General features: G+C 66.6%; 52 protein-coding genes (2 of these 52 cut by a window edge). 23 read left to right on the forward strand and 29 right to left on the reverse strand.

Annotation, left to right across the window (positions count from 1 at the left end; translation table 11 throughout):
• Together FBY20_RS16800 and FBY20_RS16805 are read right to left on the reverse strand one after the other, a co-directional pair.
• A protein-coding gene (locus FBY20_RS16800; protein ID WP_056326957.1) for a phage tail protein crosses the window boundary here: on the reverse strand, positions 1–216 show its 5' end (the start). 309 nt of this gene lie to the left of the window's left edge; only the first 216 of its 525 coding nucleotides appear in the window; its start codon is at positions 214–216; its stop codon lies beyond the left edge, outside the window.
• 67 nt (positions 217–283) lie between these two features.
• Positions 284–2,566 (reverse strand): phage tail sheath subtilisin-like domain-containing protein, encoded by a 2,283-nt coding sequence (locus FBY20_RS16805; protein ID WP_142053536.1) that lies wholly within the window; start codon positions 2,564–2,566, stop codon positions 284–286.
• 387 nt (positions 2,567–2,953) lie between these two features.
• On the opposite strand from FBY20_RS16805, the gene FBY20_RS16810 reads away from it, so the two are divergent.
• Complete coding sequence (locus tag FBY20_RS16810) at positions 2,954–5,557, forward strand: carbohydrate-binding family V/XII (RefSeq protein WP_255452384.1); 2,604 nt, start codon at positions 2,954–2,956, stop codon at positions 5,555–5,557.
• A gap of 9 nt (positions 5,558–5,566) precedes the next feature.
• Here FBY20_RS16810 and FBY20_RS16815 read toward each other — a convergent pair whose 3' ends face one another.
• The 4 genes from FBY20_RS16815 to FBY20_RS16830 all read right to left on the reverse strand — a co-directional run bounded on the left by FBY20_RS16815 (position 5,567) and on the right by FBY20_RS16830 (position 10,013).
• Positions 5,567–6,757, reverse strand: coding sequence for a hypothetical protein (locus FBY20_RS16815; RefSeq protein WP_370458343.1), 1,191 nt, complete (start codon positions 6,755–6,757; stop codon positions 5,567–5,569).
• 46 nt (positions 6,758–6,803) lie between these two features.
• A complete protein-coding gene (locus FBY20_RS16820) occupies positions 6,804–7,541 on the reverse strand; it encodes a hypothetical protein (RefSeq protein WP_142053538.1) in 738 nt (245 codons plus the stop codon).
• 18 nt (positions 7,542–7,559) lie between these two features.
• Positions 7,560–9,287 carry an alpha/beta-hydrolase family protein gene (locus FBY20_RS16825; protein ID WP_142053540.1) on the reverse strand — a complete coding sequence of 576 codons (1,728 nt, stop codon included), beginning with the start codon at positions 9,285–9,287 and terminating at the stop codon, positions 7,560–7,562.
• 66 nt (positions 9,288–9,353) lie between these two features.
• Positions 9,354–10,013 (reverse strand): glutathione S-transferase family protein, encoded by a 660-nt coding sequence (locus FBY20_RS16830; RefSeq protein WP_056326156.1) that lies wholly within the window; start codon positions 10,011–10,013, stop codon positions 9,354–9,356.
• Between the two features lie 167 nt (positions 10,014–10,180).
• On the opposite strand from FBY20_RS16830, the gene FBY20_RS16835 reads away from it, so the two are divergent.
• Positions 10,181–10,945 carry a class II aldolase/adducin family protein gene (locus FBY20_RS16835; RefSeq protein WP_142053542.1) on the forward strand — a complete coding sequence of 255 codons (765 nt, stop codon included), beginning with the start codon at positions 10,181–10,183 and terminating at the stop codon, positions 10,943–10,945.
• 6 nt (positions 10,946–10,951) lie between these two features.
• Here the strand turns inward: FBY20_RS16835 and FBY20_RS16840 are convergent, their stop codons facing one another.
• The 3 genes from FBY20_RS16840 to FBY20_RS16850 form a co-directional block, all read right to left on the reverse strand.
• Entirely contained in the window at positions 10,952–11,740 is a 789-nt protein-coding gene (locus tag FBY20_RS16840; protein WP_174245421.1) for a hypothetical protein, read from the reverse strand.
• 166 nt (positions 11,741–11,906) lie between these two features.
• On the reverse strand, positions 11,907–12,368 hold the full coding sequence (locus tag FBY20_RS16845) for an SRPBCC family protein (protein WP_056326165.1): 462 nt from the start codon (positions 12,366–12,368) through the stop codon (positions 11,907–11,909).
• Positions 12,369–12,479: 111 nt separating this feature from the next.
• Positions 12,480–14,048, reverse strand: a complete 1,569-nt coding sequence (locus tag FBY20_RS16850) for an FAD-dependent monooxygenase (protein WP_142053544.1) — start codon at positions 14,046–14,048, stop codon at positions 12,480–12,482.
• Between the two features lie 204 nt (positions 14,049–14,252).
• Here FBY20_RS16850 and FBY20_RS16855 point away from each other — a divergent pair, with 204 nt between their 5' ends.
• Positions 14,253–16,889 carry an excinuclease ABC subunit UvrA gene (locus FBY20_RS16855; RefSeq protein ID WP_142053546.1) on the forward strand — a complete coding sequence of 879 codons (2,637 nt, stop codon included), beginning with the start codon at positions 14,253–14,255 and terminating at the stop codon, positions 16,887–16,889.
• Between the two features lie 6 nt (positions 16,890–16,895).
• Positions 16,896–17,345, forward strand: a complete 450-nt coding sequence (locus FBY20_RS16860) for a GNAT family N-acetyltransferase (protein WP_142053548.1) — start codon at positions 16,896–16,898, stop codon at positions 17,343–17,345.
• Positions 17,346–17,351: 6 nt separating this feature from the next.
• Here the strand turns inward: FBY20_RS16860 and FBY20_RS16865 are convergent, their stop codons facing one another.
• On the reverse strand, positions 17,352–18,170 hold the full coding sequence (locus FBY20_RS16865) for a hypothetical protein (protein ID WP_233461928.1): 819 nt from the start codon (positions 18,168–18,170) through the stop codon (positions 17,352–17,354).
• Positions 18,171–18,296: 126 nt separating this feature from the next.
• Between FBY20_RS16865 and FBY20_RS16870 the strand changes: the two genes are divergently transcribed.
• Both FBY20_RS16870 and FBY20_RS16875 read left to right on the forward strand, forming a co-directional pair.
• Positions 18,297–19,346, forward strand: a complete 1,050-nt coding sequence (locus FBY20_RS16870) for an NADP(H)-dependent aldo-keto reductase (RefSeq protein WP_142053550.1) — start codon at positions 18,297–18,299, stop codon at positions 19,344–19,346.
• Positions 19,347–19,571: 225 nt separating this feature from the next.
• Positions 19,572–20,642, forward strand: a complete 1,071-nt coding sequence (locus tag FBY20_RS16875; protein WP_142053552.1) for a polymorphic toxin type 44 domain-containing protein — start codon at positions 19,572–19,574, stop codon at positions 20,640–20,642.
• A gap of 410 nt (positions 20,643–21,052) precedes the next feature.
• Here the strand turns inward: FBY20_RS16875 and FBY20_RS16880 are convergent, their stop codons facing one another.
• Complete coding sequence (locus FBY20_RS16880; protein ID WP_142053554.1) at positions 21,053–21,874, reverse strand: metallophosphoesterase; 822 nt, start codon at positions 21,872–21,874, stop codon at positions 21,053–21,055.
• Positions 21,875–22,005: 131 nt separating this feature from the next.
• Here FBY20_RS16880 and FBY20_RS16885 point away from each other — a divergent pair, with 131 nt between their 5' ends.
• Together FBY20_RS16885 and FBY20_RS16890 are read left to right on the forward strand one after the other, a co-directional pair.
• A complete protein-coding gene (locus FBY20_RS16885) occupies positions 22,006–22,410 on the forward strand; it encodes a lysozyme inhibitor LprI family protein (protein WP_056326179.1) in 405 nt (134 codons plus the stop codon).
• Between the two features lie 125 nt (positions 22,411–22,535).
• Complete coding sequence (locus tag FBY20_RS16890) at positions 22,536–23,090, forward strand: DNA-3-methyladenine glycosylase I (protein WP_255452530.1); 555 nt, start codon at positions 22,536–22,538, stop codon at positions 23,088–23,090.
• 57 nt (positions 23,091–23,147) lie between these two features.
• On the opposite strand, the gene FBY20_RS16895 is transcribed toward FBY20_RS16890, so the two are convergent.
• Both FBY20_RS16895 and gvpU read right to left on the reverse strand, forming a co-directional pair.
• Positions 23,148–23,843: a pentapeptide repeat-containing protein gene (locus tag FBY20_RS16895; RefSeq protein ID WP_142053561.1), complete on the reverse strand. Its 696-nt coding sequence runs from the start codon at positions 23,841–23,843 to the stop codon at positions 23,148–23,150.
• Positions 23,844–23,848: 5 nt separating this feature from the next.
• Complete coding sequence (gvpU, locus tag FBY20_RS27770) at positions 23,849–24,298, reverse strand: gas vesicle accessory protein GvpU (protein ID WP_174245422.1); 450 nt, start codon at positions 24,296–24,298, stop codon at positions 23,849–23,851.
• A 171-nt stretch (positions 24,299–24,469) separates the two neighbouring features.
• On the opposite strand from gvpU, the gene FBY20_RS16905 reads away from it, so the two are divergent.
• Positions 24,470–24,841, forward strand: a complete 372-nt coding sequence (locus tag FBY20_RS16905) for a hypothetical protein (protein ID WP_056326184.1) — start codon at positions 24,470–24,472, stop codon at positions 24,839–24,841.
• Positions 24,842–24,892: 51 nt separating this feature from the next.
• Here the strand turns inward: FBY20_RS16905 and FBY20_RS16910 are convergent, their stop codons facing one another.
• A complete protein-coding gene (locus tag FBY20_RS16910) occupies positions 24,893–26,236 on the reverse strand; it encodes a ParB/Srx family N-terminal domain-containing protein (RefSeq protein ID WP_142053563.1) in 1,344 nt (447 codons plus the stop codon).
• Between the two features lie 187 nt (positions 26,237–26,423).
• Here FBY20_RS16910 and FBY20_RS16915 point away from each other — a divergent pair, with 187 nt between their 5' ends.
• Positions 26,424–27,092 (forward strand): ankyrin repeat domain-containing protein, encoded by a 669-nt coding sequence (locus FBY20_RS16915; protein WP_142053565.1) that lies wholly within the window; start codon positions 26,424–26,426, stop codon positions 27,090–27,092.
• A 56-nt stretch (positions 27,093–27,148) separates the two neighbouring features.
• Here FBY20_RS16915 and FBY20_RS16920 read toward each other — a convergent pair whose 3' ends face one another.
• Positions 27,149–28,255, reverse strand: a complete 1,107-nt coding sequence (locus FBY20_RS16920) for a porin (protein WP_128827217.1) — start codon at positions 28,253–28,255, stop codon at positions 27,149–27,151.
• Positions 28,256–28,509: 254 nt separating this feature from the next.
• Here FBY20_RS16920 and FBY20_RS16925 point away from each other — a divergent pair, with 254 nt between their 5' ends.
• The 3 genes from FBY20_RS16925 to FBY20_RS16935 all read left to right on the forward strand — a co-directional run bounded on the left by FBY20_RS16925 (position 28,510) and on the right by FBY20_RS16935 (position 31,835).
• Positions 28,510–29,163, forward strand: a complete 654-nt coding sequence (locus FBY20_RS16925; protein WP_056326188.1) for an NUDIX domain-containing protein — start codon at positions 28,510–28,512, stop codon at positions 29,161–29,163.
• 101 nt (positions 29,164–29,264) lie between these two features.
• Positions 29,265–30,122, forward strand: a complete 858-nt coding sequence (gene prs / locus FBY20_RS16930; protein WP_142053568.1) for a ribose-phosphate diphosphokinase — start codon at positions 29,265–29,267, stop codon at positions 30,120–30,122.
• Between the two features lie 12 nt (positions 30,123–30,134).
• Positions 30,135–31,835, forward strand: a complete 1,701-nt coding sequence (locus FBY20_RS16935; RefSeq protein WP_142053570.1) for a nicotinate phosphoribosyltransferase — start codon at positions 30,135–30,137, stop codon at positions 31,833–31,835.
• Between the two features lie 73 nt (positions 31,836–31,908).
• Here the strand turns inward: FBY20_RS16935 and FBY20_RS16940 are convergent, their stop codons facing one another.
• The 5 genes from FBY20_RS16940 to cyoA form a co-directional block, all read right to left on the reverse strand.
• Positions 31,909–32,688, reverse strand: coding sequence for an SURF1 family protein (locus FBY20_RS16940; RefSeq protein ID WP_142053572.1), 780 nt, complete (start codon positions 32,686–32,688; stop codon positions 31,909–31,911).
• Positions 32,688–33,113: a cytochrome o ubiquinol/quinol oxidase subunit IV gene (cyoD, locus tag FBY20_RS16945; RefSeq protein ID WP_369818574.1), complete on the reverse strand. Its 426-nt coding sequence runs from the start codon at positions 33,111–33,113 to the stop codon at positions 32,688–32,690. Before cyoD ends, FBY20_RS16940 begins: the two co-directional genes overlap by 1 nt.
• On the reverse strand, positions 33,110–33,751 hold the full coding sequence (gene cyoC, locus FBY20_RS16950) for a cytochrome o ubiquinol oxidase subunit III (protein ID WP_056326198.1): 642 nt from the start codon (positions 33,749–33,751) through the stop codon (positions 33,110–33,112). Before cyoC ends, cyoD begins: the two co-directional genes overlap by 4 nt.
• Positions 33,744–35,747 (reverse strand): cytochrome o ubiquinol oxidase subunit I, encoded by a 2,004-nt coding sequence (gene cyoB, locus FBY20_RS16955; RefSeq protein WP_062839727.1) that lies wholly within the window; start codon positions 35,745–35,747, stop codon positions 33,744–33,746. Before cyoB ends, cyoC begins: the two co-directional genes overlap by 8 nt.
• A gap of 63 nt (positions 35,748–35,810) precedes the next feature.
• Positions 35,811–36,854: a ubiquinol oxidase subunit II gene (gene cyoA / locus FBY20_RS16960; protein WP_142053574.1), complete on the reverse strand. Its 1,044-nt coding sequence runs from the start codon at positions 36,852–36,854 to the stop codon at positions 35,811–35,813.
• Positions 36,855–37,075: 221 nt separating this feature from the next.
• On the opposite strand from cyoA, the gene FBY20_RS16965 reads away from it, so the two are divergent.
• A complete protein-coding gene (locus tag FBY20_RS16965; RefSeq protein ID WP_056326974.1) occupies positions 37,076–38,410 on the forward strand; it encodes an MFS transporter in 1,335 nt (444 codons plus the stop codon).
• A gap of 106 nt (positions 38,411–38,516) precedes the next feature.
• On the opposite strand, the gene FBY20_RS16970 is transcribed toward FBY20_RS16965, so the two are convergent.
• Together FBY20_RS16970 and FBY20_RS16975 are read right to left on the reverse strand one after the other, a co-directional pair.
• Positions 38,517–39,560, reverse strand: a complete 1,044-nt coding sequence (locus FBY20_RS16970) for a histone deacetylase family protein (protein WP_142053576.1) — start codon at positions 39,558–39,560, stop codon at positions 38,517–38,519.
• Positions 39,561–39,613: 53 nt separating this feature from the next.
• Complete coding sequence (locus FBY20_RS16975; RefSeq protein WP_142053578.1) at positions 39,614–40,192, reverse strand: YdcF family protein; 579 nt, start codon at positions 40,190–40,192, stop codon at positions 39,614–39,616.
• A 77-nt stretch (positions 40,193–40,269) separates the two neighbouring features.
• Between FBY20_RS16975 and FBY20_RS16980 the strand changes: the two genes are divergently transcribed.
• The 4 genes from FBY20_RS16980 to FBY20_RS16995 all read left to right on the forward strand — a co-directional run bounded on the left by FBY20_RS16980 (position 40,270) and on the right by FBY20_RS16995 (position 44,938).
• Complete coding sequence (locus FBY20_RS16980) at positions 40,270–40,824, forward strand: sigma-70 family RNA polymerase sigma factor (protein ID WP_235512781.1); 555 nt, start codon at positions 40,270–40,272, stop codon at positions 40,822–40,824.
• Positions 40,811–41,812: a FecR family protein gene (locus tag FBY20_RS16985; protein WP_254595339.1), complete on the forward strand. Its 1,002-nt coding sequence runs from the start codon at positions 40,811–40,813 to the stop codon at positions 41,810–41,812. The genes FBY20_RS16980 and FBY20_RS16985 overlap by 14 nt, the downstream gene beginning before the upstream one ends.
• 227 nt (positions 41,813–42,039) lie before the next feature.
• On the forward strand, positions 42,040–44,409 hold the full coding sequence (locus tag FBY20_RS16990) for a TonB-dependent siderophore receptor (protein ID WP_142053582.1): 2,370 nt from the start codon (positions 42,040–42,042) through the stop codon (positions 44,407–44,409).
• Positions 44,410–44,536: 127 nt separating this feature from the next.
• Positions 44,537–44,938 (forward strand): hypothetical protein, encoded by a 402-nt coding sequence (locus FBY20_RS16995; RefSeq protein ID WP_056326215.1) that lies wholly within the window; start codon positions 44,537–44,539, stop codon positions 44,936–44,938.
• A 19-nt stretch (positions 44,939–44,957) separates the two neighbouring features.
• On the opposite strand, the gene FBY20_RS17000 is transcribed toward FBY20_RS16995, so the two are convergent.
• From FBY20_RS17000 to FBY20_RS17010, 3 genes are all read right to left on the reverse strand, one after another.
• Positions 44,958–45,572: a hypothetical protein gene (locus FBY20_RS17000; RefSeq protein ID WP_255452385.1), complete on the reverse strand. Its 615-nt coding sequence runs from the start codon at positions 45,570–45,572 to the stop codon at positions 44,958–44,960.
• A 53-nt stretch (positions 45,573–45,625) separates the two neighbouring features.
• On the reverse strand, positions 45,626–46,021 hold the full coding sequence (locus FBY20_RS17005; protein WP_056326221.1) for a hypothetical protein: 396 nt from the start codon (positions 46,019–46,021) through the stop codon (positions 45,626–45,628).
• A gap of 85 nt (positions 46,022–46,106) precedes the next feature.
• A complete protein-coding gene (locus FBY20_RS17010; protein ID WP_142053584.1) occupies positions 46,107–47,000 on the reverse strand; it encodes a LysR family transcriptional regulator in 894 nt (297 codons plus the stop codon).
• Between the two features lie 108 nt (positions 47,001–47,108).
• Here FBY20_RS17010 and FBY20_RS17015 point away from each other — a divergent pair, with 108 nt between their 5' ends.
• Both FBY20_RS17015 and tam read left to right on the forward strand, forming a co-directional pair.
• Positions 47,109–48,095, forward strand: a complete 987-nt coding sequence (locus FBY20_RS17015) for a TerC family protein (protein WP_056326978.1) — start codon at positions 47,109–47,111, stop codon at positions 48,093–48,095.
• A gap of 176 nt (positions 48,096–48,271) precedes the next feature.
• On the forward strand, positions 48,272–49,045 hold the full coding sequence (gene tam, locus FBY20_RS17020) for a trans-aconitate 2-methyltransferase (protein ID WP_142053586.1): 774 nt from the start codon (positions 48,272–48,274) through the stop codon (positions 49,043–49,045).
• A gap of 13 nt (positions 49,046–49,058) precedes the next feature.
• On the opposite strand, the gene FBY20_RS17025 is transcribed toward tam, so the two are convergent.
• Positions 49,059–49,865, reverse strand: a complete 807-nt coding sequence (locus FBY20_RS17025) for a helix-turn-helix domain-containing protein (protein WP_062839716.1) — start codon at positions 49,863–49,865, stop codon at positions 49,059–49,061.
• A 131-nt stretch (positions 49,866–49,996) separates the two neighbouring features.
• On the opposite strand from FBY20_RS17025, the gene FBY20_RS17030 reads away from it, so the two are divergent.
• Complete coding sequence (locus tag FBY20_RS17030; protein WP_142053588.1) at positions 49,997–51,247, forward strand: MFS transporter; 1,251 nt, start codon at positions 49,997–49,999, stop codon at positions 51,245–51,247.
• Here the strand turns inward: FBY20_RS17030 and FBY20_RS17035 are convergent.
• Positions 51,168–51,500 carry a protealysin inhibitor emfourin gene (locus FBY20_RS17035; RefSeq protein WP_063952390.1) on the reverse strand — a complete coding sequence of 111 codons (333 nt, stop codon included), beginning with the start codon at positions 51,498–51,500 and terminating at the stop codon, positions 51,168–51,170. The two genes, FBY20_RS17030 and FBY20_RS17035, sit on opposite strands and share 80 nt — an antisense overlap.
• On the reverse strand, positions 51,497–52,561 hold the full coding sequence (locus tag FBY20_RS17040) for a M4 family metallopeptidase (RefSeq protein WP_142053590.1): 1,065 nt from the start codon (positions 52,559–52,561) through the stop codon (positions 51,497–51,499). Before FBY20_RS17040 ends, FBY20_RS17035 begins: the two co-directional genes overlap by 4 nt.
• Before the next feature lie 181 nt (positions 52,562–52,742).
• On the opposite strand from FBY20_RS17040, the gene FBY20_RS17045 reads away from it, so the two are divergent.
• Positions 52,743–53,378 carry a DUF4375 domain-containing protein gene (locus tag FBY20_RS17045; RefSeq protein ID WP_142053592.1) on the forward strand — a complete coding sequence of 212 codons (636 nt, stop codon included), beginning with the start codon at positions 52,743–52,745 and terminating at the stop codon, positions 53,376–53,378.
• 244 nt (positions 53,379–53,622) lie between these two features.
• Entirely contained in the window at positions 53,623–54,525 is a 903-nt protein-coding gene (locus tag FBY20_RS17050) for an SPFH domain-containing protein (RefSeq protein ID WP_370458344.1), read from the forward strand.
• Here FBY20_RS17050 and FBY20_RS17055 read toward each other — a convergent pair.
• Positions 54,518–56,407, reverse strand: the 3' portion of a protein-coding gene (locus tag FBY20_RS17055; RefSeq protein ID WP_142053594.1) for a PTS sugar transporter subunit IIC/EAL domain-containing protein. Its footprint extends 219 nt past the window's final position; only the last 1,890 of its 2,109 coding nucleotides appear in the window; the start codon falls outside the window, past its right edge; its stop codon occupies positions 54,518–54,520. The genes FBY20_RS17050 and FBY20_RS17055 overlap by 8 nt on opposite strands.

The raw sequence follows: 56,407 nt of genomic DNA on the forward strand, positions 1-56,407 counted from the left end.
GCCGCGCTCCAGCGTCACCGCCTCGTACTTGCTGCGGCCGGGGGACTTGCGCCCGCTGGACGGGTCGCCGCCTTCGCGGTGCTCGACCACTTCGGTGGTGCGCTTGAGCGCCGACACCTTGCTGATGCCGGCCACATAGCGGCCATCCCACTTCACCCGGAATTTGAAATTCTTGTACGGGTCGAAGCGCTGCGGATTGACGGTGAACTGCGCCATGGCAATCTCCTGGTAACCCTGGTCGGCGGGCGTTGCGGGCCGCAAGCGGCGCCGCCGCCCGCCGGGCTCAAGCCTGTATCTGGCCGGCCAGTTGCTGGATGCTGATGACGACGAACTCGGCGGGCTTGAGCGGCGCAAACCCCACCAGGATGTTGACCACGCCACGATTGATGTCGTCCTGCGTGGTGGTTTCCCGGTCGCACTTGACCAGATAGGCCTCGCGCGGCGAACTGCCCTGAAAGGCGCCCTGGCGGAACAGCGTGTTCATGAACGCGCCGATGTTCAGGCGGATCTGCGCCCACAGCGGCTCATCGTTGGGTTCGAACACCACCCACTGCGTGCCTCGGTAGAGCGATTCCTCCAGGTACAGGGCCAGGCGCCGCACGGGCACGTACTTGTACTCGGAGGTGAGCTGGTCGGCGCCGCGCAGCGTGCGCGCGCCCCAGCAGACCGCGCCGTACACCGGGAACGTGCGCAGGCAGTTGACCCCCAGCGGGTTCAGGCTGCCGTTCTCGCCATCGGTCAGCGTCGTGGCCAGCGAGACGACGCCGGTCAGGTTGGCGTCGGTGCCCGCGGGGGCCTTCCATACGCCCCGGTTGCCGTCCGTGCGCGCATACAGGCCGGCAACGGTGCCGCAGGGCGGCGCCAGGCGCGGCTTGCCGTTCTTGAGCGGATCGGACACGTACGTCCACGGGTAGTAGACGGCCGCGTGATCGGACTTGGGCAGCGCGGTGCCGTTGGCCACCGACACCATCGAGGCGGGGTCGGTCGCCGTGGGCGGCGCGTCCACGATCATGAAGGCGCGCCGCTCCTCGCAGTACGACGCGGCGTCGGCCAGGACGCCGCCGTGCGTGATGGCGGGCAGGCAGAGCAGGTTGAAGATGTCGGCGTCTTCCAGCGCATACAGCCCCTGGCGCAGCGCACGGCTGCCGATGAACGCGGCATAGACGTCGTCCGGCCCGTAAGGCGTTTCGGTGCCGCCTTCCAGCAGCGCGTCGACCGGCGGGGGCGAGGCGACGGCGCCCGCCATCAGATGCAGCGACGCCGCCAGATCGTTGGCCGGGGCTGCTGCCACCGCGATGGTGGAGCCCATGCCGCGCGAGCCGCTGGCCAGCACCAGCGTGCTGCCCTGCACCCGCGCCGTGAAGTCGCGGAAGGCGGGCGTGCCCGGGCGCAGCGCGCGCACCGCGGCCTGCAATCGCGCCGCCACGTCTTCCAGCTTGGCGGCCAGCGACCCGCCCGCGGCGGCGGCGTCGCCCACGCTCACGAGTTCCGGGCCCAGGCCATCCAGGGTGATGCGCAGGCTGGTGTGGGTGGCGTCGGGCAGCGCGTCCAGATCGGTCGCGCCGAACGTGTCGCTCGTCAGCGTGGCCGCGTCGGGGGTGGGCGCCGGGCGGATGATGGCCGCGCCATCGGTCTCGACACCGCCTGCCAGCGACCCCAGCATCAGCACGCCCGCGGCGTTGTTGCGCGCGCCGGGCAGCACGCGCACGCTGGCGTTTTCGCCGCCCGCGCCGGACGTCATGACAAGGGTGTTGCCGCTGCGCGCCGCCGTGAAATTGGCCAGCGCCGGGCGGCCCATCGCCTGCGCCCGCACCTTGGCCTGGATCGCGGCGGCCAGTGCCGTCAGGCGCTGCGTCGCGGTGCCGCCCGCGATGTCGCCCGGCAACGCGATGCTGACGCCGACGGGCTCCAGTCCGTTCACGGCCACGCGGAAATCGGTGTGCGTCGCATCCAGCAGCGTCTGGACGTCGCCCAACGTGCCGCTGACGCTGGTGCCCGCCGGCAACGCATCCAGCGCGCCCTGCGACAGCATCCGCTCCAGCCTGACAAGCTGCGATACGCCCTGCACCAGGTCCAGCAGATAACGCGGGTCCTTGGCGTTCAGAGACACGTTGGCATAGCTTTCCGCCCGCCCATCGCTGGCGCGGATGAACTGGATGTTGAAGGTGCTGGACGGCACGGCGGTGGCGTAGTCCACCCGCACCTGGATGCTGTTGCCGGACACGCCGGGGTCCAGCGCCCGGACCGTCAGCACGTCCACCGCCGTGGCGCTGCGCAGGACGCGCTGCGCGGGCGATGCCTCCTTGACCACCCGCACGACCCAGGCATCCGTGCCGCCGTTCACGAAGAACTGGCGGACGGCGTAACCAAGCTCGGAGTCGTCGGCAAGCCCGCCAAAGGCGCGCTCATAGTCGGAGAAGCTGAATATCCGGACCGCCTTGTTGACGGGACCGCGCGGGGCCGCGCCCAGGAAGGCGGCGACCGAGGTCGCGACCCCGGCAATCGTGCGAACGCCGCTGGGAATTTCCTGGATGTAAACCCCGGGATGGGACAGGGTAAGGGCCATGAGCTGCTCCTTCGCGCGGCTGTCCGGACGGGAGGTCCATGCCGCAGGAGAGGCTTAGAGAGCCGCCAGCGCGCCGCTTGAGAGCGGCAGGAAGGGCTGGCGATTCGCGCGAGGCTTGCGCGGGTTGGCGGGCGTTGCGCCGCTCTAGTTGGATTGCAGCGGAAAGGCAATCGGGCAAAAGCAGCAAGCCCTGGTAGGAACGAGTTATAGAAGTTCTGTCTGATGCGATCAATAGCTTTTTAACGGCATTAACGATCTGTTTCTTATTCAGGGCGCGGTCAGCTCGGCACTTGCCGCCATTGAACGCGGGGCCCCGCTGGCGTATAACCCGAAGCGGCGGCGCCCGCTTTCATTCGGTCAGGCGGTTCGAACCTCAAGGAGCGTGATATGCATGGCGTGTCCCGATGGCTGCATCTGCATGCCTGGCTTTTCCGCTTGCCTGCCCCATCCTACGATACCGGCCACCGGCCGCGAATTGCGCGGGTGATGCTGGGCGTGGCGGCTGGCACGACGCTGGCCTTCGGCGCCGCCGCGCAGCCGCAAAGTCCCGGCCAGTCCGGCGCCTCGGCCGCGACCCCGCCGGGCGCGGTCCAGTCTGCCGCCGCGCAGCCCGGCGCCGGCCAACCCCAATCCGATTCGTCCGCCGCGCGCGCGCTGCAATGGCCGCGCAGTTTTTCCGCGCCGGACGGCGCGCGCGTCGAGCTCTACCAGCCGCAGATCGACACCTGGACCGCCGACCGCCTGTCCGGCCGCATGGCCGTCGCCGTGGGGCCGGCCAAGGGCAATCCGACCTACGGCGTCGCGGAATTCTCCGCGCGCGCCGACGTGAACAAGCCCGCCGGGCTGGTGCGCCTGTCGGACATCCGCATCGAACGCGTGCAGGTGCCGACGGCGCCCCAAGAGGCCGCGCGGTTGCGCAGCGAGCTGGAGGCCCGCATTCCGCCAAAGGGCGTGGTGACGCCGCTGGACGGGTTGCAGCTGAGCTATGCGCTGTCGCAGAACAACCCGGCCACCAGGACGGTGCCCGTGGACAACACGCCGCCGCGCATCATCTACCGCACCATCCCAGCGATCCTGGTGCTGGTCGATGGCCCGCCCGCGTGGACGGCGCTGTCCGGCACGCCGGGCTGGCGCCGGGTCGTCAACACCCGCGCGCTGATCCTGGGCGACAGCGCCGGACGTCTGTACCTGCAGGCGGCAGGCCACTGGTATGACGCGGGCGACATCAACGGGCCCTGGCGCACCGTGGCGCAACCGTCAGCCGCGCTGCTGGCCGCCGCCGACGCCGCACGTCGCGGCCCTGCGGCGGACCCCTTGATGCCGCATGACGGCAAGGCGCCGCATCGCGCGCCCGATATCGAGGTGTCGACGGTGCCGGCGGAGCTTCTGATCACGATCGGCCAGGCCGAGTTGCGGCCGGTGCCCGGGACCTCGCTGCTGTCGGTCACCAATGCCGACCACGCCGTGTTCATGAATCCGGGCGACAACCGCTATTACCTGCTTGTGTCGGGCCGCTGGTTCCGCGGCCCCCGGCTTGAAGGACCGTGGTCGTATGTGCCCGGCAAGGACCTGCCGCGCGACTTCGCGCGCATCCCGGCGCGCGATCCGCAGGGCGGCGTGCTGGTGTCGGTGCCCGGCACGCCGCAGGCCCGCGAAGCCGTCATCGCATCGACCATTCCGCAGACCGCAACCGTGTCGCGCAGCGCTGCCAGACTGCAGGTCGAATACGCCGGCGGCGCGCCGGTGCTGCGGCCCATCGAGGGCACCACGCTGCATTACGCGGCCAATTCGCAGGTGCCGGTCATCCAGGCCGAAGGCCGTTACTACGCGTTATCGCATGCGGTGTGGTTCGTGTCGGATTCGCCCACCGGACCGTGGCGCGTGGCCGACCATGTGCCCGCGGCCATCTACGCCATTCCCGCCACTTCGCCGTTGCACTACGTGACCTACGTGCAGGTCTATGGCTCGACGCCGCAGAGCGTGGTGTTCGGCTATTCGCCGGGCTACATGGGCGTGGTGGTCGCGCCGGACGGCACGGTTGTCTACGGCACGGGCTATTCCTACCCGCCCACGATCGTGCAAAACACCTGGGTCGGCTATCCGCCCAGCTACGGCTACAACGCCGCCTTCGATTCCGCGGCGGGCTTTGCCTTCGGGTTTGCCGCGGCCGAAGCCTGGGGCGGGGCGGCGCCTTACTGGGGCCCGTATTACGGCGCGCCCTATTGGGGCGGCGTCGACGTGAACAAGGTGGACGTCTACGGCGCGTGGGGCGGTTCCGGCACGGTCACGCACGCGGCCGGGTGGAATGGCTGGACGGGCACCGAATGGCAGGGCGCGCACGCGGAAGGCTACAACCCGCAAACCGGCGCCGCCTTCGAAGGCACGCGCGGCGCGGCCTACAACGAATACACGGGCAATGCCGCAGCGGGCCGGCGGGGCGCCTACACCGACCCGGTCACCGGCGCATCGGGCGCGGGCCGGGCGGGCGCGGTCGAGAACGATGACGGCCAATGGGCCGCGGGCCGGCAGAACGTGCGCACCAATGCCGATACCGGCCGCACCACGTATTCCGCCGCCGGCGCGACCGGCACGGCGGGGCAGGGCGCGGACAGCGTCGACCGGCGCGGCGCCACCTACGACCGCAACACCGGCAGCGGCATGGCGTGGAACAACGGCAACGTGTACGCGGACCACAACGGCAACGTGTACGAACACAGCGACAACGGCTGGCAGCAGCACACGTCCTCGGGCTGGCAGCCGGTCCAGCCGAACACGCAGTCCAACTACCTGAACGCGCAGCGCCAGGCGCGCGATTATTCGACGCAGCCGGCGGGCGGCATGAATGGCGGCGGCTGGCAGAACCGCATGGGCGAATCCGCGGGCGGCTGGCAAGGCCGTGGCGAAGGCGGCTGGCAGGGCCGCGGCATGGAGGGCCGCAGCTTTGGCGGCGGGTTTGGCGGATTCAGGGGCGGCGGCGGATTCAGGCGCTGAGCGTCTCGTTCAGTCCTGCACCAGATACGCCTCGCCGCCCGGCTTCAGGTACGGCGTGAGATCACCGAAAGGCACCTGCGCCAGCGTTCCCAGACACACGCCCGACGCGTGGCCCACGCCGGATACCGACAGGCTCAGCGCGCCGGGCGTCGTGGCGCCCAGCGCAAGGTAGGCCGGCCACAGGTCCCAGCAACCTTCCTTGGAACGGTCCTCGGTCAGTCCGGCCTCGTCGCGCGCGGCCAGGGTTTTCTGCGCCTGGCCGACGAGTGCCGTCAGCGCGGGGCGAGGCTCGCGGCTGCCCGGCTGGTAGGCATCGAACACGCGGTTCCAATCCAGGGTTTCGCCGCGCAGCAGGTCGAACGTGTAGGGATCGAAGTGGTTGTTCGGATGCGCGCCGCCGCAGTCCAGGCTGCCGGATTCGGTCACCGTCATCATGGCGCGGGACAGCCAGGGCACGGCCACGACTTCTTCCTCGTAGTTGGCCAGTGTGCCGGCCGACGGATTGCCGCTGGTGTAGGCCGAGGCCTTGCAGGCCAACGCCGCGTGGCTCATGCGCCAATGGCGTTGCTCGAGCAGGTGATTGACGCGCGCCATGACCTGCGGGTCCGGATGGCGCGACAGCCGCGGATAGCTGAACTGGGTGCGCGGGTCGCGCCACATGCGATATGCGACGGTGGCGCTGCCCACGTCGGCGCCCACGGGCACGGCGTGACCGGAAAGCTTGAGCGTGTCGTAGGGGACGCGGGCCGCGTCGATGTCTTCGTCAAAGCCGATGCTGCCATCGGGCGCCAACGCCCCGGCGTCGTATTGCGCGACCCGCTGCAGCGTGAAGGTGCGCTGCTTGCCCGTGCGCGTGTCGATCCACACGCCGTGATAGCCCTGCGCGTCGCGCTTGCCTTGCCAGGTGGCGGCCGGCTGCGCGCCGGGCGCCGTGGCGGCAGCAAAGGTCATCGGCTCTTGCAGCGCGGCTTCGCTGCCTTTCAGCGGAATGTCCACGCCATGTTTCGGATAGAAGTAGCGGCCCGTCAATTCGTTGCCGGCCGCGGCGCTGTCCAGCTCCATCACGATGTCGCCCACGCCTTGCAGCGTGCCGGTGTAGACGGTGCGCTCGGCGGCGCCGGCATGGCCTGCCTGCCACAGCATGGCCAGCGTCAGGACGCCAAACCGGAACGGACGCGTGCGTGCAAAGGGAAGGGACATCGGCTTTGGGACCCTGAGACGTGGGCCGGTCAATATACCCGACGGGTCAGAGGTCCAGCGCCGCGGGTTGCCAACGGCCGCGCTCGGGGTCCACGCTGACGCGGCGGCCGCCCGCCCACACCGCTTCTTCGTCCAGCCGCGACGCCAGCCCCGGCTCGATATCGAACGCGATCCCCAGCGCCTGCGCCACCGCCGGGTCTTCGATGGGCAGTTCCCAGGTCAGAAAGAGTTGCGACAGATCCCGCGCCGCCGGGAAGTCCGCTTCGTCGTAGCCGCTGGCGTGGCGGGCGATGACGGCGTGGGGCTGGCAGGTGTCGAAGACGATGGCGACGCCGCGCGTAAGCGGGATGCGGTGCCCGGTGCCGGGAAAGTGCACGTCCAGGCCCTTGTCGTCGGACAGGAACAGATTGCAGAACGCGGCGCCGCCGTATTGGCTGCCGTCGTGGTGATAGCGCGCGCCGCGGCAGGCCATGAGCGCCATGTCGCTGGCCGCCAGGACGTCGCCCAATCCCAGCGCGTGCGTCCAGTCGCGCATGGCCTGCACGCAAAGGCCGAACTCCGGCCAGCGGGCGCGGGTGCGCGACAGCGGCATCTGCTCGACGTCGCCCGGCTCCAGCGCCAGCCGGGTCCGGATCTCGCGGTCCCAATCGGCCGTCAGGCGCGCGGGTGGCGCGGGCACGTCCAGGTTAGCGGCCAGCAGGCGCGCGCTGACGCTGCGGCTGCGCAAGGCGTCATCGCGCGAAAAGAAGAACGACGTCAATCGATCCTGCATGGGGTGATTCATGAGCCGCGCCTGCCGCGCCTAGCCTCCGCGTCCCTCGTAGGCGCCTTCGTCGCCGTCTTCGTCTTCCATTGCCGCCTGCGCGCGCTCCAGCAGGTAGGCCTTCAGGCCTTCGAGGGCGTCGGGCGTCCAGCCGGACACGCCGGTCACCGCGACCCAGGCGTCGACATAATGCTGCGGCGCGTAGACGTGTCCATACCCCATCGGCGTCGCGGTGCCCACCGCCATGTCCAGCGCAAGCTGCAACATGGTCACCACGGGATACCAGCGCAGTTCCGGCGACACGTCCGGGCCCATCGGCGCGTTCATCCACGCGGGCGGACGATACAGGTCGCGATAGTCGAAGAACGTGACCGGGTCGCTCGCGTATTGCAGGTAGACGACGCGCATCGGCCCCCACGGCGCGTCGGCCGGCACCGGCGAACCGTTCTGGTTCATGAAGCGCACGAAGGCGCCATCGCGCAGTTCGGGCAGCCAGGCGGGCGAGCCGGGATTGCGGGCATCGGTAATGGTGCGCCAGACGCGGCTTTCAAAGGGCGGGCCGCTCCAGAGCGCGCCCTGGATCGGGTCGCCGATCATCTCGAACAGTTCGGCCGACCCCGCGGAATTCTTCGCGCCCAGGCTCAGGCCGTGCAGGTACAGCCGCGGCCGCCGGTCCTTGGGCAGCGTGGTCCAGTAGCCATACACCGCCTGGAACAGGGCGCGCGCGGCTTCCGCGCCATATTCGGGTTGCGCCAGCAGCGACAGCGGGCTGGACAGGTACGAATACTGCATGGCCACGCTGGCCACGTCGCCGTTCAGCAGGTATTCCAGCGAGTCCGCGGCGGCGGGGTCGACCCATCCCGTGCCCGTGGGGGTGATCACGACCAGCACCGAGCGGTCAAAGGCGCCCACGCGCTTCATCTCGTCCAGCGCGAGCCGCGCGCGCGCCTCGGGGGTGGCCGCGCCGCGCAGACCAACGTAGACGCGGATGGGCTCCAGCGCCATGCGTCCCGACTGCGTCTGGATTTCACTGGCGGTGGGGCCGGAGGCGATATATTCGCGGCCGGCGCGGCCCAGTTCGTTCCAGCGGATCAGCGAGGCGGGCCCCCCTGTCTTCAGGTCGGCGGTGGGCTGCGGGCGTTCGGGCTCGAGCAGCGCGTCGAATTCGCGGAACGACGCGTCCAGCACGTGCAGCGCGCCGCGGAAGAACACGTCGGTCGCCAGCAGCCAGAAGATAAGGATGGCGATGAGCGCGCCCGTCACGTTGGCCACGCGCCGCGGCACGACGCGCCGCACCTGCCGGGCAAGGTAGCGGGCGATCAGCTTGAACAGCCGCGCCAGCGCCAGCAGCACGGCAAAGGTGGCCAGGGCGATCAGGCTGACCTTGATGGGATGGGCGCTGGTCACGGGGTCCATCTGCATCAGCGCGCGGATGGTGTTCTGCCATTCGGCGGCGCGGCCAAGAAACACGATCGCCACCGCCACGCACAAGAGGCCGATGACGGCATTGATGACCCACGCGGCGCGGCCGCGGGGCGAGGGCAGTTCCAGGTAGGTCCATAGCCAATGCCACAGCACGCCCAGGCCATACCCGGCCGCAAGGCAGGCGCCCGCCAGGACGCCCTGGGTGACGTGCGTTCGGGGAATGAGGGTGGGCGTCAGCGCCGCGGCGAAGAACAACGTGCCGAGCATGAGGCCGACGCCGGAGAGGGATTCCAGGTGCGACCGGAAGAAGGAAGGCAGGTGTCGATGCAAGGTCTGCTGCACGGTGCGTCCTCATCGGGGAGGGAATGGCGGGGATTCTCGCATGTTGCCGCGGGGGGCGCGGCGTTTTCAGTCGCGGTCGGGCGCGCCCAGCGGAAACAGCGGCCGGTACGGCCGGGCTTCATCGACCGCCCGCGCGAAAGACGGCCGCGCCAGCAGCCGCGCGCGGTAGGCCCGCAGGTGCGGATAGGCGTCGGCGATCGGATGCGTCCAGTCGGCGTAGAAGAGCGCGGGGGCCGCCGCGCAGTCGGCCAGGGTGAAGTCGCTGCCCGCGGCCCACGTGCGCGTGGCCAGGAGCGCGTCGATCCAGGCGTACGCCGGTTCCAGCTTCTGCGCGGTCAGCGCCAGCGCCTCGTCGCGCTTGGCGGGGTCGCCGGTCAGCGCGCCGTTGACTGCGTGCTGCATCCAGAACATGACGTGCAGGTCGAAGTAGCGGTCCAGAAAGCGCACGTCCAGCGCGGCCATCGGGTCGTCGGGAATCAGCCGGACCGGCCCGGGGTGGGCGAGCTGCAGGTATTCGATGATGATGCTGGATTCGGCGATGTTGCGGCCGCCGTCCACCAGCAGCGGAAACTTGCGCAGCGGCCAGCGCTGCAGCCAGTCGGCGCCGTGCTGGGGCGAGTCCGGCCCGATGCCGCGAAATTCGAAGGGCGTCGCGTTTTCGTACAGCGCGACGAGCACCTTCTGGGTGTACGAGGAAAAGGGATGACCGTAAAGTGCAGGCAGCATGCTCGACGTCTCCTGGGGCGTGGCCCACAGGTTAATGGGTCCGGGCCTGTTTCACCAGACGGACGCGTGTCCCGCGCCGCGCTGCGCGTTGCGCGCGAAAAGGAATACAGTGCATGACGGATCCCGGGGCAGTGGCCTCGGGAAGACACCAACAATACGGAGACAGGATGGATACGGCAGGCAAGCAGGGCGCCAGCGTGCGCGAACAGGTCGGCGAAACGGAATGGCAGGTCCGCAAGGATCTGGCGGCGCTGTACCGGCTGGTGGCGCTTTTTGGGTGGGACGATCTGATCTTCACGCACATCACGGCCAAGGTGCCGGGCACGGAGCATTTCCTCATCAATCCCTACGGCATGATGTTCGACGAAATCACCGCGTCCAGCCTGGTCAAGATCGACCTGCACGGCAACAAGGTGATGGAGTCCGAATACGACATCAACCCCGCGGGCTTCACCATCCATAGCTGTATCCATGCGGCCCGCAAGGACGCGATGTGCGTGCTGCACACGCATTCGATCAACGGGGTGGCCGTGTCGGCGCAGAAGGCCGGCCTGTTGCCGCTGTCTCAATTCGCGTTCATCGTGCTGCGCTCGCTCAGCTATCACGACTACGAGGGCCTGGCGCTCAACCCCGACGAGCAGCCGCGCCTGGTGCGCGACCTGGGCGCCAACAACTACCTCATCCTGCGCAATCACGGCCTCTTGACCGTCGGCCAGAGCATGGCGGAAGCCTTCCAGGCCATGCACCGCCTGGAAGCGGCCTGCATGGTGCAGGTGCGCGCGCAGGCGGGCGGCGAACTGACCCACATTCCGGCCGACATCCTGGCGCGCGCGGCGGCGGAATCGCCCGCCGACCGCGCCCGCAAGGCCCAACTTGCGTGGCCGGGCCTGCTGCGCCGGCTGGACCGGCGCAATCCGGGGTATGCCGAGTAAGCGCGCCTATTTTTTCGCGGTCGGGTCGGCGGACAGGAATTCCGCGCAGTCAGGCAGCGGCTTGGACGGCTCGTAGGACGATGTGCCCGGTTGCCACGCGTAGGTCACGGTGTAGCTGCACTGGCTGTCGATCTGCGGCGCAAGCTGGGCCGGGGTCAGCGCGGGGCGCGTGCTGGAATCTTCAAAGCGGCTGGCGCCCGCCGGCGAGCGCGTCGCCTGCGTCTTGACCTGCAGATCGGGCAGTTCCTTGCCCGGCACGGCCTTCAGCGATGCCTTGAACTCGTAGATGTCGCTGCACTGGCCGGCCCGCTTTTGCGGGTCGGCCTCGTTGAAGCACGCGCGGATCGACGCGTCGGCCGTGTACGGCATGACGAGCACCAGGCTGGCGCCGGTCTGTTCGCCCAGGTTGACGTCGTACAGATACAGGTCGCGGCGCGAGAAGCCGCCGCCCGAGAACGGCGTGGACGCCTCGAAGTCCGGCTCGGCCGGACCGACCACGCCCACCAGCGCCCGTTCTTCGCTTAGCCGGATCAGTTCCGGCCACACGGTGAAATCCTTGAAGTCCGGGATCTCGGGCGAATCCCAGAACCGGTAGTCGGCACGCAGGGTCCTGCTGGTGGCAAAGGGACCGTTTTCTCCGAAAGCGCCATCCGTCTTGATGCCCACGCACCAGTCGGTCTGGGCATTGCAGTACAGCTTGTTGTCCGCGTTGAGCTTCAGGGGCTCGGTATCGGGGGCGGCCATTGCCGCGGCGGGCAGGGCGGCGCAAAGCAGCAGGGCAAGCACTTTTGACACGATTCTTCCTTCTTGTGGGATGCGCGCGGGGCCGTATGTTACGGCCCCGCGCAACGCCCTCCGGGGGCGCGCCACATTTTGTAGGCAGTCGCACCGTTGCGCGCGACTTGATGGTGTCAAAACATGAACAAACGTATCGGCGTCGACGCCGCCCGCTGCGGCGGCGTCAGTCGCGCACGGGGCCGTCGGGCGCATCGGACTCGACCAGCTGCGCCAGTTGCAGCAGCGACTCCTGCCAGCCCAGGTAGCACATCTCGGTCGGGATGACCTCGGGTATGCCTTCCTGCACGATGACCAGTTCCGTGCCGCACGACACTTGCCGCAGGGTGACGGTGGTGGTCATCTCGCCCGGCAGGTTGGGATCGTTGAAGCGGTCCGTGTAGCGGATCTTCTCGCCCGGAACCAGCTCCAGGTACTCACCGCCGAACGGCTCTTCATGGCCGGTGGCAAAGTTGTGGAAGGCCATCCTGTGGCGGCCGCCCACGCGCGCGTCCAGTTCCTGGACCGAGCAGGTGTAACCATAGGGCGGAAGCCACTTGGCTATCGCATCGGGCTCGATGAAGGCGCGATAGACGCGTTCGGGGGTGGTGCGCAGGACGCGAAGGTGTCGTACGGTTCCGGTAGTCATGGTGTAGTCCGCCTTGAAGTGAGGGTGGGTGCATGACTACGACGAACCGCCAACACCCGGATCGACAAGCAATTTGCTGGGGATTTCCCTAGGTCGCGATGGGTTTTCCCATCAGGCCCGCAGCCGTTCGATGTAAGCCGACAGCGTCTCGGCGTGCCGCGCGTCGGCGCGCAGGCCGACATGCCCATCTGCCCGCACCGCCAGCAGCACCATGTCGCCCACGCCCAGCCGGGCCGCCGCGGCGGGGTCTAGGTAAGCGTCCACCTCCGTGACCGCCTGGCTGGCGGTCAGGGCCACCACGACCTCGATGATGTGCCCGTCCGACAGCGCCTGCAGGTCGCGGCGCAGGTCCGACAGCGCTTGCTGCGCCGTGCCGGGGCCGCCAATCAGGAGGACGGTGTGGCCGCGCCGCTTGGCGTAGTCATGCAGCTTGCCCAATCCGCCAGTGGAATACCGCACGTCGATGTGGTCCGGCAGCCGCTGTCCCGGCCAGATGGCCTCGTGCCGGTCTCCCATGACGATCGGCGATCCGGCGTAGTCGATATCCAGTTCGGCCTCCGACACGGCCTCGCGGTGCCGCGCCTCGGGGTTGCCGAAGGCAGCTCGTATAGCCCCGTCGCGCGCGCGCCGCGCCTGCTGGCCATGCGTCATCTGCGCGCTCTCGGCCGCATCGCCCGACGCCATCACCATGTCCGCCACCGGCCGCCGTTCAGCGTGATAGCTGTCCAGCAGCGCGGGCGAACAATGCCCCTGGCACACCAGTGCCAGCTTCCAGCCCAGGTTGAAGGCATCCTGCAGGCCGGTGTTCATGCCGTGCCCCTGCGCCGGGCTGCACGTGTGCGCGGCGTCGCCCGCCAGCAGCACGCGGCCCGACCGGAACGCGCGCGCGACCTTGGTGTGGCATTCGAAGCGCGCCGGGTGCGAGACGTCGTCAAATTGCGCGCCGGGCAGGTAGCGCCGCAGCGTCGACAGCGCGTCCTCGGCCAGGTCCGACTCTGCCGAACTGGGCCGCAGGTAGACGCGCCAGCGCTCGCCGGGCAGGGCGGTCAGAATGACGGGAATCTCGTCCAGGTAGGCGTAATTTGCCTCGAACGCTTCAGGCCAGTCTCGGATGGCGGCGTCGAACACCGCCCAAGGCTGGTTGATGTCGTGGCCGTCCTGCGCGATGCCGGTCAGCATCCGCACGGTGCTGTGATGCCCGTCGCATCCGACGACCCATTGCGCCAGCACCTGCGACAGCTTGCCGTCGCGCTCCACCGTGGCCAGCACGCCGTCTTCCCGTTCCTGCAATCCCACCAGCTTCGTGGCGCGCGTGACCTTGCCGCCCAGCCGCTCAAGATGGTCGGCCAGCACGGTTTCGGTGACTTCTTCCGAGATGCCGATGTTGAAGGGATAGCGGCTGCCAGCAAGTTCCAGGTCGATCACGCCCAGCTCGCTGCCGTTTGCATGAATGCGGGCGCGCCGCTGTTTCACGCCCGCGGCCAGCAGGGGATCGACGATGCCCAGCGTATCCAGGATTTCCAGGGAACGCGGATGTACGACGGTGGCGCGGTCCCAGTCCAGCGGACGTTCGTGCGCATCGATCAGCAGGCAGTCGACGCCGCGGCGCTGCAGTTCGGCGGCGGTCAAGAGGCCGGCCGGGCCCGCGCCCACGACCAGGACGGTTATCGGGATCACCATGATTTGCCCTTGGAAATGGGGTCCTCGTGTCCTGCCGCATGGGATGCAGCCTGCCCGGCAGTCGGAAGCAGCGCGGTCCCGCCGAACGAGCCGGTAGCCCGGCAAGGGCGGCCTGTTGCGCCGCTCGTGCCCATTCGCGTGATGCGAAATTAAAGCAGCGCGATGCCGGCGTCAATCGCCCTTCGGTCTATTACTATTTGGGCCATGAGCCAGCGCAAGACACCTTCGAAGCCGGGCCCCGATGCCTGCATCCGCGTGCGAGGCGCGCGGGAACACAATCTGAAGAACGTCGACGTCAGCATCCCGCGCGATGCGCTCGTCGTGTTCGCCGGCGTGTCCGGGTCGGGCAAATCCTCGCTCGCGTTCGGCACCCTGTATGCCGAAGCGCAGCGCCGCTACCTGGAATCGCTGTCGCCGTATGCCCGCCGCCTGATCGATCAGGTGGGCGTGCCCGACGTCGACGCCATCGACGGCCTGCCGCCCGCGGTGGCATTGCAGCAGCAGCGCGGCACGCCCAACGTGCGCTCCACGGTGGGCAGCGTGACGACCCTGTCGAGCATGCTGCGCATGCTGTACTCGCGTGCCGGCACGTATCCCGCGCGCCAGCCCATGCTGTACGCCGAGGACTTTTCGCCGAACACGCCGCAGGGCGCCTGCCCGCACTGCCACGGCCTGGGCTATGTGTACGACGTGACCGAGGCGTCCATGGTGCCGGACCCGTCGCTGTCCATTCGCGAGCGGGCCATTGCCTCGTGGCCGCCCGCCTGGCATGGGCAGAACCTGCGCGACATCCTGGTGACGCTGGGCTACGACGTGGACAAGCCGTGGCGCGACCTGCCCAAGAAGGATCGCGACTGGATTCTGTACACCGACGAGCAGCCGACCGTGCCCGTCTACGCCGGCTTCACGCCCGCCGAGACGCGCGCCGCCCTGCGCCGCAAGGCCGAGCCCAGCTACATGGGCACCTACACCGGCGCGCGCCGATACGTCATGCACACGTTCGCCACCACGCAAAGCGCCATGATGAAAAAGCGCGTGGCCCGCTTCATGACCGGCGCGCCCTGCCCGGAATGCGGCGGCCGGCGTCTGAAACGCGAGGCGTTGTCCGTGACCTTTGCGGGCCTGGACATCGGCAGCCTGTCGCAACTGCCGCTGGCCCGCATCGCCGAGATCCTGACGCCAGCCGCTGAAGGGCGCTTCGACGACGCGGCCGGGAAGGGCGGCTCGACCCGCAGCAAGGCCGCCGGGGTGCGCGCCAACGCGCGCCGCGTGGCGGCGGGCGGGCTGTCGCACGCGGGCAGCAGCGACGTGCGCCGCACGCCGGACGCCTCGCCCGAGAAACGCATTGCCGCGCAGCGCATCGCGCACGACCTGGTCGAGCGCATCGGCACGCTGCAGGCGCTGGGCCTGGGCTATCTGGCGATGGACCGGTCCACGCCGACGCTGTCGCCCGGCGAATTGCAGCGCTTGCGGCTGGCCACGCAGATCCGTTCCAACCTCTTTGGCGTGGTGTACGTGCTGGACGAGCCCTCGGCGGGCCTGCACCCCGCGGACGGCCAGGCGCTGCACCGCGCGCTGGACCAGCTCAAGGCGGGCGGCAACACGCTCTTCGTCGTGGAGCACGACCTGGACACGCTGCGCCGCGCCGATTGGCTGGTGGACGTGGGGCCCGGCGCGGGCCAGCATGGCGGACAGGTGCTGTACAGCGGTCCGCCAGACGGCCTGCGCAAGGTCAAGGAATCGGTCACGGCCAAATACCTGTTCGATGTGCGGCCCGCCAGCCGGCGCACGCCGCGCGAACCCACCGGGTGGCTTGAGCTGCGCGGCATCCACCGCAACAACCTGCATGGCGTGGACGCGCGCTTTCCGCTGGGCGCGTTCACTGCGGTCACGGGCGTGTCCGGGTCGGGCAAATCCAGCCTGGTCAGCCAGGCGCTGGTCGAACTGGTGGGTGAACTTCTGGGCCAGGAGCTGCCCGCCGAGGAATCCGACAGCGACCTGCCGCAGCCCGGCAACCTGCCGCGCACGACGGGCCGCATCCATGCCGGCGCGCAAGCCATCAAGCGGCTGGTCAATGTGGACCAGAAGCCCATCGGCCGCACGCCGCGGTCCAACCTCGCCACGTATACCGGCCTCTTTGACCACGTGCGCAAGCTGTTTGCCGGCACTAAGGCCGCCCGGTCGCGGCGTTACGGCGCCGGCCGCTTTTCCTTCAACGTCGCGCAAGGGCGCTGCGAGACCTGCGAGGGCGAAGGTTTCGTCCACGTCGAATTGCTGTTCATGCCCAGCGTGTACGCGCCGTGCCCCACGTGTCACGGCAGCCGCTACAACGCCAAGACACTCGAGATCGAATGGAATGGCCGCAATATCGCGCAGGTGCTGGACATGACCGTGGACGAGGCGCGCGCGTTCTTCAAGGACGAAGCCGTCGTGGAGCGTCCCCTGACGCTGCTCTCTGAAATCGGCCTGGGCTATCTGCGCCTGGGCCAGCCCGCCACGGAACTGTCCGGCGGCGAGGCGCAGCGCATCAAGCTGGCGACCGAGCTGCAACGCAGCCAGCGCGGCAACACGCTGTACGTCCTGGACGAGCCCACCACGGGCCTGCACGCGGCGGATGTGGACAAACTGATGACGCAATTGCACGGCCTGGTCGACGCCGGCAACACCGTGGTCGTGGTGGAACACGACCTGCGCGTGGTGGCGGGCAGCGACTGGATGCTGGACGTCGGGCCCGGCGCCGGCGAAGCGGGCGGCGCCATCGTGGCAGCCGGCACGCCGCAGGCGGTCAGCCGCGGCAACGCCGGCGTAACGGCGCAGTTTCTGCGCCCCTTCTTTGATTGAGGAAACATGGAATTGATCTACCGGCCCGCCCGCGCCGAGGACGTGGCGGCCTGCATCGACATTCGCGGCAAAACCCGCGAGAACGCGTTTTCAGCCGAAGACCTGGCCGCGGCGGGCGTCACCCGTGCGTCCTGGGCGGCGGCAATCGACGACGGTTCGCTGCCCGGCTACGTGGCCACGTCTGACGGCAAGATCGCGGGCTACTGTTTTGGCGACAGGCAGGCCGGCGAAATCGTGGTCCTGGCGTTGCTGCCTGACTACGAGGGGCAGGGCGTGGGCAAGACGCTCTTGAACCTGGTGGTGCGCGATCTGACGGCGCTTGGCTTTGAACGGCTGACCCTGGGGTGCGCCCGCGACCCCGCCGTGCGTTCCTATGGCTTTTACCGGCACCTGGGCTGGCGTTCCACGGGCACGTTCGACGACAGGAACGACGAGGTGCTGGAATACTTTCCCTGAACGCGGCTAGGGCTGCTGCCGCATTTCATCGGCCAGCGTGTCCCGCATGCGTTCCATGCTTTCCTGGCCCACCTCGATCAAGCCGCCGATCGGCTGGTCGATGTCCAGGATGAAGGTCAGCACCAGCGCGATCAGCGCGGCGAACATGCCGGTCGACACGGGCCGCCGCCGTCCGTACAGGCCAGTGCCGTAGGCGATGTAGGCCATCGAACCGGCGGCCACGATGAAGAGCAGGTAGTACACCGGCTCCGGCACGTGGTTTTCCAGCGCAACGCGCCGCTTCTCGTTGATCTGCGCCATGTCGTTGATGGCCTGGATGAACATGATGGTGGAGATGGTCGGCGGGTTCTCTGCCCGGGCCGCGACCGCCGCCCGGATCTGGCGTTCGATGCGGCGCGCGGTGGCGTTGGCGGCGGCAAAGCGCGGCGAATCCTGATCCGCCAGGTGGTAGTCCAGCGACGCCGAGGCGTATTCATGCAGCATCTTGGCCACCGCAGGCCGGTGTTCGGCGGGAATGAGCTGCGATCGCCAATAGGCGTTGCCGATGGCGTTGGCCTCTTCCAGCACCAGGTTCTTGCGCGTCTCGAAACGCGTGACCGACATGGCAAACGTGAACCCCAGCAGCAGGGCCAACAGGCCAAGCAGCGCGGTTTGCAGCGCGGTGATGTGCGTCTTGGCGGCCTCGTCGGCCGGCTTGCGCAGCCGGCGGCCGAGCCGGTAGGCAAGCTCGATGACGGCCAGGAAAATGATGAGCACGACGAAAAAGATGATGACTTCGTCAACTTCCCGCAGCATGCCGTCTTCCCCCGGTTTGGATGTGCGCATCAGCGTAAGCCGATTGCGCGGCGGCGGCAATCGGGCGTGGCCCTGACGCCCCGCCCGTCAGCGAAATGCCAACATCTTGGAGTAAGGTGTCGCTTCCCAACTTGAAGACCCCGCACGGAGCAGAACTTGAAATACCGCAAACTCGGCCGTACCGACCTGGACGTCAGCCTGATCGGGCTGGGCACCATGACCTGGGGCGAGCAGAACACTGAAGCGCAGGCGCACGAACAACTGGACTACGCGCTGGAGCGCGGCGTCAACCTGGTCGACGTGGCCGAAATGTACCCGGTGCCGCCCAAGCCCGAAACGCAGGGCCTGACCGAAACCTACATCGGCACGTGGCTGGCCAAGACGGGCCGCCGCAACGACATCGTGCTGGCCAGCAAGGTCGCCGGCCCCGTGCGCGACCCCAAGCGTCCCGGCCACATCCGCGACGGCAAGACCTTCCTGGACCGCAAGAACCTGACCGAGGCGCTGGACGCCAGCCTGAAGCGGCTGCAGACGGACTACCTGGACCTGTATCAGCTCCATTGGCCCGACCGCACCACGGCCACGTTCGGCCAGCTGAACTACCCGTGGGTCGAAGACGAGCACACCGTGCCGATCGAGGAAACCCTGTCGGTGCTGCAGGACTTCGTGCGCGCCGGCAAGGTGCGTCACGTGGGCGTGTCCAACGAAACGCCGTGGGGCGTCAGCCAGTTCCTGCGCCACGCCGAAAACCAGAACCTGCCGCGCATCGCCTCGATCCAGAACGCCTACAGCCTGCTGAACCGCGTGTTTGAGATCGGCCTGTCGGAATTCACCCACCACGAAGGCGTGGGCCTGCTTGCGTATTCGCCGCTGGCGATGGGCATGCTCTGCGGCAAGTACCTGGACGGCGCCAAGCCGGCCGGCGCCCGCCTGACGGTCTTCTCGCGCTTTACCCGCTACAGCAACCCCCAGGCCGAAGCCGCCACGCGCGAATACGTGGAACTGGCCCGCGCACACGGCATCTCGCCGACGCACCTGGCGCTCGCCTGGGTCAACCAGCGCCCCTTCGTCACCAGCAACCTGATCGGCGCGACGTCGCTGGAACAGCTCAAGGAAAACATCGACAGCGTCGACGTGACCTTGCCGGCGGACGTGCTGGACGCGATCAACCAGATTCACACGCGGCATCCGAATCCGGCGCCTTGAAACGAGCAAGGCGAGCAAGGCGTGCAGGGCAGAAAGAACTCAATGCCCTGATCGGACGCTATTGATCTCTGCAGCGGTCTACGTGCAAAAGCTCACTTGCGAAAGCGGTGGGCTTTTTGCTTTGCATGAGGGGATGCCAATGCGTCAGGCGATTTTCGTGTTTATCTGATTCAAGCCGCTTTCTTCGGCGCTCAAACTCCGGTGCATCTGCAATTGCCAGGAGCCATGATGACAGGGCGCCCGATCATTCGTGTTGGCGACAAGACCACCCATGGCGGCACGGTGATGGAGGGATTTTCGTCCTACTCCATCGACGGCCGAGCGGCGGCCGGTCTCGGTCATAACGTGGAGTGCCCAACATGCAATGGCATCTATCCCATTGTTGAGGGGGTAAGCAGTTTCACTATTGACGGCGGATACGTCGCTATTGAGGGGATGAGGACGGCCTGCGGGGCGACGTTGATCGCAAGTCAGAATATTGCATCTGTGATTCCGGATTCGGGTGGCATCGCTCGCGTGTCACGAAATTGGCGCACACGCGAGAAAGAGCTGAGGGAAGGCGGGGCCGGGTCGGAAAGGCCGCATTCTGATGTTCTGCGGCAGAGCAGTTGTGAACACGCGGATACAGCAGTGATTCCTGCCGAATACATCGTTCGAGAAATGAAGACCAATCCTTTTTCGATTCGAGGGCGGCAAATCCATGACTCGAACCATTTCGATTTTGGGTCATATAGCAGACAGTGGAGCGAGTCCCCCTGGTATGCAAAGCTATCGTCACGCCCTACCTATGTTGAGGCGCTGCCCGAGGAGAAACTCCGAGCTTATGCTCTCTGGGCCGATATCGTCGGACCTGGGCAGCCTTGGGATCACAAGCCGATGCTGCAAAAAATGCTTAAAGGCGTTTGGAATTCGGGCTGGCAAAAGTCTGGTGCCTACGACTATTTCTATGACATTTGGTCGAACATTCATTATGGCTATGTAGGTGTAGCGGTCGGCTTCACCCCCGATGAACTGATCAATGGCGCAGGGATCGCTCAAGCGTTGCATGACACCTTGGGCGCCTTGGCAGAACCGCGATTACCGTCCATGCAGAACCATCCGGAGAACGGCGGTTGGCCTGCCAGCGCAGACGACAGACCGGATCACATTTCAATCAGGTTGGGGTGCGACCTGTATGTAGACGTAAAACCTCACGCGCTAACCCCGGCCATCCTGCTCGGAGCAGTCCAAGCGGTACCGGTGCCTTGGGGAAGCGGTCAAGACAGGTCAAAAGAAATTCATGACTGTGAACGGTAGCGGGTGGACAACATGCGGATTCTGGGAAAGTCAATTTGCTTCCTGCTTGCCCTACTGGGTGGGTTATGTGTAACCCTCATTCTTTGGGGCTCACTGGCGCCTGCTGTTGTGATTCACTACGCGCAAGACGCCCCAGAGCCGGTGGTGATTTACTTCAATGACAATCACCGTCTCAGACGAGAAGCCTTTGACCCCGGCGAGTCAGTCAGATTTTCGACCGCGATGTTCGCGTCGCCGGATTCATGGATTGATGTAAGCGCGCCATTCGTCAATCGCCGAGGCTTGGAAATTACAGGCAAGTTCAGTCGCGTCGATGTGTGCATCGATGCGCAAGCACGGTTCAGCGCTCAGACAAGGCACGCGTATTTCGCGCGATTCACGTCGCCAAGTGAGCCCTGCAAGGTTGCCGATCACGGACGGTGATCGGCCGGCACCTCCCACAACTTCCCCGGCGCGAAGCCCTCCTGTTCCCCCTTCTTTGCATACCCCAGCGGATTCGCAATCACCCGGCAGCCGTCCTTCACGTAGTCCTGCGGACAGTGCAGATGTCCGTGTATCCACACGTCGGCCAGCGGCAGCAACCCGTCCAGCGCGTTGCAGAATCCCGCTGTCCCCGGCGTGACCCCGTAGCGCGGATCGGCGCTGGCCAGGGTGGGCGCAAAATGCGTGATCGCGACCGTCGTGCCGTCAAACGGTACGCGCAACGCGGCGTCCAGCCATTGTTGGCAGGCCAGGCCCTGCTCGCGCATCTGTTCGGCCATGAAGGGGGCGCCGTGGCGGCGCATTTCGGCCTTTTCCAGATAGAAGTCCGCGGCCCGGAAAGCCTTGGCGCGTTTTTTCAGGACTTCTCCCAACGCGTCGCCCGGCGCGGCAAGCGCGTCGAAGTCGGTCCACAGCGTCGTGCCCACGAACCGCACGCCGCCGATCACCGTGGTCTCCCGTTCCAGCCATTGGATGCCCAGGGGCTCGCACAGGTCGCGCAGGCGCTCATGCGTCTCGTCGAAATCCACGTTGTCGTATTCGTGGTTGCCCGGCACGAAAAGAACAGGCGTGGGCCAGCCTTGGCGGGGCGAATAGTCGCCCAGGCCGAAATCGTCCCGCTCCAGCCGTGAGCCCTGGCGATACGAACCGATGTCGCCGGCCAGCACCAGGAGGTCGGCCCCGGCCGCAGGTTGTGCCACGAAGGTGGGATCGGTTTCAAGATGCAAATCGGAAAGCAATTGGATCTTCATGGGCCCTATCTTAGGCGACGAGCGGACGCGCTGCGCCGGGCCGGCATCCGTGCGACACTTTCCCCCAAGCATTTGCCGACCCCACGGCAATCACCCAAACCCACCACCCACCGGATACAGGAGGAACTCCCATGCGTATCGTGTTTGCCGCCGCAGCGCTCCTGCTTGCAGCGGGGGCGCAGGCCCAAGTGCTCAAGTGTGACCAGGCGTCGACCCAGACCGACATGAACCTGTGCGCGGACCAGGCTTATCGCAAGTCCGACGCCGACTTGAACGCCGCGTACAAGGAAGTGACCGAGCGTCTGAAAGACAGCAAGGCTGCCTTGACGCAATTGCAGGCCGCGCAGAAGGCGTGGCTGTTCTTTCGCGATGCCGAATGCGCGTTTTCGTCAGCAGGCGTTACGGGCGGCAGCGCGTATCCGATGGTGCTGAGCCAGTGCCTGGACAAGCTCACGCAGGCCCGCACCAAGGAATTGCGCGCGTACCTCGCGTGCGAGGAAGGCGACACCAGCTGCCCGGTGCCCCGCAAGCCATGAGCGCCGCCAGGCAGACTGGCGGGGATCAGCGCAAGCCGGACCCCGGCAGCCCGGACACCGGCAGCCCCGATCCTGGCCTGATCGTCGACGAGTACGGCGTGCCGCGCTGCTTCTGGCAGCCGTCCATGCCGGACTATCACGACCATGAATGGGGCCGGCCCGTCACCGACGACAGGCGCCTGTTCGAGAAGATCTGCCTGGAAGGCTTTCAGGCCGGCATGGCGTGGATCACCATCCTGCGCAAGCGCGATGCGTTTCGCGAGGCGTTCGACGATTTCGACATGGAGCGCGTGGCGCGCTACACCGAGCGCGACGTGGAGCGCCTGATGGGCAATGCCGACATCGTGCGCAACCGCGCCAAGATCGTGTCGGCCATCAACAACGCGCAGCGCGCGCGCGAACTGGCCGATGAAACCGGGTCGCTCGCCGGCTGGCTATGGTCGCACGAGCCGCAGACGCGTCCGGCGGCCGTGGACCGGCACTACTGGGACAACAATCCCACATCCAAGGCGTCGATCGAACTCTCGCGCGCGTTGAAGCGGCGCGGCTGGACATTTGTCGGGCCGACCACCATCCACGCCTTCATGCAGGCCGTCGGGATGGTGAACGAGCACATGAGCGGGTGCGTCTGCCACGCGCAGATCGAGGCGGCGCGGGTGCGCTTCCGTCGACCCGGCTGAATCAACGCGCCGCAACGCCGGCCTGCGCCCGCGCGGACGCGGTGCATCGGAAAGGCGTCACACCACGCTGATGCGCAGTTCAGCCAGCAGCGCCGCCGCCTGGGTCTTGGAGATGGTGGCGCCCGCCAGCCGGGCGGCGGCCGTCAGGTCCAGACCGCCCAGATCCGCCTCGCGCAGGTCCGCGCCTTCGAAGTGAACGTTTTTCAGGGTGGCGTTGCGCAGGCTGCCGCCGTGAAAGACCGTCTCGCGGAAATCGCTGCCCGACAGATCCGCGTCCGAGAAATCGAGCTGGAGCAGGTTGCACTTGCGAAACGACACGCCGCGCAGCAGGGCGCCGACCAGCAGGCATTCCTCGAGCGACCACCCCAGGCACGCGATGCCATCGAAATCCGAGCCCGTCAGCTTGCATGCCCGCAAGCGCGCGCTGGCCAGCCGCGCACGGCGCCAGTTGGCGTTGTTCAGGTCGCAGTTCTGGAAGGAGGCCTCGCTGGCGTCGGCCGAGGCGAAATTGGCCGACCCGCCGCGGCAGCGCAGCCATTGCGTGTCGGTCAGGTCTGCACCTTGGAATGAGGCGCCGGCGATCGCGCAGCCGCTGAATTGAAAGCCGCGCAGATCCAGGCGCGAAAAGTCCGCCTCCTGGAAGTCGCAGTCGACAAATGACAGCGGGACGCCCGGGGCAGCCTCGATCAGGGCCAGCATCGCCTTGCGGTCGATGTCCTGGCCCTCGATCGGTGGCGGTACGGTTTGCGTCATGCGGATCAGGCCGACGCGTCGGACTGCATGCGGCCCAGGATGAATCCGTCCACGGCGCTGGTGCGGCCGCGCCACAGGGTCGGCTGTCCAGCAATGGGCGTGCCGTCAGCGGTGAAGAACAGCGCGTCGGCCAGGTGGATGTAGTTGGGCAGCGGGTCAACGGGCTGCGGCAGGCGGAACACATCGCCCAGCTCGGCCAGCGAAGCGTGCACGGTCTGGCGCGTGTCATCGTCCATCGACGCCAGCGAGCCCGAAAAGCTGGCGGCGAAGGTGTCGAAGTACTCGGCGCCCGAGACGATCGAGCCGGACACCAGCATGCCGCCCATCTGCAAGGTCACGCCAATGCTCTCGATCTGGCTGCCGTTGTTGACCAGGTTGACCAGGAACTGCAGGAACGCGTCCGCGGTGGGTGCGGCGGCAGCAGGCTGGCTGGCGGCGGAGGGGGCGATGCTCATGAGAGGGGTCTCTGAAAGGTTTGCAAGAGGCACAAGATACTCGAAGGACGCTGAAAATGGTCGCGCGGCAATCCCGCGAGAAGCGGGCCGATCGGGCGCCTGACCGGGCCTTCCGGCGGCGCGGGCGGGGAGTATGTTGGCAGCCTGACCGCCATTCCCTTTGGAGCCTCCATGAGCAGCGTGAATTTCCTGGGTATCAATGCCGGCGCCGGCCAACCCGCGTCCGCCCGCAACGCCAACGCCACTGCCGGCGAGGGCTTTCGCGCGGCGTTCGCCGACGCCACCGAGCGCAACCGTTCGGCCATGGGCCGTGGCGTCTCGGGCGCCGCGCAATCCGCGCCGTCGCAGGCCGAGCAGGAGTTCATGGACTACGCCGCGATGTCGATCGAGGACAAGATGTTCTACGCGGCCTTGGCAAGCCTGGGCATTTCCAAGGAAGAGTACGACGCCATGTCGGCCGCCGAACGCCTGGAAGTCGCCCAGAAGGTGTCCCTGGCAATGCAGCAGCTAGCCAAGGCCGAAAATACGAAGGAAGTGCTCTGAGGTCCTGACGGCCCAATGCGAAAAGGCCCGCTTGCGCGGGCCTTTTTCACATCACCATCCCCAGCAGGTGCCCGCCGCCGGCTTGCCGCAGGTGCGGTAATTCACCGCGAACCACAGCTTGCCCGCGCCGCGCGGCGTGCCGTCTGACGTCTTGACGTCGTTGCGCGGCAGTTCTTCCAAGGTGTCGCGCGCGGTCTTGGTGGGCGAGCCGCTGGCCGCGTTGGGCGCCAGCACGATGCGGCCCAGGCTGGCGGCATCGCGGTCCTCGAACACGATATCCGTGTCGTTCAACGCGCTCATCTTCAACGAGGCATCGCGCACGGCGGCGGCGTAGCTGTCGCTGGCGCCGGTCGGCAGGATGTCCTTGTTCAGCGTGCTGACCGCCAGGATCTCGGCGGGCGTGGCCGGCGCCTGCATCTTGTACTGATCCAACCCGGGCAGCTGGCCCGCCGCGGCCTGCCGGCGCAGCCAGTCGCCCCACAGGAATTCCGCGAACTCGGGCAGGTTGCCGTTGCTGTAGGCGATGTCGCGGGTGAAGTACACCAGCGAGCGATAGCGGTCTTCCTGCATGCCGCCGGGTTCCTGCGCATGGGACAGCCCCAGGCGCGTGGGCAGCTGGTCGACGGTGATGGGCTGATTCTGCCCGTCGCGCAGCCACGCGCGGCGCTCGTCCACCAGGCGTTGCCAGAAGGCGGCCGCGGTCGTCAGGTCGCTGTAGTTGGCGTCGACCTTCACCCACACCGGCAGCTCGGGGCCGCCGTCAGAGATCTCGCGCAGGGACGAGAACGTGTGGTGGCCGTCGGTCAGGTACAGATTGCCGTCCCAGCCCACCACCACCGTCTTCAGGTTGGCGGTGTGGGTGCCCGGCGCGTCCAGGCAGGCGAACGTGTCGGGCTGGTCCAGGCGGGCGGCGCGGGCCTCGGCGATGCTCTGGAACTTCTGCGCGCGCTCGGCGCCACCCACGTCTTCGCAGTAATCGTCGAACTTCTTGCCGACCGTGCGGTTCAGGTAATCCAGTTGCAGCACCGGATCCGCCGCCCAGGTGGCGCGGTCGAAGTCGCCCTGCCAGCGGCCCAGCTTGTAATAGATCTGGTCATAGCCGATCGCGGCCTGCGTGGGGTGCAGTTCCTCGATGCGGACCTGGATCACGTCGCCCGGCTTGGTCTGCAGGTAGGCCGTATTGCGCGGGGGCGTCTCAGGTTGCGGTTCCGGGGCGGGCGTCTGCGGCGGCGCCGGGGTTTCGGCGACAGGCGGCTGGACGGCGTCATCGTCATCGTCGCCGCCGCCATTGCAGGCGGCCAGGGCCAGCGGCAGCAACGCCAGGGCCAGGGCGCGGGCAAGGCGCGTTTGCGGACGGAACACGGGCGAGAACTCGGAAGGGGAACGAGGAGGCATGACAGTTCGTGGGGGGCTGCGATCAGTGAGGGAGGCCGATCATGCCGGACGCGTGTTTCCTGCGCATTGCACGTCACCATGAATCTGACCGAGCATAGCTTGCGCGGCGCGCAGCAGGGAGATAATGGCAGCGCGCCCGGCGCAGGACCGTGGCGCGATACCGGAAAAACCAGGGAGGCTGCCGGCAATGGCTTACATCAACTTCTGGCGCATCTGCTTCGCGCTGACGCTCAGTGCAATCGGCTTCGGTGCGGCGGCGGACGACCGGGGCGCGCAACTGCTGGAGGCGTCCGGCAAGGGCGACACGGCGCGGGTGCGCCAATTGCTGGCCGCAGGCGCGCCGCTCGAGGCGCGGGACGGGCAGGGCAACACGCCGCTCCTGCGCGCCACGCAGGGCAACCACGAAGCGGCCGCGGCGGCGCTGATCCAGGCCGGCGCGGACGTGAACGCCAAGAACGGCATGCAGGACAGCGCCTATCTATTGGCGGGCGCGCAGGGATATCGCGAGATCCTTGAACTGACGCTGACGCACGGCGCGGACCTGAAAAGCACCAACCGCTACGGCGGCACGGCGCTGATACCTGCTTGCGAGCGGGGCCATGTCGAGGTCGTCAAGCGTCTGCTTCAGGCCGGGGTGGATCCGAACCATGTCAACCGGCTGGGTTGGACCGGGCTGCTGGAAGCCATCATTCTGAGCGATGGCGGACCGCGTCATCAGGCCATCGTGGCGATGCTGATAGAGGGGGGCGCGGACGTGAATCTGCCGGACAAGGACGGCCGCACGCCGTTGCAGCACGCCCGCCAGCGCGGGCAGACAGAGATCGTCCAGATGCTGGAGCGCGCCCGGGCGCGGTAGCGGCCCGGGCGGCGGGGTGGGCCGGCGCCGCGCAAGCGGACCGGCCCGGCACACGCTTAGAACTGGTGGCGGATGCCCACGCCGGCGGCGGTGCTCTTGACGCCGTCGATGAACGCGTAGTCCGTGCCGTACGAACCGTAGGCGTACAGGTTGGTGCGCTTGGACAGGTCGTAGGTGTAGCCCACGCTGTAGACGTTCATGTTGGCGTCGCCGCCCGTCAGCTTGTCGTTGGACGGGGCCACGTGCTGCCAAGAAGTGAACAGGCTGCCGGCTGCGCTGACGGGGAACGTTGCGCCCAGCATGTAGGAATTGGCCTTGAAACCGTCCACGAAGCGGTTGATGCCGAACTCATCGCTGAACGGCGTGCCGGCCGGCAGGTCCTGGCCGACGAACCAGCCGTCAGTGGTGCGGCCGTAAGCGGCGGCCAGCTTGACGACTTCCAGGTCGTACGACGCGCCGATGGCGTACTGGCGCGGCGTGGCGCCGTTGTCGATGGAGCCGCGGTTGGAACCGTTTAGCTGGTCATACGTCAGCGTCACGTTCAGCGGACCTTGCACGTAGCGCAGGCCGGTCGTGATGCCGCGCGTGTTGTCCGCAGTCTTGAAGCCGGTCTGGTCCGTCGTGGTGTCGTCCACGCTGAACGAGTAGCCCACGGCGAATTCAAAGCCGTTCACCGACGGGGTGCGGTACATGACCATGTTGTCCCAGCGCATGGTGTTGGCCGCGCTGAACCCCAGGCCCAGGTTGGACTGGGTGTAGCTGGTGTAGAAGGGATCGATGTCGGCCAGGTAGTTGGAGCCGACGGTGGCCTGGCGGCCGAATTCGAGCGAGCCCCACGCGTCGTTGGCCAGGCCGATGGTGGCCTGGCGGCCGAACAGGCGGCCCGACTGGCCGCGGCTGCCGTTGGCGGAGTCAAAGCCGCTTTCCAGCTTGAAGACGGCGCGCAAGCCGTCGCCCAGATCTTCGGATCCGCGCAGGCCCCAGCGGGAGCCGGCCTGGATGCCGTTGATCATGCCGACTTTGGAACCACTGTAGCCATCGCCCTTGATCTTGTTGTAGCCGAGGCCGGTGTCGATGACACCGTAGAGGGTGACTGACGGTTCTGCCTGGGCAACGCCTGCGAAAGAGGCCAGCATTGCCGCGGCGAGCAGCGTCTTTTTCATCCGGAAAACTCCTGTGTTGCAGTTGAAGAAAAAGCAAAAGGAACACGGCGCCAAGCATCAACCCGGCTGTGTTCCTCGGGGCATAGTGTAGAACAATGCGTTAATTGTCGTTATCCGCCGTCAATTTTTGCCAAAATTCGAAGTTGTTCTAGTGGCGCACGCGTTTGAAACCTGCGCAGGCGGATCGGGGCCGGATTGACCTGGATCCGTCATAGTGGCATCTTGCCCAAAACCCCAATCTTGGAACCCTCGTCTTGGAATTTCCCCAGCCGCTCGTCACTGTCGACGCCGTCCTTCTCACCCTGCGCGAATCCGGCCTGGAAGTCGCGCTGCACCAGCGCGACCGCGAGCCCTTCCAGGGCGCGATGGCGCTGCCCGGCGGCGTGGTGCACGCCGACGAGGACGCGTCCACCGAAGACAGCATCCGGCGCGTGTTGCGGGAAAAGACCGGTTTCGAGCCGCGTTACCTTGAGCAGCTGCAGGTGTTTTCGGGCATGGATCGCGACCCCCGGCAGTGGTCGCTGTCGGTGGCCTACGTGGCCCTGGTGCCCGCCGCCGAACTGGCCGCCGCCACGCGCGCCGAGTTCCGCTTTGTCAGCGTGGACGCGCTGCCGCCGCTGGCGTTCGACCACGCCGCCATCGTCCGGGCGGCCGTGGACCGCCTGCGCAGCAAGTCCACCTATTCCACGCTGCCGTTCTTCCTGTTGCCCGAGCGCTTCACGCTGACTCAGCTGCAGCACACCTATGAGGCGATCCTGCAGACCCGGCTCGAGAAGTCCAATTTCCGCCGCAAGATGGAAGCGTGGGGCGCGCTGGAGGCCACCGACGAACAGGTCGGCGGCGCGCAGCGGCCGGCGCGCCTGTATCGGCTGAAGGACTTCACGTTTTTCGACCGCAGCGTCGGGTGATGCATGAGCGCGCCCATTCAAACGCAAAGATAGTTGCATAACGACAATAAGTAGGCTTATACTGGCGTCACTTAGTTTTGAAATGCCACTAAGGGACGATCATGTTCACCATCACTGCGGTCATTGAAGGACAACGCCTGACCGATACGCCGGCAGCGTTCCGGTTTCCGGGCGGCGAAATGCAGGTCACCATTCCGGCCGGGTTGCGCGAGCAGGCAGACGCCGCCCGCGAATTTCGCATCCATGCCTTGTTGAAGTCGGCCGACGACGTGATGCAGTTGTTGCTGTTGACCGATGCCCTGCGCCGCCTGAACCCCGCCGTGCCGGTGCACCTGGACATGCCCTACGTGCCGTACGCCCGCCAGGACCGCGTGTGCAATCCGGGCGAGGCGCTGGGCGCCGCGGTGTTCTGCAAGCTGATCAACGACCAGCAGTACGCCACCGTCACCATCGTCGAACCCCACAGCGACGTCACGCCCGCGCTGCTTGCGCGGGTGCGGGTCGTCGATTCCGCCGCCTACTTGAAAAAGGCGCTGGCCGCCCCGGCCTTCGCGCAGGGCGTCACCCTGATGGCGCCGGACGCCGGCGCCCGCAAGCGGGTGCAGGCGCTGGCCAAGGCGCTGGGCGTGGCGGACGTGCGCTACGCGGAAAAGGTCCGCGATCCGCAGACCGGCCGCATTACGGAAACCCGCGTGCCCGACGATATCCCGGCTCAGCCGGTGCTGGTGGTCGACGACATCTGCGACGGCGGCCGCACGTTCCTGGAACTGGCCGCCGCCCTGCGCGGCAGGACCCGCCAGCCGCTTTACCTGTATGTCACGCACGGCATCTTCAGCAAGGGTCTGACCGAACTGAAGGCCAACTACGCCGAGATTTTCACCGCCTACGACTGGACTCGCACCGAAGACGCCCCTGTGCCGGGCGCCGCCGCAGCCGTCCTGGTCAACGAAGCAGCCTAGAAGGAAAACGCCATGAATGCCCCCGACACCCTGGCCCCCGCGCTCAAGAACGGCCTGAATCCCTTTCTGCAGGCGGATTTCTACAAGACCGGCCACCCCTTCCAGTACCCCAAGGGCACCAACAAGATCCTTGCCAACTTCACGCCGCGTTCCGCGCGCCTGGCGCCGGTGCTGCCCGAACTGTTCGACGAGAAGATCGTCTGGTTCGGCCTGCAGGGCTTCATCAAGGAAATCCTGATCGGTCTTTTCAACCGCGAGTTCTTTGGCAAGCCGGCCGCGACGGCGGTGCGCCAGTACCAGCGCCGCGTGGACAACGCGCTGGGCAAGGGCGCGGTCACGGTGGACCACCTGCAGGCGCTGCACGACCTGGGCTACCTGCCGCTGGAAATCCGCTCGGTGCCCGAAGGCGCCCGCGTCGACATCCGCGTGCCGCCCGTCACCTTCGTCAACACCCGGCCGGAATTCGCCTGGCTGGTGACCTACATCGAAACCCTGTTCAGCTGCGAATCCTGGAAGCCGTCCACGGTCGCCACCATCGCCTTCGAATACCGCAAGCTGCTGACCTATTTCGCGCAGCTGACCGGCAGCCCGATGGCGTTCGTGGACTGGCAGGGCCACGACTTCTCGATGCGCGGCATGGCCGGCCTGTACGACGCGCGCAAGTGCGGCGCGGGCCACCTGTTGTCCTTTACCGGCACCGACACGATCCCGGCCATCGATTACCTCGAAGACCTCTACCTCGCGGATTCAGATCGGGAACTCATCGGCGGCTCGGTGCCGGCGACCGAACACTCCGTGATGTGCCTGGGCAGCAAGGAGGGCGAGATCGAAACCATCCGCCGCCTGGTCAAGCAGGTCTATCCGGCGGGCATCGTGTCCGTGGTGTCGGACACCTGGGACTTCTGGCAGGTGGTCACGGATTTTGCCGCGGCGCTCAAGTCCGAGATCATGAGCCGCGAGCCGGATGCGCTGGGCAATGCCAAGGTCGTGTTCCGCCCGGACTCGGGCGATCCCGTGAAGATCCTGACCGGCTACTTCTGCACCGATGTGCCGCGCGTAGACGACCGCGCTGCCCTGCAAGCGGCGCAAGCCGCCGGCTTTGAGGCCGTGCGCGATGCGGCCACGGGCAACTACTGGCTGCTGGGCGAAGACGCCAGCGCGCGGCAAGCCCTGCGCGCCGCCGAGGTGAAGGGCGCCGTGCAATGCCTGTGGGATACCTTCGGCGGGGTTGAGACCGAGCGCGGCTACAAGCTTCTGGATCCGCACGTCGGCCTGATCTATGGCGACTCCATCACGCTGACCCGGGCGCGCGACATCTTGGTGCGGCTGGAGCGCAAGGGCTTTGCCTCGGGCAACGTGGTGCTGGGCATCGGGTCATACACCTATCAGTACCTGACGCGCGACACCTTCGGCTGGGCGCTGAAGGCCACATACGCCGAAGTCAACGGCGAACCGCAGGAACTGGTCAAGGACCCGGTCACCGACTCCGGCGTGAAGAAGTCCGCCAAGGGACTGCTGCGCGTGGAAGAGACGCCAAGCGGCTACGTGCTGCACGATCAGCAGACGCCCGAGCAGGCGGCGGGCGGGGCGCTGGTGCCGGTGTTCCGCGACGGCGAGCTGCTGGTCGAACAGAGCTTGGCCCAGATCCGGGCGCGGCTGCAGGGATCGTGGGTGTGCCCCGATCCGGGCAGCATTCGCTGGCCGGCCTGCTGATGCCGCCGGCGTGAGCCGGCCGCCCAAGCGAAACGGCGCCCGAAAGGGCGCCGTTATTTTTACCGCATGAGGTTCAGGCCTGCCGGCGCGCGCGCTTTTCCTCGCGCACGAAGATCACCACGCCCACGATCACCATCAGCGCCAGCGCATACCAGGTGATGGCGTACGTCAGATGGTTGTTCGGAAAGTTGAGCATCGTCAGGCCGCCCACCGGTTCCCGCGCGGGATCCTTGCCGGGGCTGGACGCCGCATCCGCATCGATGAAGTACGGCGCCACGTCGGTCAACCCGCGCGCCGCCGCGATGCCGGGCAGATCGCGTGAATACCAGAGGTTGGCGGCCGGGTCGTTGTTGCGCAGAAAGCCGCTGGCCGGCTCGCCCATGCGCAGCAGGCCCGTCACCTGGCCCGGGGCGGCGGGCTGGGCGGCATTGGCCGGGTCCTTGCGCCATGCCGGCAGCACGAAGCCGCGGTTGACCAGCACGGTGCCGCCGTCCGCCAGCTGCAGCGGGGTCATGACCCAATAGCCGCTGCCCAGTTCGGTCGCGGCCTGCACCAGCGTCTGCTTGTCGAAGTGGTACGTGCCGGCGGCGGTGACGTGGCGGTATTCCGCGTTGTCCTGGGTCAATTGCGCCCATTCGCTTTTGCCGGGGGCGGGCGTGGCGGGCGCGTGGGCCCGCTGATCCACCTGCGCGATCAGGGCGCGCTTCCAGGCCAGCCGGTGCACCTGCCAGGTGCCCAGGGCGCAAAGCCCGGCAAAGAGGGCGACAGCCAGCAACCCCAGGATGATCAGGGTTGCCTTGCTGCGCGGATTACGGGAGGTGTCGCGTGAAGAAATGTCTTTGACTGCTGCCATCAGGGCATCTTGCGCATGTCATGCGGGGACATGGGCATCATGTTGGAGTTCAAGTGATACATGATCCAGATGGATCCGCTGAGCGTAATGACGACCAGCACCAGCGTGAATATTAACGCCAACATGTTCCAGCCGCTTTCGGACTTGGTGTCCATGTGCAGGAAGTAGACGATGTGCACCACGATCTGCACGACGGCGAACGCCAGGATCACCAGGCCCGTGACGCGCGAGCTGTCGATGACCCGGTCCATCACCAGCCAGAACGGGATCGCCGTCAGGATGGCCGCCAGCACGAAGCCGGTCATGTAGCTCTTGAAGGTGCCGTGGGCGGCGGCGTCGTCATCATCATGGTGGCCATCGTGATGATCGTGGCCATGATGGCCGCCGTGGCCGGTGTCGGCCAGGTTATCCATGTGCGACGTCATGGCAGCACTCCCATCAGGTACACAAAGGTGAACACGCCAACCCAGATCAGGTCCAGGAAGTGCCAGAACATCGACAGGCACATCAGGCGGCGGCGGTTTTCCGGGATCAGGCCGTGCAGGCGGACCTGCAGCATCATCGTCACCAGCCACACGATGCCGAAGGTGACGTGCAGCCCGTGCGTGCCGACCAGCGTAAAGAAGGCCGACAGGAAGGCGCTGCGCTGCGGGCCCGCACCCTGGTGGATGAGGTGCCAGAATTCGTAGATTTCCAGCGACAAAAAGCCCAGGCCCAGGATGCCGGTGACCGCCAGCCACAATTGCGTGGCCCCGATGCGGTTGCGCCGCATCTCCAGCATGGCAAAGCCATACGTGATCGAGGACAGCAGCAGCAGCGTCGTGTTCACCGCCACCAGCGGCAGGTCGAACAGGTCCGCGCCGGACGGCCCGGCCGCGAAGCTGCGGCCCAGCACGCCGTAGACCGCGAACAGGCACGCGAAGATGAGGCAGTCGCTCATCAGGTAGATCCAGAACCCGAGCAGCGTGCCGTTCTTGGGATGGTGTTCGCCAGGAACGTAGAAGACCGGTTCCTGGGCCGGCGCGGCGCCGCCGGGCATGGGGTGGGCGAGGGTATCAGACATGTTGCGCTAGCAGCCTTGTGCGGGCGTCTTCCGTGGCGACGACCTGTTCGGCCGGCACGTAGTAGTCGCGCTTGTAGTTGAAGGTATGGATGATCGACACCAGGATCAGCGCGGCAAACGCCAGCACCACCAGCGGCCACATGTGCCAGATCAGCGCAAAGCCCAGCACCACGCTGATCCCGGCCAGCACGATGCCCGCCCACGTGTTCTTCGGCATGTGAATCGGAATGAAGCCCTGCTGCGGACGCTGGTAGCCGTGCTGCTTCATCTGCCACCAGGCGTCCAGGTCATGCACCCGCGGCGTGAACGCAAAGTTGTATACGGGCGGGGGCGACGACGTGGACCATTCGAGCGTGCGGCCATCCCACGGATCGCCGGTGGTGTCGCGCAACTGGTCGCGGCGGCGGTAGCTGACCACGAGCTGGATGATGAAGCTGGCGATGCCGCATGCGATCAGCAGCGCGCCAAAGGCCGCGATCTGGAACCAGATCTGCAGCGACATGTCCTCGAAGTGGTTCACGCGGCGCGTCACGCCCATCAGGCCCAGCACGTAAAGCGGCATGAAGGCTACGTAAAAGCCCACCAGCCAGAACCAGAACGAGCACTTGCCCCAGAACGGATCGAGCTTGTAGCCGAACGCCTTGGGGAACCAGTAGGTGATGCCGGCCATCAGCCCGAAGAGCACGCCGCCGATGATCACGTTGTGAAAGTGCGCAATCAGGAACAGGCTGTTGTGCAGCGCAAAGTCGGCGGGCGGCACGGCCAGCAGCACGCCCGTCATGCCGCCGATCACGAACGTGACCATGAACCCGAGCGTCCACAGCATCGGCACTTCGAAGCGGATGCGCCCGCGATACATGGTGAACAGCCAGTTGAAGATCTTGGCGCCGGTCGGGATCGAGATGATCATTGTCGTGATCCCGAAGAATGAGTTCACGCTGGCGCCGGACCCCATGGTGAAGAAGTGGTGCAGCCACACCAGGTACGACAGCACGGTGATCACGACCGTGGCGTACACCATGGACGCATAGCCGAAGAGACGCTTGCGGCAATAGGTGGACACCACCTCGGAGAAGATGCCGAACGCCGGCAGGATCAGGATGTAGACCTCGGGGTGGCCCCAGATCCAGATCAGGTTCACGTACATCATGGCGTTGCCGCCAAAGTCCGCCGTGAAGAAATTGGTGCCGACGTAGCGGTCCATGGACAGAAGGGCAAGCACCGCCGTCAGCACCGGAAAGGCCGCCACGATCAGCACGTTGGTGCACAGCGCCGTCCACGTGAAGATGGGCATGCGCATCATCTTCATGCCGGGCGCGCGCATTTTCACGATGGTGACCAGCAGGTTCACCCCGGATAGCAGTGTGCCCACCCCCGCTATCTGCAAGGCCCATATGTAGTAATCGACCCCGACATCCGGACTGTGCAGGATGCCGGATAACGGCGGATACGCCAGCCAGCCGGTGCGGGCAAATTCCCCGACGAACAGCGACATCATCACCAGGATCACGCCGCCGGCGGTCATCCAGAAGCTGAAGTTGTTCAGGAACGGAAACGCGACGTCGCGCGCCCCGATCTGCAGCGGCACGATGTAGTTCATCAACCCCGTGACCAGCGGCATCGCCACGAAGAAGATCATGATGACGCCGTGCGCCGTGAAGATCTGGTCGTAGTGGTGCGGCGGCAGGTAGCCGGTGGAATCGCCAAAGGCCACGGCCTGCTGCGCCCGCATCATGATGGCGTCGGCAAAGCCCCGCAGCAGCATCACGATGCCCAGGATCACGTACATGATCCCGATTTTCTTGTGGTCGATGCTGGTGAACCATTCGTGCCACAGATATCCCCACTTTTTGTAGTAAGTGACGGAGCCCAGCACGACGATGCCGCCAATCGCCACCACGAAGAACGTGCCCAGCAGGATGGGATCGTGGAAAGGAATGGCGTCCCAGGTCAGACGGCCGAAGATCAGCTTGGTGAGGTCAGGTTGATCAGGCATCTCGATTCCAGCAAAAAGACCGCGTTTACATGGCGCACGTGCCGTGCCGAAAAACCTGCCGCGCTACAGCACCAGACCTTCGGAGGCCGTGCACATGGCGCCCACGTACTTGCGCGGCGGCGTGTCCGTGAGCCCCAGGCGCTCGCGCGTCTGGGGATCCAGGGTGGTCAGGTTATGCGCGCCCGGAATGCCGGCGCCGCCTTGCGAGTCGATCGCCATCGCGTCGCGCATGCACATGCGGTTGGGCTCGACGCAGCGGTTCACGATGGCGTCGAACAGGCCCGGCGCAACGGTGGCGTAAAGCTGCACCGGGTTGCGCTCGCTGGGTTGTTCAAGTTTCAGGTAGGCCGCGCGGTCCAGCGTGGCTTGCGACTTGCGCGCCTGCCCGACCCAGTCGTCAAAGCCCTTCTGGTCCAGGCCATGGAAGCGAAAGCGCATGCCGGAAAAGCCCGATCCGCTGTAGTTGGCGGACAGGCCCTCGTATTCGCCGGGGTGATTGATGACCGCGTGCAGCGTGGTCTGCATGCCGGGCATCGCGTAGATCTGGCCGGCCAACGCGGGCACGAAGAACGAATTCATCACCGACGACGAGGTGATCTTGAACTGGATGGGACGATCCACCGGTGCGGCCATTTCGTTTACCGCCGCCACGCCTTGCTCGGGATAGAGGAACAGCCATTTCCAGTCCAGCGCCACCACTTCGACCACCAGCGGCTTGGTGTTGGGCGGCACCTCGCGGCCTTCGGACAGCCGCGCCAGCGGGCGGTAGGGATCGAGCTGGTGGGTGCTGACCCACGTGAGCGCGCCGAGCGCGATGATGATGAGCAGCGGCGCGGCCCAGATCAGAAGCTCCAGCATGGTGGAGTGGTTCCAGTCGGGATCGTAGGCGGCGTCCTTGTTGCTGGCGCGATAGCGCCATGCGAACAGCAAGGTCAGGATGATCACCGGCACGATGATGATGAGCATCAGGCCGGTGGAGATGATGATCAAGTTGCGTTGTTGCACGGCCACGTCGCCCGACGGCGAGAGCAAGACCGCATTGCACCCGGCGAGCAGCGGCAGGGCGGCAAACAGGATCAATCCGCGAAGCCTTGCGAAGGACGACATAGTCATACCCCGAAACGTAACCGTGCGAAGTAAACGAAACACTACGCTGGAAGCCGCGAAAAATCTAGGGTAAAAAGAGCAAAAGTATGCACGGCCGCGCATGCGGAGCCGTCCTGGGCCGTAAGGCTTGCGGCGTGCGGCATGATGCGCGTACTGTCATGCAGGTGTGTTGCAAGATCGTAGACAAGGCGTATTCAGATCCTTTTTTTGCGAGCGAATCCATGTCGACCACCACGCAATATCCTGGTCATCCCTCTCCCGTTTCCGGACCTGGGGCGATCAGCGGCGGGACCAGCCACGCCAAGGTGGCGCCTGGTGAGATCGCCGTGGGCGTGGTGGTGGGACGCGCCTCGGAATACTTCGACTTCTTCGTATTCGGCATCGCTTGCGTTCTGGTTTTTCCGAAGGTGTTCTTTCCCTTCGAAGCCCCGCTGGAAGGCACGCTCTGGGCCTTCGTCATCTTCTCCTTTGCCTTCATCATGCGTCCCATCGGCACGGCCGTGTCGATGGCGATTCAGCGCCGATGGGGCCGCGCCACCAAGCTGACCGTTGCCTTGTTCGTCTTGGGCACCGCGACTGTGGGCATGGCGTTTCTGCCGGGCTATGAATCCATCGGCGTGCATGCGATCACCTTGCTTGCCGTGTTCCGCTGCCTGCAGGGGCTGGCGTTCGGCGGATCGTGGGACGGCCTGCCTTCCCTGCTGGCGCTGAACGCGCCGCCCAATCGCCGCGGCTGGTATTCGATGATGGGACAGCTGGGCGCGCCGGTCGGCTTCATGGTGGCCAGCGCGCTTTTTCTTTATCTGCACGTGACGCTCACGCAGTCGGACTTTCTGGAGTGGGGCTGGCGCTATCCGTTCTTCGTGGCCTTTGCCATCAACGTGGTGGCGCTGTTTGCGCGGCTGCGGCTGGTCGTGACCGAGGAATACACGCAGCTGCTTGAAGAAGGCGAACTCGAACCCATCAGCATCCGCGAAATCGTCAGCCAGCAAGGCTACAACCTCTTCATCGGCGCCTTCGCCGCGCTGGCGAGCTATGCGCTGTTTCACCTCGTCACCGTTTTCCCGCTGTCGTGGATCGCTGTCAGCGGCACGCAACAGATTTCGGATGTGCTGATCGTGCAGATCATTGGATCGGTGATCGGCATCCTGGGCACGATCGCCTCCGGATGGCTGGCCGACCGCATCGGCCGGCGCACGACGCTGGGGCTGCTGGCCATGCTGATCGGCGTGTTTGCGGTGGTGTCGCCCTGGCTGCTGGGCGGCGGGCCGAAGGCGCAGGACGCGTTCATTCTGATCGGCTTCGCGCTGCTGGGACTGTCCTACGGCCAGGCGTCGGGCACGGTCACCGCCAACTTCACGCGCCGGTTCCGCTATACCGGCGCGGCGCTGACGTCCGACATGGCATGGCTGGTCGGGGCGGCCTTCGCGCCGGTGGTGGCACTGGGCCTGTCCGCGCGATTCGGGCTGGTGGCGGTCAGCGTGTACCTGCTGTCGGGTGTGGCGTGCACGCTGCTGGCGCTGCGGATCAACAAGGTGCTTGAGACGCGCGATTGAATGGGGGCTGCGGTTTGGCAGCGGTGTCTGACACCCTGGGGAGACGGTCTCGGGTTTGCCGCGGTGTGCATCGGGTGTCTGACACCTTTCAGACCTTCCAGACGGTTCAGCCCAGATACCCTTGAAGCACATTCGCCACGTTGACACCCACGTCCGCGACCGCATAGCCGCCTTCCATCGTGAACACCACGGGCAGCCCAAGCCCAGCCAGCATCTGACCGACCTGCAGATAGTCGCCGCTCTTCAATTTGAACTTCGAAATCGGATCGCCTTCGTAGGTGTCCACCCCCAGCGCGACGACCAGCGCGTCGGCCTTGAACGCGCGCACGGCGTCTATCCCCTGCTGCAAGGCGGCGGTCCAGGCCGCGAAGTCGCTGCCGGCGGGCAGCGGCAGGTTCAGGTTGCAGCCCTGGCCCGCGCCTTCGCCGCGCTCGTCTGCATAGCCCAGATAGAACGGATACTCGGTGGTCGGATCGCCGTGGACCGACACGGTCAGCACGTCGCCGCGCTCATAGAAGATGCTTTGCGTGCCATTGCCATGGTGATAATCCACGTCCAGAACCGCGACGCGTTGTGCCCCCGCGTCGCGCAGCGCCTGCGCCGCCAGGGCCGCGTTGTTCAGGAAGCAATAGCCGCCAAAGAAGTCCGGGCCGGCGTGATGGCCGGGCGGCCGGGTCAACGCCATCGCCGCGCGCGGGCCCTGGCCTGCGGATACGGCGCGCGCGGCGTCGATGGCGCAGGCGGCGCCCGCGGTGGCTGCCTCCCAGGTGCCGGCCGTCAGCGGACAGCCGCTATCGAATGAGAACAGGCCCACGCGCGCCGCGAAATTGGTGGGCTCGATGTCGTGGCGAAATCCGCGCACCGGCCAGATCGACGGCAGCACGTCGATATCGGCATTGGCCGGATCCAGCGCCACCCATTCGTTCCAGGCGCTTGCCAGAAAATCCACATAACGCGGCGTGTGCACCCGTTTGATGAGATCCATGTCCGGGTTGCCGGGCACGCGCAGTTCGCCGATGCCGCGCTGGCGCAGCGCGTCCAGCACGAACGCCAGCCTTGCCGGCGTTTCATGGCAGGGCACCAGTTTGCCGCGGAACATTTCGTGGCGGCCGCTGTGTTTGTTGTGAACGGGGTTGTGAAAGATCAGCACGATGGGAAGTCCTGGATGGATCAGGCGGGCGGATGCGCCCTGATGGTTCGCCCTTAGAGCGGCCGGAAAATATACAGCGCCACGGCGGGCAGCTCACGGAAAACGGAATAGAGGTCGCGCATTTCGAAAAATGCGGGATAAGCGCCGCTGACCTCGGCCACGCCCTGGCGCTTGAGCGCGAGCATCGTGCGCGGCACATGGAAATACTGCGTCACGGCCAGGGCCCGTGTGTAGCCGTGTTCGCGCATGTAGGCGCTGGCGTGACGGGTGGTGGCCCACGTGTCCACGCCCGCACTGTCGACGACGATTTGGTCCGCGGGCACGCCGCGCGCCAGCAGGTAGTCGCGCATGGCGGCGGCTTCGTCCGTGCCGGCCGGATCCACGCCGCCGCTGACGAACAGAATGCGGCATTGCGACGCGGCATAGCAGTCGTAGGCGCGGTCCAGCCGCGCGGCCAGACGCGGCGAAGGCTGGCCGCCGGGTTCGACCTTGTTGCCCAGCACGACGGCCACGTCCGCGTGGCGTGCGCCGGTCATCAGGCCAATCGCGGCCAGGGCAAAGGCGGCCAGCAGCACCAGCGCGGCCAGAATCGTCACGGCGCGGGTCGCAAATCGGTAGATCGAAAATGTCATGGCGTATGCCGGAGAGAAGGCGAGGGCAGGAGCTTACGGCAAAGGGCGTCGAGGTCTCATTTGTCGTAATGAGAATCATGATTGATAATGCGACCCTTTCCGCCTGCGATTTTCTGCTGCTCTCCATGTCCCGTCCACCGCCCTCCGAAAAAGGTTGGCTCGCGCATTACCGCGAGCTGATCGGGACGTGGACACGGCGCAGCACGAGCCGGCACGACGCGGAGGATGCCGCGCAGGACGTCGTGGCCAACATGCTGCGCAATGGCGAATCCGCCGTGCTGGACCCGAAGGCCTACCTGTATGGCGCCAGCCAGAACCGTCTGAATGGCGAGTTCCGCCGCCAGTCGCGGCGCGAGGTGCTGAGCCTGGATGCATTGTCGGATGCCGAGCATCCCGTCCAGGCGGATCCGGAGTCCTCGATACGCGCGGCGCAGCTTGCCGATGCGCTAAAGTCGGCGCTGGCCGAGCTGCCCCTCAAATGCCAGCAGGTGTTCCTGTGGAACAAGCTCGAAGGCTTTACCCAGGCCGAAATCGCCGAGAAACTCGGGTTGACGCAGAGCATGGTCGAAAAACACATGAAGCGCGCGCTGACCCATATCCATGACCGGTTGCAAGATCATGCCCCGCACTGATTCCCGAGCGGACGCCTCCCGCACGCCTGCGACGCCGCGCGACCAGGCGGCGCACTGGTTCGCGCGCGAGCGACTGGGCGCGCTGGATGGGGCAGAACGTCGGGCGTTCGACGCGTGGCTGGCGGCGGACCCGGAACACGCGCGCCAGTACCGCGCGATGCAGGCCGTGTGGCGGGTCGCGGATAGCCTGCCGCAAGACGAGATGCGCGAGATCCTGGCGCGGTCCGACGAGGCGCCCGCCCGGCCGGGCCGCCGCAGGTTCGCCGCGGGGCTGTCGGCGGCCTGTGCCTTGACGCTTGCTGCCGGTGTGATTGCCCCGCGGCTGTGGTCGCCGTCGCCCGATTTCTCGCAATCGCTGGCGACCGCGCGGGGCGAGCGCAAGCGCGTGGCCCTGCCCGATGGCTCCCTGGTGGAGCTGAACACCGACACGCAATTGCAGGTGGCGCTGTACGCGGACCGGCGCGAGGTCGAACTGCTGGCGGGCGAGGCGTTGTTCACGGTCAGTCCGGACGCGGCGCGGCCCTTTACGGTGAATGCAGGGGCGGCACAGGTGCGGGTAACGGGTACGCGTTTCAATGTGCGGCGCGAGGGCGATGCCGTGGCGCTGGCGGTGGACGAGGGCAGCGTGGCGTTCTCCGCTGGCGCATGGTGGAACAGGACCACACGCCACCTGACGGCAGGCTACGCCGCGCGCTACGCGCCCGGCGGGCCCCTGGATGCGCCGCACCAGGAAAACGTGGCGGCGGTCACGGCCTGGCAGCGCGGCCGGCTCGTGTTCCGCGATACGCCGCTGGCACAGGTGGTGGCGGAGCTGAACCGCTACCTGCGTAATCCGTTGCGGATCGACGACCGCAAGCTTGCGCAACTGCGCGTGGCTGGCACCCTGCCTATCGACGAGCCCGAATCGGTGCTGGACGTGCTGCCTCACATCGCCCCGGTGATCGTGCTGTATCCAGCGGTGGGCGGCGCAGTCCTGGCGCCGCGCTAGCGCCGCTGCTGGCCACTCCCGCTTTCAGAAGCGGAAGGGCGATCGTCGCTGTTCAGAATTATTTTGTTTCAAATATTCTATCGAGAATCATTCCGGTTTTTTCCGGCTTGCGGCGTCTATCCGATGAAAGGGGTCGTACGCGAGAGGCCGATCGACCCTGGAAGCAACCTTTGGCCAAGGGTGACGGGCGCTCACAGCGCGGGCAGTTGTACCGGAATTTTCTTCTGATGATGGACAAGCAAGTTAAGCAGCGCGCAGCGGCGCGTAAGGCCGCAAGGCGCGGTGCGCACGGCGCGGGCGGCGCGCTGGCGATTTCCCTGGCATTGGCGTGGGGCGCCATGCCCAACGATGCGGTGGCGCAGACCGCGCCGGTGCAGATCAGCATCACGGCGCAGCCGCTGGGCGATGCCCTGCTGCAGTTGGGCGAGCAGGCGTCGCTGGTGATCTTCTATCTGCCCGAGACCGTGCGCGGCCGCACCGCGCCGGCGGTAGCGGGACAGTTGACGCCGGACGAGGCGCTGCGCCGGTTGCTCGCGGGCACCGGCATTGCCTTCCAGCGGGATGGCCGCAATGTATCCCTGACCGCGCCGTCCGGCGGCTCCGCGCAACTCGAGCCGGTGACGGTGCATGGCGTGGCGGTGGGAACGGCGGACAGCTACGTCGCCCTGTCCAGCCAGAGCAGCAAGCTGGACGTGCCGCTGATCGAGACGCCGCGTTCGGTGTCGATCGTGACGCAGGAGCAGTTGAAGGTGCAGGCGCCGCGCAACCTGGAAAGCGCGCTGGCCTACACGCCCGGCGTGCAGACGGAGGTGTCGGGCTCGAGCGATGCGCGGATGACGGGCGCCGTCATTCGCGGCTTCAGCGACGGCAGCGCCTATTTCAAGGACGGCTTGAAGCAGCTGTCGACCGGCACCTATGCGTCCTGGAACGACAACATCGAAGAGCTCGACAGCATCGAAGTGCTGAAGGGGCCCGCGTCGGTGCTGTTCGGCCAGGGGCGGCCGGGCGGTGTCATCAACGTGGTCTCCAAGCGGCCCTCCGCGGATCACGTCAACAGCGTCGGCGCCAGCTACGGCACGTACAACCGCCGTCAGCTCACGGCAGACCTGGGTGGTGCTTTCGACGGCGAAGGAAAGGTGCTGTATCGCCTGAACGTGCTGGGCCGCGACAGCGACGGCCGTACGGACGGTTCGCGCGACGACCGGATATCCGTGGCGCCTTCGATCCTGTGGAACATCACGAACCAGACCCGGGTGACCCTGCTGGGCACATACTCCAAGGAGCGTGCGACGCCCAAGAGCTGGTGGCCCAATCTGTATACCTATCCGGAGATCGGCGACCTGCCGCTCAGCCGCACCGCGGGTGATCCGGATTTCGACCGCTTCGACCGCGACACGAAGTCCATCGGCTACGCCTTCGAGCACGACACGGACAACGGCTGGCGTCTGCGCCAGAACCTGCGCTATTCCGAGATCGACATCGACTACCGGCACATCTACGCGATGGACCTGCTGGATGACCGGCGCACGGTCACGCGCGGCAGCCTCGCCCAACGCACCAACGGCAAGACGGTCGCCGTGGACAGCCGCGCGTCTCGCGACTTCAAGTGGGGCGGCCTGCAGCACACCTTTGCGCTGGGCGTGGACTACCTGCGCTACAAGGAGAACGATGCGCTGGGCTTTGGCTGGGACGTGCCCAACCTGGACATCTATGCGCCGGTCTATGGCCAGAACATCGATTATCCCGAGCTGGACCCGTCGCGCACGGACCTGAAGCAGACCGGCATCTACACGCTGAACCAGCTCAAGTGGAACAATTGGGTCGGCAACGTCAGCCTGCGCCGCGACTTTGTGCGCACCACCCAGACCAGCACCACGCAACCGCGCATCAGCGACTCGGCCACCACCGGCAGCCTGGGCCTGCTCTATCTCTTTGACAACGGGGTGGCGCCGTACGTCAGCTATTCGACGGCGTTCGATCCGATCACGGGCAAGCAGTTCGACGGCACGGCGTTCAAGCCGCGCGAGGGCAAGCAGTATGAAGTCGGCGTGAAGTACCAGCCGCCCGGCACGGATGCGCTCTTGACCGCAGCCGTCTTCGACATCCGCCAGACCAATGTGACAACGCAGGATCCGGACCATCCGCGATTCAGCGTGCAGACGGGCGAGGTGCGTTCCACCGGCGTCGAACTGGAGGCCAAGTTTCCGCTCTCGCGTGAACTCAGCGTGATGGCCGGCTACACCTACATCGACCCGCGCACGACCAAGAGCAACCGCCTGCAGGACGTGGGCCGCCAACTCACGCAGACCGCGCGTCAGACGGCAAGCCTGTGGCTGGATTACCGGCCGCAGCAGGTTCAGGGCCTGATGCTGGGTGGCGGGTTGCGCTATCGCGGCAAGGCGCCGCTGAACACCGCGGCGGACGGCACCACGCAATACAACCCGGCCTTCACGCTGGCCGACGTTGCCATCGCCTATGAAACGCCGCGCTACCGCATCGCCCTGAACGTGAACAACGTATTCGACAAGCGTTACTACACCTACACGTTCCGCGGCATGGAGCGCGAGGCGATGCTGAGCATGAACTATTACTGGTAGAGGAAAAGGGGTGGGTGCGGCCCGCGCTTGCGGGTAAACGAGCAGTGCGCGTGGGCGGGCGGTCGTTCATCCTGGTTAGAATCCGGAAGATACCGTCCCGCGCCGTCGTGGCTGGCGCACCGTCCCCATGAACCTGCCGTTTCCCATCCGCCAAGAATGCCCTCCCGGCGCCTGTGTGTGCGACCGGGACCGGTTGCTGGCCAATCCGGCCTCCGACCTGCGCGTGCTGCGGCTGACCCGGGAAGAAGAAAAACGCCTGGTCGCGCGGCTGGAAAACATCACCAGCCTGGACGACCTGCGGGCCATGCAGGGGCGCATCCAGGCTCAGCTTGGCATCGTGATCCACATCACGCCCAGCGAAAACGAGGTGCGGACCTCGCGCGGCATCTCGATTCAATTGGAAGAATTGCCCGGCCTGTGCCGCAAGACGCGGGCGTCGCTGCCCGCCGCGATTCGGCGCGGTTTCGACAACCGGCCCGAGATCGTCTATGCGCTCCTGAACGAGCGCGACCTCTTGAGCGGCACGTGATCGCGGTCAAGGACCGCGGTCAGTTCCCGCGAACGGCGGGGCAGGGCGCAAGCGGCACCACGTCCGCCGGCGCGCGCCCGGCGTCGGGTCGCGTGACGTCGCGTTTCTTGCCGGTGCGGGCGGGATAGATCAGCAGCACGGCGTTGCCGGGTTCCAGCTTGGGACTCTGCGCCGTGCCATAGGCCACCGTCCAGCCGCGCAAGGCCAGCGGCGCCAACGTGTATTGCAGGGCCGAGCCATGCGCGACATGGGCGACTTTGCCTGCGTAGAGTTCCTGTTGGGGGGTGTCGACGCCGTCGATGGTCTGGTAGGTGGCGATGCTGACCAGCGCCGCGGATTCGCCAGGGCGCGCCAGCACGGCGGTCTTGTATTTGCCGGGCGGCACGTCCCGCAGGTTGACGGTGACCTGCGCGCCGCCCTGGCCGGCGGCATCCAGGTGCACGCCCACCACGTCGGCGTGCGAGAGCGTCCTGTCGCTGGTGTTGCGCACCCGCACGCTGTACTGCCCCGATGTTCCCGTCACGGTGCAGACCGCCACGCCGTGGGGAGACGCTGCCTGGGCGGACGCCGCGCCGGCGCAGGCCAGCAGCGCCGAAAACGGCAGGGTCAGGCAGCGGGTAGATCGAGACAGCACGGCACGCTCCGGGTAAGGGCAGCGTACCGGGCGGCGCGTTGCCTGCCCCCTTTTTACACCACTTGCCGCCCCGGGGCCTGCTGCTCGCGCTTGCCAGCCAGCCAGTGCAGGATCAGGGCAACGACCAGCAGGCCGGCCATGATGAAGCCCCAGAAGATCCAGCCGAGCACGGAGATCAGCGTGCCGAGGCTGCCTGCGAACGGCAGCACCTGGTTAAGACCCTGCGCGGCCCAGACCAGGCCGCCCTGCAGCGATTCCAGCCATGCCGGATCCACCCAGGGGGCCGCCCAGGCCGGCGCAACCCATTGCGAGGTGTCGACGGCGGAGCCGGGCACCTGCGTCGTGGCAATGGTGGCCAGCACCCAGTCGGTCAGTTGCAGGGTCAGCGCCACCAGCCCGGTCCAGAGCGCCGCGAGGACGGCAAAAGCGAGCCAGATGATTTTCTTCATTGATGTGGTACTCCGATGACTCAAAAAGAACCGCCACGATAGCGGCGATTCTATTTCCGAAAAACCAGAGTGAATGTGACAAACATTAAGATAAAACCGAAATCTTGGCCTGGGAAAGAATCTCTCGGACCAGGGGATGGTGCTGGCCGCGGCGGTTGCGGATGGCGTGGATTTCCTCGTGCACGTCCTCGCAGCGCGCCAGCGGCCGCAGGCCGCGCAACAGCGCGACGTCGTCCCCGCCCAGGCGGCTCAGGGGAAACACGCCCAGGCCGCGGGCCGCGAATACCGACATGAGCGCGCTGTCCTCGAATTCGCCCACCACGTTCGGATACACGTTCTGTTCGGCAAACCAGCGGTCCAGCGTCTGTCGCAGCACCGAGTGACCCGTGGGCAGCAGCACCGGCAGCCGCTCCAGGCAGCGCGGAAAATCCAGCGTGTCCGACTTGCGCACCAGCTTGGCGGGGCCGTACCAGTCCACGGGCGAGGACACCAGGCGGTCGCTGGTCAGCCGCAGGTTGGGGTTGGCGGGGGCACCCTGGCCGGCCAGCACCAGATCCAGGTGATGCCGCGCCAGCTCGCCCAGCAGCTCCTCCACTTCGCCTTCATGGCAGGTCAGGTGCAGATCGGGCGTGTGCAGCACGGGGCCCAGCAAGGCGTGGGCCGCCAGCTTGGAGATGCCGTCCGACAGGCCCACCGACAGCCGCACGACCGGCTTGGTGGCGGCCGCGCGCACTTCCTGCGGCAGCACTTGTCCGATCTGGAAGATTTCCTCGGCGCGGGCGAACGCCGCCTGGCCGGCGTCGGTCAGCGCCACGCCACGCCCGGCCGGCTTGAGCAACTGATGGCCCAGGTTTTTTTCAAGTTCCCGGACCTGGGCGCTGATCGTCTGGATGGCCATGTCCAGGCGCTCGGCGGCGCGGGAAAACCCGCCCTCCTTGGCAACCATCCAGAAGTAATACAGGTGGCGGTAGTTCAGCATGGGTGTCGGCTCACTTCGGTTTTTTCGAACCTTAACTCACTTTCAGGCTGATTTCTCCATTCCAGGCACAGCGGGATCATGGGCACCTTCGAATCTAGCGGGGCAATCATGGACACTTTGATCACCTTCTTCAACGCCGATTTCCTTGGCACTCCAACCTGGAGCTGGCTGCTCTTCATCGGTATCGTCGTCAGCCTCCTTGCCTTTGACCTGGGCGTGCTGCACAAGGAAGACCGCGAGATCGGCGTGCGCGAAAGCCTGTTGCTGTCCGCCGGCTACATCACCGCGGCCGTGCTGTTCGGCGGCTGGGTCTGGTGGAACATGGGCGCGGAAAGCGGCATGGCCTACTACACGGGCTTCATGATCGAAAAATCGCTGTCCATGGACAACGTGTTCGTGATCGCGCTGATCTTCAGCTTCTTTGCGATCCCGCGCCAGTACCAGCACCGGGTGCTGTTCTGGGGCATCCTGGGCGTGATCGTGCTGCGTGCCACCATGATCGGCCTGGGCGCCGCCCTGGTCAGCAACTTCGGCTGGCTGCTGTATCTGTTCGGCGCGTTCCTGGTGTTCACGGGCATCAAGATGTGGATGATCGCGGACCAGACGCCTGACATCGCCACGAATCCGATCCTGAAGTTCCTGAAGCGTCACATGCGTGTCACGGACGACCTGCGCGGCAACGCGTTCATGGTGACCGAGGTCGATCCGGCCACGTCCAAGAAGGTGCGTTATGCGACGCCGCTGCTGCTGGCGCTGGTGCTGATCGAGTTTGTCGACCTGGTGTTTGCCGTGGACTCGGTGCCCGCGATCTTCGCCATCACGACCGACCCGTTCATCGTGTACACGAGCAACATCTTCGCGATCCTGGGCCTGCGTGCGCTGTACTTTGCGCTGGCGGCGATGATCCACCGCTTCCATTACCTGAAGTACGCGCTGGCTCTGGTCCTGGTGTTCATCGGCACGAAGATCTTCCTGGTCGGTTTCATCGGCAAGGTGCCTCCCGCGATTTCGCTGGGCGTGACCTTCAGCCTGATCCTTGGCGGCGTGCTGTTCTCGCTGTGGAAAACCCGCTCGGATGAACTGAAGCCGCAGTAACCCTGGCGTCCCGCCTTCCAACCGCCCGCCGGCGACAACCGGCGGGTTTTTTTATGGCGGCCTTTTTGTGCAGTCCATATGCAGCCGATATGGCAAGCGACGCCACTGTGAATTTGTCAGCGGAAAAGGCGAAGCGTACAGTCGGCGCTACCCCCATCGCCACGCAAGGAACGATCATGAACAGCTGGTCCGCCAAGCAGTATTCCGCCTTTGAAAACGAACGTACCCGCCCGGTGCGGGACCTGGTGGCGGCCCTGCCCAATCTGCTCGTCAAGCGCGCCGTGGACCTGGGCTGCGGGCCGGGAAATTCCACCGAAGTGCTGGCCAGCCGCTATCCGGACGCCGAGATCTCGGGCATGGACAGCTCGCAGGACATGATCGATGCGGCGCGCAAGCGCTTGCCGGCGCTGTCGTTCGAACTGGCCGACATCGCCACGTGGAATCCGCCGCAGCGCTATGACGTGATCCTTGCCAACGCCGCGCTGCAATGGGTGCCCGACCACGAGACGCTGTACCCCGCGCTGGTGGCCAAGCTGGCCCCCGGCGGCAGCCTGGCGGTGCAGACGCCCGATAACCTGGAAGAACCCGCCCATCGCCTGGCCAGGCAGGTGGCCGGCGAGGCGCCCTGGGAGGCCAAGATTGGCGGCGTCAAGCATCCGCCGCGTCACAGCGCGGCCTGGTATTACGAACTTCTCAAGCCGCATTGCGGCACGCTGGACGTATGGCGCACGACCTACCACCATCCGCTCGCGGGCGCCGCCGCCGTGGTCGAGTGGTTCAAGGGGACGGCCTTGCGGCCCTATCTGGACAAGCTGGATGCCGCCGAACAGGCCAGTTTCCTGGCGCGCTATCAGTCGTTGATCGAGCAGGCCTATCCGGCGCTGGCCGATGGCACCGTGCTGCTGCCGTTCCCGCGCCTGTTCATCGTGGCCGGTTCCAGACAGGCGTGACCCGCGCGCGCGTTCATGGCGGCGTGGCTTGCGGGTCGCTCTTGTCCGCGAAATAACGGGCGGGCGTCTTGCCCAGCGTCTTCTTGAACATCGTGATGAAGGCGCTGACCGACTCGTAGCCCAGGTCTTCGGCCGTGCGCTGCACCGACACGCCCGCCGACAGCCGTTGCAGCGCCAGGATGATGTGCAGCTGCTGGCGCCAGCGGCCGAAGCTCATGCCGACCTCCTGCTGCACCAGCCGCGCCAGCGTGCGTTCGCTCATGGCGACGCGCTTGCCCCACTGCGCGACGGTGCTGCGGTCCGCCGGATCCGCGTTCAACGCGCCGGCGATTTCGCGCAGGCGCGGATGATCCGAGATGGGCAGGTGCAGGTGCTCGGTGGGCATCTGCGACAACTGGTCCATCAGCACGTCGGCCAGTCTGCGGTTGGCGGGCGCCGCCGCGTCGGCAGGCGCCAGGTTGGCCAGGTGCACGACCAGTTCGCGCACTAGCGGGGTGATTGCCAGCGTGCAGCATGCCGTGGGCAGGCGCGGCGCGTCGGCCGGCACGAACAGGAAGCAGACGCGGCCATTGGCCGTGACCCGGTTGCTGTGCGGCACGCCGCCGGGGATCCAGACGGCGCACTGCGGCGGCACCATCCACAGGCCTTGCGGCACCGAGCAGGTGACGCCGCCGCGCAGCGCCAGGACAAGCTGGCCCATGTGATGCCGGTGCGTCGGCGATTCGTTGTCCTGCTCGGCCGCATGCACGGGCATGGCGAACGCCCATTGCGTGGCGGAATCCGGATCGAAGGGGGCGGGCGGCGTGTCGGGCGTGCGCATGGGCGTCGGCGCTGCAAAAGGGGAATGTGGCCGAATTGCGGGAAAGGTTGTCATTATCTCGAAATTCGGTAAGGCGCGCGGCGCGTAAGCTGGTGGCCTTTCCGTTTCCCTTTGCCGACGCCCGAGTGACCATGCACGTATCCCGCCCTTCGACGCCACCCAGCCGCCCGGCGCTGCTGATCCTGGGCATTCTCTGCATTGCGATGGCCCTGCGCGCGCCATTCACCGGCGTGCCGCCGCTGATCGGCCTGATCCGCGCCGAGCTGGATCTGTCGTCCGCGGCGGCCGGCATGCTCATCACGCTGCCGCTGCTGGCCTTCGCGGTGGTGTCGCTGTTCGCCGCGGGGCTTGCGCGCCGGTTTGGCCTGGAGCGCACGCTCTTTGCGGCGATGCTGCTCGTCGCTGGCGGCATCGTGATCCGCACGCTGGGCGCGGCGGCGGGGCTGTACGCGGGCACGGCCATCATCGGCGCGGGCATTGCGTTGGGCAACGTGCTGCTGCCCAGCCTGTTGAAGCGTGACTTCCCGCAGCGCCTGGCGGGGCTGACGTCGGCCTACGTGCTGACGATGGGCCTTGCGGCGGGACTGGCCTCGGCCATTGCGATTCCGCTTGCCAACCTGCCTCTGGGCGGCTGGCGGTTTTCGACGCTGTGCATGCTGGCGCTGCCGTTGATCAGCCTGCTGTTGTGGCTGCCCCAGCTTGCGGGCCACACGCCGCCCGCCGCGACCACCGCGCACGCGCCGCACGGCGTGCGGCTGTGGCGTTCGCCACTGGCCTGGCAGGTCACCGTGTTCCTGGGCATCAATTCTTTCGTGTTCTATGTGGCGGTGAGCTGGCTGCCCGCCATTTTGCGCGACGCGGGTTACTCGGCCGAACGCGCCGGATCGCTGCATGGATTCATGCAGCTCGCGTCCGCGGCGCCCGCGTTGTTCATGGCGCCGCTACTGCGCCGGTTGACGGACCAGCGGGTCGCGGCGTTCTGCGCGGCGGGCGCGTCGTGCGTCGCGTTCGCGGGCCTGATCGCGGCGCCCACGTGGGGCGCGTTGTGGATCGCGCTGCTGGGCCTGGGCACCGGCGCGGGCATCATCCTGGGCCTGGCGTTCGTGGGACTGCGCGCCAGCCATGCGCAGCAGGCCGCGGCGCTGTCGGGCATGGCGCAATGTGCCGGCTACCTGTTCGCCGCGACCGGCCCCGCGCTGGTGGGCGGCTTGCATGACAAGCTGGGCGGGTGGGGCGCCGCGTTGGGCGTGTGCGCGGCGTTGTGCGCCGTCATGGCGGTGACCGGGCTGTATGCGGGGCGCGCTATTCAGATTGGCCGGGCGGGCGCTTCCAAAGACGCACCAGCGTTTCCGGCGCATCGGCCTCCGGCACGTCAAAAGTGACCCGCGCGGTATCCGCGCCTTCGAATTCCACTTCCACGTGGAAGTAGCGCTGATCGCCGCCCGCGCCGGCGCTGCCGGGCATGGCTTTCGGGGCGGCATGCAGGATCGCATCGCAGACCTCCTGCCGCACGCCAGGCGGGCAGGTGGCCATGTCGATACGGCGCGGCTGGGCAAGGCCGGGCAGGTATGCCAGGCCGCCCTCGCGGCTAAGGCGCACGAGCTGGGCAAGGTCGAGGGGCGGCAGTTCGATCATGGCAGCACGCCCACGGCCTTCCAGGCCTCGTCGATGGCGCGGCGCACGTCCGCTCCGTGTTTCTCGCCGGCGACCAGCAGCGTCAGGCCCGCAAAATCCTTGAACGCGGCATCGTGGCGCAGGCGCTTGTCGCACAGCGTGTCGTACCAGACGTGCCCCGCGCTGTTCCACGCATTGCCGTCCAGCGCCGTGGCGGCCAGATAGAACGCGCGGTTCGGAATCCCCGAGTTGATGTGCACGCCGCCGTTGTCGCGCGGCGTATCGACGTAGTCCCGCATGTGCGCGGGCTGCGGGTCCGTGCCCAGCACGGGATCGTCGTACGCGGTGCCCGGCTCGGCCATCGAGCGCAGCGCGCGCGCTTGCACGTTTTCCGTGAAGAGACCCTGCCCGACCAGCCAGTCCGCCTCCCGGGCCGTCTGCCCCAGCGAATACTGCTTGACCAGCGCGCCGAACACGTCGCACAGCGATTCGTTCAGCGCGCCGGGCTGGCCTTGGTAGAGGAGGGCGGCCTCGGTGTCGATCACGCCATGGGTGAGCTCGTGGCCGATGATGTCGACCGCGACGGTGAAGCGGTTGAAGATCTCGCCGTCGCCATCGCCGAACACCATCTGCGCGCCGTTCCAGAAGGCGTTTTCGTAGTCCTCGCCGTAATGCACCGTGCCGATCAGCGGCAGGCCATGCGCGTCGATGGAGTGCCGCTTGTACACATTCCAGAAAAGCTTGTAGGTCGAGCCCAGATGCGCGTAGGCCTCGTCCACCGCGGGGTCGCCGCTGGGCCGTGCGCCTTCGGCGCGAACCAGCTTGCCGGGCAGCGTGGTGCCGTTGCCGGCGTCGTGCACGGCGCGGTCGGGCGTGCCCGCCGGCGCCACCTGGCGCGCCGGCGCCAGCGTCGCGCGAGGCGGCTGTCCCGCCATCTCGCGCAGGCTGCGCTGCTGCTGATCGATGATCATCGTCTTGACGGCAGGCATGCTGACGCGCGCATCGGTGTGCTGCGCAAGCCGGTCCAGCATGTATGGCGGGACCACTCCGATGAGGGGAGCGGACTCGGAAGGGCGGGGCATGGTCGATCTCCGACAAGCGCACCGGATGGGACCCCGGCGCGGTCCTGTTTAACGTAGCAGATGGGTGAACAGGGAGCCGTAACAGGATGCGGCGCGATGCGCCCCGGCAACGGGCGCGCCTCGACAGCGCGGCGCCGATCCGGTAGGGTCTTGCGCTTTCCTGTCATGCCGGACCCTTGCAATGCCGACTCCCGACTACCGCATCACTGCCCTGACGTTGACCGATACGCACGTGCTGCTGACGCTTGCCGACGGCCGCGAGGTCAGGGAGCCGATACGGCGGCATATCCGCCTGCATGAGGCCACGCCCGAGGCGCGGCAGGCGTGGCAACTGGTGGATGACGGGCACGGCGTCGTGTGGCCCGCGCTGGCCGAGCCCGTGCCGCAGGGCATGCTCAACGTGCACGATCTGCTGTGGGACTTGCGATACGAGCAGGCCATGGCGGCGTTGCAGGCAGCCGGATGGAAGCTCGACCGCTTGTCCCCCACCGACCAGGAACTGGTTGCGCTGTGGCGCATGGAGGCCGACATCAACAATGGCGGCTTCATGCAGTTTCTGTGCAACTGGGGCGACGAGACCTGCCAGCTTGCCTTGCAGGCGCTGCGCAAGATCGGGGCCGTGCACATGCTGGACGTGCTCTCGCGCATGCGCGCGCTGATCGACCGCTTCGAGGCCTCGCCCGAGGTGGTGCAGCTCAACGATATCTACGGGGCGATGACCGAGGCGGAGCAGGAAGAGATGGAGACGCTGGACCACGCGTTCTGGGACTATCCCGATCCGCTGTCCCGGTTGGGGGTGCGCTGGTACGGGGCGTAAATCCGCCGAAATCACGGCCGGCGAAACGTTCGGAAACGTATCGCCACATTACGTTGAAACCCGTCTGCGGCAGCGCGTCCGCTGCGGGCTAGAATCCCGTCCTTCTTTCCCGGGGGGGACGCTCGATGCGGTATTTCCTGATCTTGGTGGGGGCGGCGGTCATCGCCTATCTGCTCGCGCGCGGCATCGCAGCGGTGCTCTCGGACCGTAAACGCAAAAGAACAGACAGGGATTGGAAGTGAAGATGAAGCCGACAGATATCCAGATGGTCAAGACGATCGGCGCGGTCAAGCCGCGCAAACTGACATTCGCCATTGGCACCGCGCTCATCTTTCTGCTGATCCTGTTCATCGCGTTCGGCTCGTGGTTCCAGGTGGATCAGGGCGAGCGCGGCGTGGTGCTGCGTAACGGCAAGCTGGTGCGAGTGGCCGAACCCGGCCTGGATTTCAAGACGCCGTTCATCGACAACGTGATGACGGTGTCCGTGCGCGACCACACCTTCGTGTTCGAAAAGCTCGAGGCCTACAGCTATGACCAGCAGCCGGCCACGCTGCGCGTGTCGGTGACCTACCGCGTGCCGGCCGAGCACGTCGCAGAGCTCTATTCCGAATACGGCACCATCGCCAATCTGCAGATGCGCGTGCTGGAGCGCAAGACGCCGGACGCGGTGAAGAACGTATTCGGCCAGTACACGGCCGTGCGCGCCATCCAGGAACGCCAGAAGCTCGGCCTGGACGTGAACAACGCCGTCCTCAAGACGATGGAAGGCGCGCCGGTCCAGGTGGTGGGCGTTCAGATCGAGGAAGTGGGTTTCTCGCAGGCCTACGAGCATTCGATCGAACAGCGCATGCTGGCCCAGGTGCAGATCGAAACCACGCGCCAGCAAAAGGAAACGGCGATGATCAACGCCGAGATCCAGGTGGTCAAGGCCAAGGCCGAAGCCGACGCGCGCCGTCAGCAGTTCACCGCAGAAGCCGACGGCATCCGCATGCGCGGCGAAGCCGAGGCGGCCTCGATCCGCGCCAAGGCCGAGGCGCTGGCCGCCAACACCAACCTCGTCAGCCTGAACGCCGTGGAAAAATGGGATGGCGTGCTGCCGTCCACCCAGGTGCCGGGCGCGGCGCTGCCGTTCATCGGCATCAAATAGCCTTTGCTTCGGCGGGCAGCTTCGCCGGCAGGGCAGGCCCTTCCTGCCGCCGGCGCGCGAAGTCCACGACAAGCTCGCCCGACACCCCCTTGCTGTAGTACCAGCCCTGCACGACGATCTCCGCGCTGGACGCCAGCGCGGACAACTGACCATCGGTTTCCACACCCTCGACAATGATCTGCAGGTTCAATGCCTCGCAGAAGCGCAAGAGGCCGCTCATCACCAGCGCGCCCCGGTCATGGCTTTGCGCCATCACGAAGCTGCGGTCGATCTTGACCGCATCGATCTGGAACTGGTGCAGGTAGCTCAACGCGGAATAGCCCGTGCCGAAGTCGTCGATGTAGACTCGGGCGCCGATGCCGTGGAGCCGGTCGAAGGCGGTGTGCAGCGCCTGCGCGTCCTCGACCAGCGCATCTTCTGTCAGCTCCACCGAGACCTGGCCCCGCGTCTGGTCCAGCACCTTGATCAACCGGTCCAGGTAAGCCGGCGAGGTCAGCGTGGCGCCCGTGACGTTGATCGTCATGGGCAGCAAGAAGCCCTGCGCGCGCCAAGCCAGGCATTGCCGCACCGCTTGCCGCGCCACCCAGAGATCCACTTCGCCCATCAGGCCAGCTTGCGCCAGCCATCGCAGGAATTCCAGCGGCGCCTGTTGCGTGCCTTCGGGGCCGGTGGCGCGCAGCAGCGCCTCGCAGCCGGTGCACAGGCCCGTGCGCAGCGAGACCTGCGGCTGGTATTCCAGGTAGAAGTCGTACTCGCTGATGGCGCGGATGCGTGCGACTTCGGCGCGGCGCCGCGCGCGCGTGGCGTAGGTGGACGCGACGGGGTCGTGCGCGTACAGCAGCGATTCTTCCTGCAGTTGCGGAAAGGTCGCGTCCAGCGACTTGAAATACACCGTGGAATCGGCCTTGCGCTGGCGCTCCAGCGCGATCAGAAAGGGCGCATAGATGCACGCGCCCAACGCCACCAGCGCGCATTGCAACGCGATCCCCGCCACCTGTTCGCCCGCGCCCAGATAGGCGTTGAACAGCACGGGCGACGTCAATGGCAGCGCCACGGTGGCGGGCGCAAGCCAACCCAGTTGCACCGCTGCCAGCGCCATCAGCACGTTGATGACGGGCGTGAGCACGAAAGGCAGCAACAGCCGCGGGTTCAGGATGAGCGGCAGGCCAAACAGCAGAATCTCGTTGATGTTCAGGAGCGATACGGGAATGCTCGCCAGCGCCAGTACCCGCAGCGAATCGCTGCGCGAGAACAGCAGGATCGCCACCACCAGCGACAACGTCGCACCCGAGCCGCCGATGAAGACGAAGGCGCCCAGTAGCGTGCCGTTCAGCGCATAGACGCCTTCGTAGCCGGCGGCGACGCTCGTGGCGTTGAGCCGCGTGGCCTGGTCCAGCACGTCCATGATCGGCGCCATGGCGTGCGCGCCGTGGATGCCGAAAAACCAGAATATCGAATTCAACGCGGCCACGATCGCGCCGGCGCTGTAGGGACTGTCCAGAGACGCCATGCTGAGCGGGATGTCGACCTGCGCCACCGCCGGGATCGAGAGCGCCGCGGACAACGCCGCCATCACCAGGCCGGCGGTCAGCAGGCCTGGGACGATCATGTTCAGCGAGTCGCGCACGTTCTCGCCGATAAGCCCGTCCGGCGCAAGCTGCGTCCAGCGGCGCCGGTGCAGCCAGGCCATCAGCGGCACGGCCGCGATCGGGATCACGATCGCGATGAACAGGGTGAGCGTGGACGCCGCGCGGGGGTAGGACGCCAGCAGGCGTTCTGCGATGACAACGAGGCACAGGCACAGCAACGCGGTGGGCAGGTGCGGCAGCCGGTGGCGGATCGACAGCATGTAGCCGATGGCCGTGCCGGCCAGGAGCGGCAT

It is taken from the genome of Achromobacter sp. SLBN-14, assembly GCF_006715415.1.
In the GTDB taxonomy this organism is placed as follows: domain Bacteria; phylum Pseudomonadota; class Gammaproteobacteria; order Burkholderiales; family Burkholderiaceae_B; genus Achromobacter; species Achromobacter mucicolens.

Coding starts and splice junctions, on each gene's coding strand:
- FBY20_RS16910 (WP_142053563.1), bottom strand. CDS start 26,236: ATGCCTCCTCGTTCCCCTTCCGAGTTCTCGCCCGTGTTCCGTCCGCAA.
- FBY20_RS17010 (WP_142053584.1), bottom strand. CDS start 47,000: ATGCTGAACTACCGCCACCTGTATTACTTCTGGATGGTTGCCAAGGAG.
- FBY20_RS16860 (WP_142053548.1), top strand. CDS start 16,896: ATGGAATTGATCTACCGGCCCGCCCGCGCCGAGGACGTGGCGGCCTGC.
- FBY20_RS16875 (WP_142053552.1), top strand. CDS start 19,572: ATGATGACAGGGCGCCCGATCATTCGTGTTGGCGACAAGACCACCCAT.
- FBY20_RS17045 (WP_142053592.1), top strand. CDS start 52,743: ATGCCGACTCCCGACTACCGCATCACTGCCCTGACGTTGACCGATACG.
- FBY20_RS16835 (WP_142053542.1), top strand. CDS start 10,181: ATGGATACGGCAGGCAAGCAGGGCGCCAGCGTGCGCGAACAGGTCGGC.
- FBY20_RS16920 (WP_128827217.1), bottom strand. CDS start 28,255: ATGAAAAAGACGCTGCTCGCCGCGGCAATGCTGGCCTCTTTCGCAGGC.
- FBY20_RS17005 (WP_056326221.1), bottom strand. CDS start 46,021: ATGAAGAAAATCATCTGGCTCGCTTTTGCCGTCCTCGCGGCGCTCTGG.
- FBY20_RS17030 (WP_142053588.1), top strand. CDS start 49,997: ATGCACGTATCCCGCCCTTCGACGCCACCCAGCCGCCCGGCGCTGCTG.
- FBY20_RS16805 (WP_142053536.1), bottom strand. CDS start 2,566: ATGGCCCTTACCCTGTCCCATCCCGGGGTTTACATCCAGGAAATTCCC.
- tam (WP_142053586.1), top strand. CDS start 48,272: ATGAACAGCTGGTCCGCCAAGCAGTATTCCGCCTTTGAAAACGAACGT.
- FBY20_RS16995 (WP_056326215.1), top strand. CDS start 44,537: ATGAACCTGCCGTTTCCCATCCGCCAAGAATGCCCTCCCGGCGCCTGT.
- FBY20_RS16915 (WP_142053565.1), top strand. CDS start 26,424: ATGGCTTACATCAACTTCTGGCGCATCTGCTTCGCGCTGACGCTCAGT.
- FBY20_RS16905 (WP_056326184.1), top strand. CDS start 24,470: ATGAGCAGCGTGAATTTCCTGGGTATCAATGCCGGCGCCGGCCAACCC.
- FBY20_RS16965 (WP_056326974.1), top strand. CDS start 37,076: ATGTCGACCACCACGCAATATCCTGGTCATCCCTCTCCCGTTTCCGGA.
- cyoD (WP_369818574.1), bottom strand. CDS start 33,113: ATGACGTCGCACATGGATAACCTGGCCGACACCGGCCACGGCGGCCAT.
- FBY20_RS16855 (WP_142053546.1), top strand. CDS start 14,253: ATGAGCCAGCGCAAGACACCTTCGAAGCCGGGCCCCGATGCCTGCATC.
- cyoC (WP_056326198.1), bottom strand. CDS start 33,751: ATGTCTGATACCCTCGCCCACCCCATGCCCGGCGGCGCCGCGCCGGCC.
- cyoA (WP_142053574.1), bottom strand. CDS start 36,854: ATGTCGTCCTTCGCAAGGCTTCGCGGATTGATCCTGTTTGCCGCCCTG.
- FBY20_RS16880 (WP_142053554.1), bottom strand. CDS start 21,874: ATGAAGATCCAATTGCTTTCCGATTTGCATCTTGAAACCGATCCCACC.
- FBY20_RS17015 (WP_056326978.1), top strand. CDS start 47,109: ATGGACACTTTGATCACCTTCTTCAACGCCGATTTCCTTGGCACTCCA.
- FBY20_RS16985 (WP_254595339.1), top strand. CDS start 40,811: ATGCCCCGCACTGATTCCCGAGCGGACGCCTCCCGCACGCCTGCGACG.
- FBY20_RS16980 (WP_235512781.1), top strand. CDS start 40,270: ATGATTGATAATGCGACCCTTTCCGCCTGCGATTTTCTGCTGCTCTCC.
- FBY20_RS16975 (WP_142053578.1), bottom strand. CDS start 40,192: ATGACATTTTCGATCTACCGATTTGCGACCCGCGCCGTGACGATTCTG.
- FBY20_RS16890 (WP_255452530.1), top strand. CDS start 22,536: ATGCCGGACTATCACGACCATGAATGGGGCCGGCCCGTCACCGACGAC.
- FBY20_RS16850 (WP_142053544.1), bottom strand. CDS start 14,048: ATGGTGATCCCGATAACCGTCCTGGTCGTGGGCGCGGGCCCGGCCGGC.
- FBY20_RS16940 (WP_142053572.1), bottom strand. CDS start 32,688: ATGGCAGCAGTCAAAGACATTTCTTCACGCGACACCTCCCGTAATCCG.
- FBY20_RS16865 (WP_233461928.1), bottom strand. CDS start 18,170: ATGCGCACATCCAAACCGGGGGAAGACGGCATGCTGCGGGAAGTTGAC.
- FBY20_RS17035 (WP_063952390.1), bottom strand. CDS start 51,500: ATGATCGAACTGCCGCCCCTCGACCTTGCCCAGCTCGTGCGCCTTAGC.
- FBY20_RS16935 (WP_142053570.1), top strand. CDS start 30,135: ATGAATGCCCCCGACACCCTGGCCCCCGCGCTCAAGAACGGCCTGAAT.
- prs (WP_142053568.1), top strand. CDS start 29,265: ATGTTCACCATCACTGCGGTCATTGAAGGACAACGCCTGACCGATACG.
- FBY20_RS16885 (WP_056326179.1), top strand. CDS start 22,006: ATGCGTATCGTGTTTGCCGCCGCAGCGCTCCTGCTTGCAGCGGGGGCG.
- FBY20_RS17040 (WP_142053590.1), bottom strand. CDS start 52,561: ATGCCCCGCCCTTCCGAGTCCGCTCCCCTCATCGGAGTGGTCCCGCCA.
- FBY20_RS16845 (WP_056326165.1), bottom strand. CDS start 12,368: ATGACTACCGGAACCGTACGACACCTTCGCGTCCTGCGCACCACCCCC.
- FBY20_RS17050 (WP_370458344.1), top strand. CDS start 53,623: ATGAAGCCGACAGATATCCAGATGGTCAAGACGATCGGCGCGGTCAAG.
- FBY20_RS16990 (WP_142053582.1), top strand. CDS start 42,040: ATGATGGACAAGCAAGTTAAGCAGCGCGCAGCGGCGCGTAAGGCCGCA.
- FBY20_RS16830 (WP_056326156.1), bottom strand. CDS start 10,013: ATGCTGCCTGCACTTTACGGTCATCCCTTTTCCTCGTACACCCAGAAG.
- FBY20_RS16820 (WP_142053538.1), bottom strand. CDS start 7,541: ATGAATCACCCCATGCAGGATCGATTGACGTCGTTCTTCTTTTCGCGC.
- FBY20_RS16895 (WP_142053561.1), bottom strand. CDS start 23,843: ATGACGCAAACCGTACCGCCACCGATCGAGGGCCAGGACATCGACCGC.
- FBY20_RS16810 (WP_255452384.1), top strand. CDS start 2,954: ATGCATGGCGTGTCCCGATGGCTGCATCTGCATGCCTGGCTTTTCCGC.
- FBY20_RS17025 (WP_062839716.1), bottom strand. CDS start 49,865: ATGCGCACGCCCGACACGCCGCCCGCCCCCTTCGATCCGGATTCCGCC.
- gvpU (WP_174245422.1), bottom strand. CDS start 24,298: ATGAGCATCGCCCCCTCCGCCGCCAGCCAGCCTGCTGCCGCCGCACCC.
- cyoB (WP_062839727.1), bottom strand. CDS start 35,747: ATGCCTGATCAACCTGACCTCACCAAGCTGATCTTCGGCCGTCTGACC.
- FBY20_RS16815 (WP_370458343.1), bottom strand. CDS start 6,757: ATGTCCCTTCCCTTTGCACGCACGCGTCCGTTCCGGTTTGGCGTCCTG.